The organism is Massilia oculi (genome assembly GCF_017582745.1).
GTDB classification, from domain to species: domain Bacteria; phylum Pseudomonadota; class Gammaproteobacteria; order Burkholderiales; family Burkholderiaceae_D; genus Telluria; species Telluria oculi_A.
This window is the reverse complement of the sequence record NZ_JAFVIM010000017.1, coordinates 1-52,704: the sequence shown is the minus strand read 5'-3', so window position 1 is coordinate 52,704 and position 52,704 is coordinate 1. Positions and strand designations below refer to the sequence as shown.

Here is a 52,704-nt window from a genome sequence, read left to right as displayed (position 1 = left end):
CGTTGACCTTGTACTCTTCGCACGGGTTGCCGAACATCATGTACATGAAGTTGGCGCTGTACGACAGGTCGTTGCGCGGGTACATGAACGGCTGGCCGATCGAGTATTTGTAGGCCATCGCGGCCAGCGTCGGCAGCTTGGCGATCAGGCGGATCGCCGAGATCTCGCGCTGCTTGGCATCGTTGATGTCCAGCGAGTCGTGGTAGAACGAGGCCAGCGCGCCGACGGTGCCGACCAGCACCGACATCGGGTGCGCGTCACGGCGGAAGCCACGGAAGAAGAAGTTCATCTGCTCGTGGATCATCGTGTGCTTGGTCACGGTGTCGCTGAACTTCGCTTTCTGCTCGGCGTTCGGCAGTTCGCCGTTCAGCAGCAGGTAGCAGGTCTCCAGGAAGTCGCAGTTGACGGCCAGTTGCTCGATCGGGTAGCCGCGGTACAGCAGCTCGCCCTTGTCACCGTCGATGTAGGTGATGCTCGAGTTGCACGAGGCGGTCGACATGAAGCCAGGATCGTAGGTGAACTTGCCGGTCTGGCCGTACAGCTTGCGGATGTCGATGACGTCCGGGCCGATGGTGCCCTTGTAGATTGGCATGTCGACCGACGGGCTGCCGTCCGAGAACGACAGGGTGGCTTTGGTATCAGAGATGTTCATGGCACTTCCTTCTTGTGGGAGTGGGTTCTACAAAATAAAACGAAACCGGAGGGCGCCGCGACCAGCCCGCGAGACAGACCGGATGCCCAATTTCGCTTACGCTTGCCGCAACCGCGCCAGCAAGGCACGCACATGCGGCAGGTCGACTTCGCCGGAAGGCTCGGAGCGTCCCAGCAACAGGTCCATCAACGGGTTGTCCGCCAGATCGAGCAGACGGGTCAGCGCATCGACCTCTTCGTCGGTCAGTTCTTCTTCGTGCGCATCGAGGAAGCGCGTGAGAATCAGATCGTTCTCGAGCAATCCCCGACGTGCGCGCCAACGCAGGCGGGCACGGTTGGCGGGATCGGATTGATGCGCGTTTGCACTAGGTTTCACACTAGAGTCCGTTGTTGGTTCGACATCATACTCCGGCTGCCGCGATTCGGCAGTACGGTACTTTTACTGTATTGCTTCGGCATATTTAATGCCAAAACGGGTGATGCACACGTGCGTCGACCGCCCGCGCTCAACGCACGTCTGCACACCACATGCGGCGCCTTCCCGGCCGCCGCATGCATGACACCAATTAAATGGCGCGACGAACCAGCAATTCCTTGATCTTGCCGATCGCCTTGTTCGGATTCAGGCCCTTCGGACACACGTCCGTGCAGTTCATGATCGAGTGGCAGCGGAACAGGCGGTAAGGATCTTCCAGGTTGTCCAGGCGGTCGTTGGTCGCTTCGTCGCGCGAGTCGGCGATGAAGCGGTAGGCCTGCAGCAGGCCGGCCGGGCCGACGAACTTGTCCGGGTTCCACCAGAACGACGGGCACGAGGTCGAGCAGCAGGCGCACAGGATGCATTCGTACAGGCCGTCGAGCTCTTCGCGCTCTTCCGGCGACTGCAGGCGCTCTTTCTCGGGCTTGATCGAGTCGTTGATCAGGTACGGCTTGACCGAGTGGTACTGCTTGAAGAAGTTGGTCATGTCGACGATCAGGTCGCGCACCACCGGCAGGCCCGGCAGAGGACGCAGCACGATCGGCTGGGTCAGCTCGTTCAGGTTGGTGGTGCAGGCCAGGCCGTTCTTGCCGTTGATGTTCATCGCGTCCGAACCGCACACGCCTTCACGGCAGGAGCGGCGCAGGGCCAGCGAATCGTCGACGTCCGACTTGATGCGCTGCAGTGCGTCCAGCAGCATCTTGTCGGTGTCTTTCAGCTCGACGGTCACGTCTTGCATGTATGGCTTCGTATCCTTGTCCGGATCGTAGCGGTAGATTTTCAGTTGGACGGTGCGTGCCATTTGATTACCTGTTGTATCTGGCCGGGGCGCGATGCCCCGGCCCAGTCAATATTAGAAAGTACGGGCCTTCGGCTTGAAGGTCTCGACGGTCAGCGGTTTCTGCACCACGGGCTTGTACTCGAGGCGGTTGTTCTCCGAGAACCACAGGGTGTGCTTCATCCAGTTCGCGTCGTCGCGGTTCGGGTAGTCGCTGTGGGCGTGGGCGCCGCGCGATTCCGGACGGGCCGCTGCCGACACGATGGTCGCCTTCGCGGTCTCGATCAGGTTGTCGAGTTCCAGCGCTTCCACGCGGGCGGTGTTGAACACCTTCGACTTGTCCTGGAACGACACGTGCTTGCGACGCTCGTCGAGCTTCATGATCTCCTTGACGCCCGCTTCCAGCAGTTCCTGGGTACGGAACACGCCGCAGTATTTCTGCATCGTGGCGCGGATGTCGTTGGCGACGTGCTGCACTTTTTCGCCGCCGACCGAGGTCTCGAGCTTGTTCAGGCGCGCCAGGGCGAAGTCGGCCGCGTCCGCAGGCAGCGGCTTGTTCGCCTTCTGCTTCAGGTTCGACGCCACCACGTGGTTGCCGGCCGCGCGGCCGAAGACCACCAGGTCGAGCAGCGAGTTGGTGCCCAGGCGGTTCGCGCCGTGGACCGAGACGCAGGCGCATTCGCCGATCGCGTACAGGCCATTGACGATCTTCTGGCCGCCGGCGCCGTCAGGCGCGACCACTTGACCGTGGATATTGGTCGGGATGCCGCCCATCTGGTAGTGGATGGTCGGAACGACCGGAATCGGTTCCTTGGTCGCGTCGACGTTGGCGAACTTGTGGCCGATTTCCAGGATCGAAGGCAGGCGCTTCTCGATGGTGTCCTTGCCGATGTGGCGCAGGTCCAGCAGCACGTGGTCCTTGTTCGGACCGCAGCCGCGGCCTTCCTTGATCTCCTGGTCCATCGAACGCGACACGAAGTCGCGCGGCGCCAGGTCCTTCAGGGTCGGTGCATAGCGCTCCATGAAGCGTTCGCCGTTCGAGTTGATCAGGATACCGCCCTCGCCGCGCACACCTTCGGTGATCAGGACGCCGGCGCCCGAGACACCCGTTGGGTGGAACTGCCAGAACTCCATGTCTTGCAGTGGCAGGCCGGCGCGCGCCGCCATGCCCATGCCGTCGCCGGTGTTGATGAACGCGTTCGTGGAAGCCGCGAAGATGCGGCCTGCGCCGCCGGTGGCGAAGATGGTGGTCTTCGCTTCCAGGATCATCACGTCGCCGGTTTCCATTTCCAGGGCCATCACGCCGACCACGTCGCCATCGGCGTCGCGGATCAGGTCGAGGGCCATCCACTCGACGAAGAAGTGGGTGCGGGCGCGGACGTTACGCTGGTACAGGGTGTGCAGCAGCGCGTGGCCGGTACGGTCGGCCGCGGCGCAGGCGCGCTGGACCGGCTTTTCGCCGAAGTTCGCGGTGTGGCCGCCGAACGGACGCTGGTAGATGGTGCCGTCCGGGTTACGGTCGAACGGCATGCCGAAGTGTTCCAGCTCGTACACGACCTTTGGTGCTTCGCGGCACATGAATTCGATCGCATCCTGGTCGCCCAGGTAGTCGCCACCCTTGACGGTGTCGAACATATGCCAGTACCAGTCGTCCTCGCTCATATTGCCCAGCGAGGCGCCGATGCCGCCCTGCGCCGCGACGGTGTGCGAGCGGGTCGGGAAGACCTTCGACAGCACGGCCACGTTCAGGCCGGCTTCGGCCAGTTGCAGCGAGGCGCGCATGCCGGAACCACCGGCGCCAACGATGACCGCGTCAAAACGACGGGTAGGAATTGCAGTTTTGATTGCTGCCACGATTACACACTCCAGAGAATTTGCACGGTATAGGCGACGCAGCCCACCAGCCAGAAGATGGTGATGAATTGCAGCGTCAGGCGCAGGCCGACGTTCTTGACGTAGTCCATCCAGATATCGCGGATGCCGACCCAGGCGTGGTAGTACAGGCCCAGGAAGGTGACCATCGACAGCAGCTTGAACCACTGCTTCGCGAACAGGCCGGCCCAGCCTTCATACGTGAAATTCTGGCCGGACAGGAACATGGCCAGCAGGACGACGGTGTAGACCGCCATGAGGATCGCGGTAACGCGCTGGGCCAGCCAGTCGCGGAAGCCATAATGGGCGCCGACGACGAGGCGGCGCTGGCCGATATTATTCTTGCTTGCCATGGTTTAGAACACTCCGAACAGTTTCAGGCCGACCAGGGCGGTCAGCAGCAGGCTGATGATCAGCACCCAGCGCGCGGTCGATTGGGCTGCGTCCTTGTCCAGGGCAAAGTGATTGTCCATGAACAGGTGGCGGATGCCGGCGGTGAAGTGGTGCAGGTAAGCCCAGGACAGGCCCAGCAGGATGATCTTGACCAGCGGGTGCGACACGATGCCGGCGAAGTAGCCGAACGACGATTCCGACAGCAGGCTCTGCTGGAACAAATACAGCAGGAACGGCAGCAGCAGGAACAGCCCGGCGCCGCTGACCCGGTGCAGGATCGACACGATCGCCGACGGCGGCATCCGATATTTCGTCGTGATATCGCCGATTCCGACGTTGCGATACACCGGCCGCCCTTTCTTGCTTGCTTCTCTCACGGCTTCCGACATGATGGTACACCTCCCATTTATGACAAATTTTTGTATGAACCCTGCATTCTTGCCGATTTCACGGCCTGGTCCGGGAAAGTGGGACCAGGCCAGCGGGACAGCGAGCGGCGAACCGGGTCATGTCCGTCGCGTACCCAAAACCAATATATTTTAATCGCATTCGCGCGATCGCCGCAGAGGGTAGTTTTATCCCATTTGGCTATTTTCCGAATTATTTGAAAAGACAGAAAACAGAGAATATTTACTCGTCTGTTTTCAGCTTTATTCTCCTTAAGACAATTCGTTCAAATAATGGTGTTTCGCGGTCGAGTACAGCTCGCGGCGCAGTTCGACGGCCTTGTCGCCGTAGGTGAACGACACCCGCTCGCCCAACAGCAGCGGCGTGCCCGGCGCCACCTTCAGGTGCTCGGCCGTGGCCGCGTCGGCCGACACCGCGCGGATCTTCTCGGTCGCGCGGATCATGCGCGTGCCGAACTCGGTCTCGAACAGGCCGTACATCGGGCCCTTGTATTCCTGCAGCCGCTCCGCGCTCAAACCCTTGAACAGTTGCCCCGGCAGCCACAGCTCTTCCAGGATGGTCGGCTGGCCGTCGAACGACTGCACGCGCTTGATGTAGACCACGGCGTCGCCCGACTTGAGATCGAGCAGGCGCGCGACCTCGGCCGGCGCGCGAATTCGCTTGACCTCGAGGAAGCGGTTCTCGGGATGATGGGGGACGCCTTCATCTGGCATCAGCCGCAGGAAGCGGAAATGGGCGCGCTCTTCGGCGTGGCTGGCAACGAAGGTGCCCTTGCCCTGGCGCCGCAGCACGAGGTTCTCGGCGGCCAGCTCGTCGATTGCCTTGCGCACGGTGCCCTGGCTGACCTTGAAACGGGCCGCCAGCTCGACTTCGCTCGGCATGAGTTCGCCAGGTTTCCATTCACCGGCCTGCAGGCTCTGGGTGATCAGCGCCTTGATCTGCTGGTAGAGGGGCCGGAACGACGGCGAGCCACTGCTGACAGGATCAACGGCCGGATTGGACGGGGCGGAATTCATAGACCGCGATTTCACCACAAAAGTGCATGACCGTCCAGTATTAGAGGTCTTTAGATATGTGTCTTATATAAGACATATGATATTGAATTGACAGACCAAACGGCAGAGGAATACACTCATGGCCGACCGGGAGTCGGCGCCACTCTTGACATCATTGTACGCGCGCGACACCCGTCTTTTGACCTTGAAGGCTTGAAGTGCGCTTTTGGTATCATTGCAGCCTCACCCAACCGCAGTGAAAGTAACTTGTAACCAAACAGGCGTATGCTCGGCGTCGACACCGGCGCAAACCGTTTTCATTCCCACTTTGGAGATTCATCATGGCTAAAACCCCAATGCGCGTCGCCGTCACCGGCGCGGCCGGCCAGATCGGCTATTCCCTGCTGTTCCGCATCGCCAACGGCGACATGCTGGGCAAGGACCAGCCGGTCATCCTTCAGCTGCTCGAGATCGACAACGAGAAGGCACAGAAGGCGCTCAAGGGCGTCATGATGGAAATCGACGACTGCGCATTCCCGCTGCTCGAAGGCATGACCGCCCACTCGGATCCGATGACCGCCTTCAAGGACGTCGACGTCGCCCTGCTGGTCGGCGCCCGCCCACGCGGCCCGGGCATGGAGCGCAAGGACCTGCTGGAAGCCAACGCCCAGATCTTCACCGTGCAAGGTAAAGCCCTGGACGCCGTCGCTTCGCGCAACGTCAAGGTGCTGGTGGTCGGCAACCCGGCCAACACCAACGCCTACATCGCGATGAAATCGGCCCCTAGCCTGCCGGCCAAGAACTTCACCGCCATGCTGCGCCTGGACCACAACCGCGCCCTGTCGCAAGTGGCCGCCAAGACCGGCAAGGCCGTCAAGGACATCGAAAAGATGGTCGTGTGGGGCAACCACTCGCCGACCATGTACGCCGACTACCGCTTCGCCACCGCCGGCGGCGAGTCGATCAAGGACCTGATCAACGACCAGGAATGGAACGCCAACACCTTCCTGCCGACCGTCGGCAAGCGCGGCGCCGCCATCATCGAAGCGCGCGGCCTGTCGTCGGCTGCTTCGGCCGCCAACGCCGCCATCGACCACGTGCGCGACTGGGTGCTGGGCACCAACGGCAAGTGGACCACCATGGGTATCCCTTCGGATGGTTCCTACGGTATCCCTGAAGGCACCATGTTCGGCTTCCCGGTCACCACCGAGAACGGCGAATACACCATCGTCCAGGGCCTGGACATCGATGCATTCTCGCAAGAGCGCATCAACCTGACCCTGAAAGAGCTGGAAGAAGAGAAAGCCGGCGTCGCTCACCTGCTGGGCTGATGCTGAATATGGCGCACGACGATTGCCGTGCGCCAACAACGCCGTGCCCTTGAACCGGCACGGCGGTTTTACGTGGTAACCAAGCGTTGTAAATAGAGAGATATGCATCCATCCGAGGTTTTATTCCAGGGCAAACGCCAGCCGCTCCTTCTCCCCGCCTGCGATCACTACGCCGGTTCCGAGAAGCTGATGCGCAAATCGATGGCCCTGCAACAAGAGCTTGGCCCCCTGTTCGACATCACCTTCGACTGCGAAGACGGCGCCACCGCCGGCAGCGAACTGGAGCACGCCATCCTGGTGGCGCAGCTCGTCAACAGCGACGACAACCATTTCGATCGCATCGGCGCGCGCCTGCACGAGCCGGCCAGCCCCCATTTTGCGAAGGACGTCGAATTCATCGTCGGCGGCGCCGGCAAGCGCCTGGCCTATGTGGTCTTGCCCAAGGTGGAGAGCGCGATGGAAGTGACGCGCGCGATCGATCTGATCAACCAGCACGCCCAGGCGGCCGGCCGCGCGGATCTGCCGGTGCACGTGCTGATCGAGACCCACGGCGCGCTGCGCGAAGCCTACGACATCGCCGCCCTGCCCCAGGTCGAATGCCTGTCGTTCGGCATCATGGACTTCGTCTCGAGCCACTACGGCGCGATTCCCGCGAGCGCGATGCGCACCCCGGGCCAGTTCACGCACCCGCTGGTGGTGCGCGCCAAGCTCGAGATGGTGGCGGCCTGCCATGCACACGGCAAGGTAGCGTCGCACAACGTCACGACCGACATCAAGGACAGTCCGACTGTCGCCAACGACGCCCAGCGCGCCGGCGCCGAATTCGGCTTTACCCGGATGTGGAGCATCCATCCGGACCAGATCAAGCCGATCCTGAAGGCCTTTACGCCGCGTCTGTCCGAGGTCAATGAAGCGACGAATATCTTGATGGAGGCCATGGCCGCGGACTGGGGACCGATTGCCCAACATGGCCGCTTGCACGACCGTGCGAGCTACCGATATTATTGGTCGGTGTTGCAGCGTGCCAAACTGGCGGGCCTCGCGCTGCCGGAAGCCGCTGCCGCAATCGTCAACCTCCCCGACAGCGAATAAACCGACCATGGCCACCCTCCTCCCGAAAATGATCGCCGCCTGCGCCGTCGCGCTCGCGGCTGCCGTCGTGTGCGCGCCGGCAAGCGCTGCAGTCACCAAGGAAAAGCATCCGAAAGCGGAAGCGGTCCTGAAAGCGCAAGCCAAGAAGAAACCGACCAAGAAAGCGCAAGCGGCAGCCGCGGCGGCTGCAGCTGCTGCCGCTGCTGCGGTCGCGGCGAACCCGCTCGAAGTCAACGAGCCGGACATCACCGACACCAAGGTGACCGAATACGCTTGCGAACTCGGCAACAAGATCACGATCTATACCAACGAGACCGATGACAGCCATATCGCGCTGCGCTGGAAACAGCGCCTGCACCGCCTGGCGCGCATCGGCACCACCACCGGCGCGCTGCGCTTCGAGAATCCGCACTATGGCCTGATCTGGATCGGTATCCCGTCCAAGGGCATCCTGCTCGACTCGAAGCTCAACCGCCAGTTGGCCAATGAATGCAAGAACGCCGAACAGTCCGCGATCGTGGCGACCGCGGAACCGGAGGCGAGCAAGACTTGAAGATGCGGCGCGGATTTTTTCCCGGAAGTCCATGCCGTTCTGTCGCCCGAAGTTATATCTGGTCCGTTATTTCCGTGAACGCTGCTGTTGAAATAACAATATTCCCACTGAAGGAGAGATTATGTCTCGCAACACTCTGAACACACTGAAGGAATTCCCGATCGGCGCAGGCCAGAGCGGCCAGTTCCATTCGCTGCCGGCGCTGGCGGAAAACCTCGGTGTGAACCTGTCGCGCCTGCCGGTGTCGATCCGTATCGTCCTCGAATCCGTCCTGCGTAACTGCGACGGCAAGAAGGTCACCGAAGAGCACGTCAAGCAAGTCGCCAACTGGGGCGCGACCGCAGAGCGTACCGACGAGATCCCGTTCGTCGTGGCCCGCGTCGTGCTGCAGGACTTCACCGGCGTGCCGCTGCTGGCCGACCTGGCCGCGATGCGCAACGTCGCCGCCAAGATGGGCGCGGATCCAAAGAAGATCGAGCCGCTGGTGCCGGTCGACCTGGTGGTCGACCACTCGGTCACCATCGACCACTTCCGCGAGCCGGGCGCGCTCGACCTGAACATGAAACTGGAATTCCAGCGCAACAACGAGCGCTACCAGTTCATGAAGTGGGGCATGCAGGCCTTCGACACCTTCGGCGTCGTTCCTCCGGGCTTCGGCATCGTCCACCAGGTCAACCTGGAATACCTGGCGCGCGGCGTCATGAAACAGGGCGAGATGTACTACCCTGACACCCTGGTCGGCACCGACTCGCACACCACCATGATCAACGGCGTCGGCGTCGTCGGCTGGGGCGTGGGCGGCATCGAAGCCGAAGCCGGCATGCTGGGCCAGCCGGTATACTTCCTGACCCCGGACGTCATCGGCGTCAACCTGAAGGGCAAGCTGCGCGAAGGCTGCACCGCGACCGACCTGGTGCTGACCATCACCGAGCTGCTGCGCAAAGAAAAGGTCGTAGGCAAGTTCGTCGAGTTCTTCGGCGAAGGCACCCGCTCGCTGTCGACCACCGACCGCGCCACCATCGGCAATATGGCGCCTGAATACGGCGCGACCATGGGCTTCTTCCCGGTGGACGAAGCGACCGTCGACTACTTCCGCGGCACCGGCCGTACCGAAGAAGAACTGGCTGCCTTCGAAGGCTACTACAAGGCCCAGGGCATGTTCGGCATCCCGCAAGAGGGCGAGATCGACTACACCCGCGTGGTGGAACTGGATCTGTCGACCGTGACCCCATCGCTGGCCGGTCCGAAGCGTCCGCAAGACCGTATCGAACTGGGCCACGTGAAGAACACCTTCACCGAGCTGTTCAGCAAGCCGACCACCCAGAACGGCTTCAACAAGAACCCGGACGACCTGCACAAGGTCTACGAGACCACCAACGGCGTGCGCGTGAAGAACGGCGACATCCTGATCGCCGCCATCACCTCGTGCACCAACACCTCGAACCCGAGCGTGCTGCTGGCCGCGGGCCTCCTGGCCAAGAAAGCCGTCGAGCGCGGCCTGACCGTGGCGCCGCACATCAAGTCGTCGCTGGCCCCAGGATCGCGCGTGGTCACCGAGTACTTGACCGCCGCCGGCCTGCTGCCTTACCTGGACAAGCTGGGCTTCGGCGTGACCGCCTACGGCTGCACCACCTGCATCGGCAATGCCGGTGACCTGACCCCGGAACTGAACGCCGCGATCACCCAGAACGACATCGTCGCTGCCGCTGTGTTGTCGGGCAACCGCAACTTCGAAGCACGTATCCACCCGAACATCCGTTCGAACTTCCTGGCCTCGCCACCGCTGGTCGTCGCTTACGCGATCGCCGGCAACATGACGAAAGACCTGATGACCGAGCCAGTGGGCAAGGACAGCAACGGCGTCGACGTCTACCTGGGCGACATCTGGCCGTCGTCGCAGGAAATCGGCGAACTGATGCGCTTCGCGATGAACTCGGACGTCTTCAAGAAGAACTACGCCGACGTCAAGGGCAACCCTGGCGCGCTGTGGGAACGCGTGTCGTCGACCGAAGGTCAAGTCTACAACTGGCCTGAATCGACCTACATCGCCGAACCGCCATTCTTCGCCGACTTCGAGATGACCCCGAAAGCGGCCGCCACCGGCATCACCGGCGCCCGCGCACTGGGCGTGTTCGGCGACTCGATCACCACCGACCACATCTCCCCGGCCGGTTCGATCAAGGAAGACGGTCCTGCAGGCAAGTGGCTCAAGGAACATGACGTCCTCAAAGCGGACTTCAACTCCTACGGCTCGCGCCGCGGCAACCACGAGATCATGATGCGCGGCACCTTCGCCAACGTGCGTATCAAGAACAAGATGATCCCACCGAAGGCCGACGGTTCGGCAGTCGAAGGCGGCATCACCCTGCACCAGCCGACCGGCGAACAGATGTCGATCTACGACGCTGCAATGAAGTACGTGGCCGCGGGCACCCCGACCATGATCTTCGGCGGCGAAGAGTACGGCACCGGCTCGTCGCGCGACTGGGCCGCCAAGGGCACCCAGCTGCTGGGCGTGAAGGCCGTGGTCGTGCGTTCGTATGAGCGCATCCACCGCTCGAACCTGGTCGGCATGGGCGTGCTGCCGCTGCAATTCATCGGCAACGACAGCGTCGAATCGCTGGGCATCACCGGCAAGGAAACCTACGACCTGAAGGGCCTGGAAGGCGAGATCAAGCCGCAACAACTGGCGACCCTGGTGATCCACCGCGAAAACGGCGAATCGCAGGAAGTGCAAGTTCTGCTGCGTATCGACACCCCGATCGAAGTCGACTACTACAAGCATGGCGGCATCCTGCCGTTCGTGCTGCGTCAGCTGCTGGCTGCCTAAATCGGGATAGCCCGCTGCGGCGGGCTGCCTGACAAGCAAAAGGGCTGGAACCTGCGAGGGTTCCAGCCCTTTTCACATCGGCCTCATCGCTTCTATACCTCGGCCCACATCCTCAGCAGGTTGTGATAATGCGCCGTCAGCCCCACCGTGATCTCCGACTCCCCATGCTGCGCGCGCAGCTTCTGGATCCGGGTATCGAGATCGAACAGCATGCCGCGCTTGCCGTCGTCGCGCACCATGCTCTGGGTCCAAAGAAATGAAGCCACCCGTTCGCCGCGCGTCACGGGCCGCACCTGGTGCACGCTGCCCGACGAGTACACGATCGCATCGCCCGCCGCCAGCTTGACCTCGTGGGTGCCGTAAAGATCGACCACTTCCAGCTCGCCTCCCTCGTATTCATCGGGCTCGCTCAGGAACACGGTGGTCGAGACGTCGGCCCGCACCGGCGCACCACCGCCGCGCTGGGCGCGGATGGCGCCATCCACATGCAAGCCGTAATGTTCGCCGCCGCTATATGAATTGAAATAAGGCGCCAGCACCCGCAGCGGCAGCGCGCTGGAAAAGAACATGGGATTCGCCATCAGGGCCGCGCTGACGATCTGGCCCAGTTCGACGGCCAGCGGCGTGCCCTCGCCCAGCTGGCGGTTGCGCTTGACCTTCGCGCCTTGCGGGCCGACGCTCTCGCGGCCATCGAGCCATTCCGGCGCGCCGGCCATGCGGGCGCGGATATGGGCTACCTGGTCCGGCGTCAGCACGCCGGGAATATGCAGCATCATGTCGTTCTTCTTGCTGTCGAACCAACAAAAAAATCCCTCCTGACAGTGTCAGGAGGGCAGAATCCGGTTGCCCGGCGGGGGTGGTACTCCGTGAGAAACATCCGTCAGTGCTTTCCCGGTCACCAACGGCTACTGCTTGCAACGCAACTTGGAAACACAAGTTGAACACTCCAATCGTTCTTCCCAAACATGTTTGAATGAGAATTATTCTCATTATGTACCCTGTTCGCGCATTGTGCAAGCGTTTGCGTGCGCCTCTTTCGCGGGGCTGTCGCCCGGCCTTCATGACAGCCATTGTTCATGACCTGTGGCCGAATCAACTACAATACCGGGGATATGGGTTTATCATCACCCCTCGGACTTTCGAAACATTCACTGACAAGAGACCCACCAGCGCCATGCGTCGTCCTTCCAAAGATTCAACTCCAAAACTTTCCGCAGAAAGCCAGCGCCTCGTCAGCCTCTCGCAAGCCCTCATGCAAGCTGCCAGCCGTGCTGAAGAACGTGCGTGGGAACACCAACTCGACACGTGCCTGCAAAAGCTGCTCAAGACCAACCACCAGGACAGCATCGACGCCGCCCTGAACGCCCTGTTCAAGGACGACCTGGCCTCGTACGACGTGCTGATGGATACCGTCGAAGCGGTCAGCGAATCGGCCACCATGGTCGAGCAAGGCGAGCACGGCGACGTCACCTGGCAGGCGCTGCTGGTCGCGGCGCCGATCCTGGCCTGGACCCGCTTCTCGATCGCCACCGGCACCATCCCGAACGACTTGCTGTCGACCCTGGGCGCCCACTTCTCGGCCCACCTGCTGGCCGACGGCACCAAGATGGCGATCGCGCCCACCCTGTATTCGCTCGACCAGCTGCCGCGCACCCACGCCGAAACCGCGGCGCTGACGCAGAAGCTGGCCGCCGCCGCCCACAAGGGCGGCACCATCAAGCCGGCCCAGCACCTGGACGAGACCGCGCCCTTCCTGGCCGATACCCGCTATCTGCTGATCGCGATCGTCGCCCCTGCCGGCGAGCCGCTGTTCCGCTGGCAAGAGCCGCAGCACCATCTGCGTTTCGCCGACGAGCGCAACCGCAGCCTCGAGCAGTGGCGCGCCCAGGCCACCGCGAATATCGCGCGCCTGCTGCCGGGCTGCGGCATCGAGCTGCTGCTGCCGGAAGCGTATTACGTCGCCTGCCGCGAAGCCGACAAGCTGATCCGCCCGATCTCGATCCGCGCCGCCGTGCACTACCTGACCAATACGCTGGGCGTGGAAGCGTCCGACCTGCGCGCCGTGATCGCCGGCTTCGGCGAAGAGTCGCCGGACATCCAGATCGACGAATACCGCGTTTCGTTCACCATGCGCCAGAGCGCCGACGTGGTGTATGGCATCGTCTGGCCGCTGTACGGCCAGGAAGACGAGAACGGCACGCCGATGGAAGGCCCGCTGGCGGTCAGCGCCACGCCGCTGTCCCCGATCAACGAGATCGCGGCCCACCTCAACGATGCCGGCATCGCCCATATCAAGCGCATCAACGAGCGCTACGTCGCCGAGTATTGCGACGACTGCGGCGCGCCGCTGTTCGCCGATCCGACCGGCGAACTGGTGCATGCCGAGATGCCGGAAGACGCGCCGGCCGGCACCGAGCACTTCCACTGATGTCGTTCAGGCTCCCGCTGCAGCGGGAGCCTCCCCTGCCGAACCCTCCGGCGTCATGAACTGCCGCGCCAGCCCCTGTTCCTCGAAACGCTCGACGATAAAGTCGATGAAGACACGCGTCTTGGCCGGCAACAGCCTGCGGCTCGCGTAATACAGGCAAAGCGCCCGCCCCTCCACGAACCAGCCCGGCAACACGTCGACCAGCGCCCCGCTGCGCAGGAACGGTTGCGCATGCGGCAACGGCAGCACCGCGATCCCGATACCGGCCAGCGCCGCCTGGGCCATCGCCTCGGGATCGTCGCACACCAGCGCCGTGCGCAGGTCGGCCGGCGCCTGGCGCCCGTCGTCGCGGCGCAGGGTCCAGCTCAGCAGCCGGCCGCTGCCAACCGCGCGGCGGGCGATGCCGTCGTGCCTTGCCAGGCCGTCCGGATCGAGCGGCCAGCCGCGCCGCTCGAGGTAGGCCGGGCTGGCCACGACGATGCTGCGCACGGTAGTCAGTTCGCGCGCCACCATGCCCTCGTTCAGGTCAACGCCGCCGCCGATCGCCACGTCGAAGCCCTCCTTGACCAGGTCGACCTGGCGGTTGTCGAAATGCAGGTCGGGAACGATGGCCGGATAGCGCTTGAGAAAATCCTCCAGCATCGGCACGAAATAAGTCCGCCCGACCAGCGGCGCCATGCCGATCTTCAGGGTGCCGCCCGGCTGGCCGGCGCCCTGGCGCGTGGCCAGCGTCGCTTCTTCGATCCGGCGCCAGGGCTCGGCCACTTCATGCAGATAGCGTTCGCCCTCGGCCGTGAGCCGCAACTGGCGCGTGGTGCGCTGGAACAGGCGCACGCCCAGGTGCTGCTCGAGGCGGGCGACGTTCTTGCTGACAGCGGCCGGACTCAAACCCAGCCGGCGCGCGGCGGGCGAAAAACCGCGCTCCTCGGCGCTGTAGATGAACGAGACGAGGTGGCTGATCGATTCCGGCATGGCGGTGTCTGGAGGGTAGCGATCCGGGGATTTTATACCTGCGGTTGAGAGTCATACGACTTTGGACTGGCTAGTTTCAACCCCTGGTCGGCAGCATACTGCCGACTCGTCCAATCATTCACAGGGAGTCCATCATGAACAAGGCATTCGAAGGCAAGGTTGCTGTCGTCACCGGCGGTTCGCGCGGCATTGGCGCCGCCATCGCGAAGAGGCTTGCCAGCCAGGGCGCGCACGTGGCGCTGACCTACCAGCAATCGGCCGGCGCTGCCGAAACGCTGGTGGCGGACATCCAGGCGCAAGGGGGCAGCGCCGAAGCGATCCGCAGCGACGCCGCCGATCCGGCCGCGATCGAGGCCGCGATCGCCCGCGTCGCGCAATCGCGCGGCCGCATCGACATCCTGGTCAACAATGCCGGCGTCGCCGTGTTCGGGGCGGTCGACGACTTTTCGCTGGAGGATTTCGACAAGACCGTCAACGTCAACGTGCGCGCCGTCTTCGCCGGCGTGAAGGCGGCGCTGCCGCATATGAAGGAAGGCGGACGTATCGTCAACATCAGCAGCACCAATGCGCTGCGCATGCCGATGGTGGGCGGGTCGGTGTATGCAATGAGCAAGTCGGCCCTGAGCGGCCTGACCCAGGGACTGGCGCGCGAACTGGGACCGCGCGGCATCACGATCAATAATGTGCTGCCCGGCCCGGTCGACACCGACATGAACCCGGAAAAGACCGAGTTCGGCGCCGGCCTGCACGACTATATGGCGATCAAGCGCCACGGCCGCCCCGAAGAGATCGCGGCCATGGTCGCCTACCTGGCCGGACCGGAAGCCGCCTACGTCACCGGCGCCGACCTGTTGATCGACGGCGGTTTCGCCGCCTGAGCGCGGCCTGGGCGCGACGGCCTTACGCCATCGGATCGATGGTGAAGGCCGGCATGCGCTCGCCGTTCTTCGCGGTTTCGAGGAATTTGTCGGAAGTGAGCAGCGCTTCGTGGATGGTGACGTCCATGTCCAGGTAGCGGTAAGTCCCCAGGCGGCCGACGAAGGTGACGTTTTCTTCGTTCTTCGCTTTGTTGACGTACAGCTCCAGCTGCGCCTTCTCGCGCGTCTGGCGGATCGGGTAGTACGGAACATCTTTCTCTTCGCACTGGCGGCTGTACTCGGCGTAGCAGATGGTCTTCTCGTGCTTTTCCCACGGCGAGAAGTGCTTGTGCTCGGTGATGCGGGTGTATTTCTTTTCGTCGTCGCAGTAATTGATGACGGCATTGCCCTGGTAGTCGCCGTCGGCGCGGAAGGTTTCGAAGTCCAGCGTGCGGTAAGGCAGACGGCCCTCTTCGTGCTTGAACCAGGCGTCGATCGGGCCGCTGTAGAACACGTGGGCGTAGTTGCCTTTGTCCGCCGGGTCGAAGGCCGTGCTCAGGTGCACGGTCACGCCTGGCACGTCGAGGATGTTCTGGACCAGCGCCGTGTAGCCGTCGGCCGGCATGCCCTGGTATTTATGGTTGAAGTAATTGTCGTCGTAATTGAAACGCACCGGCAGGCGCTTGAGGATGCTGGCCGGCAGCTCGCTCGGGTGCAGGCCCCACTGCTTGATCGTATAGGTCTTGAAGAAGGCCTCGTACAGTTCGCGGCCGACGAAGCGCAGTGCCTGCTCTTCGAAGGTGGTCGGGTTCTCGATCGACTTGTCGCCCAGGTTCTGCAGGAATTCCTGCGCCTCGGCCGGGCCCATGGTCTTGTTGAAGAACTGGTTGATGGTCAACAGGTTGATCGGCAGGGTGAAGACCTTGCCGCCGGTGATGGCCTTGACGCGATTGACGTAAGGCTTGAACTCGGCATAGCGGTTGACGAATTCCCAGGCGCGCTCGTTATCGGTGTGGAAGATGTGGGGACCGTAGACGTGGACCATGACGCCGGTCTCGGCATCGCGTTCCGAGTAGCAGTTGCCGGCGATGTGGGGACGCGACTCGAACACGTCGACGGTATAGCCGGCCTGCGCCAGCTGGTTTGCGATCACGGCCCCGGAGAATCCAGCGCCGACGATGGCGATATTCTTGTTCATTCTTGTGTGTCCTGGTGGTGTTGGCAATGCCGGAGCGTATGCCTCACCTTGACCCGACCTGGGATTACTTCAAGAACAAATTGTCGGGTCAATCTCGGACACACAACACCGCATCGCGGGAGAATTTAATGATAAAAATATATCATTCAAATCCCGTTTTGCTCCGCACAATTGGAGCGGCCCGCGTTGCAGATATTGAATGTGTTTATTTGCGAATGGCAGCGATCACGCGCGTGGCGAACTCGGCCGCATTGCCGGCATGCCAGCGCCAGACGATCACCAGGTCATGCTCTGGCGAAACGACGATGTCATTGCTGCCCGCCCCCAGCGCCGCGAAGGCGGTGGCCGGCATTCCTGGCAGGTTCTTACCCTTGGTATTGAGCCACCACAGGTAGCCATAATCCGGGCCGTGGGCGCTTGGGGTGAGCGCTTCCTTCACGTAGGACGCCGGCAGGATCTGCTTGCCGCCCCAGTTGCCCCCGTTCAGCCACAGGTAGCCGAAGCGGGCCATGTCCCAGCTGTCGATCCACATGCCGCCACCCCAGCGCGTGCCGCCGCTGACCGATGGCACCTGCTTGCCGTTCACTTCGACATAGCTGTTATGGTAAGGAACCCACTTCCACGTCGGCGAGGCGCCGATCGGATCCATGACCTGCTGCTGGAACACCTCCGGCACGGACTGGCCGAACACGCGCAGCAGCGACAGCGCGAAACGGTTCACGCGGGTGTCGTTGTATTCATAGAAGGTGCCCGGCGCCTTGATCGCGCGCGGCTTCTTCTCGCCCTTGCCGAACGCCTCCTTGCCGATGAAATTGCTGTGCTTGCCCCACAGCTCGCCTTCCCACTCGGACTCCTGCTGCAGATGCTGCTTCCAGGTGACGGGGGCGTTGTGCGGCGCCGCGTAGCCGCCGTCGTTGACCGTCTTTGCCACCGGGTCATTGACCTGGATACGGCCGTCGCGCACCGCCACGCCGGCAACCGTCGCCAGCATGCTCTTGGCCACCGAATAGGTCGGGTCGACGAAACGCGTATCGCCGAACTCGGCCACCACATAGCCCTTGTAGATCACGACGCCATTGGTATGGGCGCGCTTCGTCGGCATCGAGCCCAGGCGGGTGCCGAAGATCGCTTCCTGGTCGGACAGGTCGAGCGGACGCTCGGTCTCCCGCGACTGCGCGAACTGGACGGCCGCGGCCAGGGCCGCCGGGTCCATGCCCAGCTGGGCCGGATCCTTGCGGGCCCACTCGCCGGCCGGCGGAAAGTAGGCGTTGTCGGCGGCGAACGCGCCGGTGGCTGGCAGCGCCAGGCCCAGTGCGGTGGTGAGGGAGAGTGCGAGCAGGCTGCGGCGTGCGGTTATTGGCAAAGCAGTCGTCATTATTTGGTATCGGTCCAGGTGGAATACGGAGAACGGATCAGGTTGGAGTTGTAATAGCGCTTGTCGCCGGTGACTTCCTGGCCGATCCAGTCCGGCTTGTCGAAGACGGCGTCTTCAGCCGGCAGCTCGATCTCGGCCACCACCAGGCCCGCGTTCTCGCCCAGGAATTCGTCGACTTCCCAGGTGAAGCCCGCGTGCTCGATACGGCGCCGGTATTTTTCCACCAGCGGCCGCTCGCACAGGCGGTCGAGCAGTTCGGCAGCGTCTTCGAGCGGAATCGCGTATTCCCACTCCCCGCGCGATGCCCCTTCGCTCTTGCTCTTGATGGTCAGCACGCCCTGCTCACCCTCGATGCGCACGCGCACCGTGCGCATCGGGTCGGCCGTCAGGTAGCCCTGGCGCAGCAGGACGGGCGTGCCCAGCTGGCGCCAGGCCTCGGTCGCGAGCAGGAACTTGCGTTCGATTTCAACGCCCACGAGATCAGCCCAGCGCCTGCAGGATCGGCTGCAGCATCGCCGCGCCCAGGCCCGCGCTGCGCGCGCCATTCCAGCCCACGTGCGGGTCGGGCAGGTTGGCGTTGTCCTTGAACGGCATCTCGAGCGTCAGCGACAGGCATTTGTAGTGGTGGCCGACGTACTTCGAGGCCAGCGTCAAGAGCTCGTCGTTGTACTTGCTGGCGGCGTAGCCGTATTCCTTCTGGAAGTCCGGGCTGCAAGAGATATAACGGTCGATGAAGGTGCTCTGCTCCAGCGCGCGCTCGGCGGTGAAGTCTTCGAGCATCTCGCAGCCGGCCACGAAGTTGTAGGGCAGCGCCTCGTCGCCGTGGATGTCGAAGAACATGTCGATGCCGACTTCCTCGATCTTGTTCTTGACGCACAGGACTTCAGGGCTGCGCTCGAGCGATGGGTTCATCCACTCGCGGTTGAGGTTGGCGCCGGCGGCATTGGTGCGCAGGTTGCCGCGCACCGAACCGTCCGGGTTCATGTTCGGCACGATGTAGAACACGGCGCGCTGCAGGAGCTTGCGCGCGACCGGATTGGCGTTGTCGAGCAGCGCATCCATCATGCCTTCGACGAACCACTCGGCCATCGATTCGCCCGGGTGCTGGCGGGCGATGACCCAGATTTTTTTCTCGGCCTGCGGATTGCCGATCACCACCAGGTTCATGTCGCGGCCGTCGACCGTGCTGCCGATGTCGTGCACGCGTGCGATCGGGTTCTCGGCCACTTCGCCCAGCAGGCGCAGGTGGCGCTCCCAGGTGTAGGGTTCGAAATAGGCGTAGTAGACGCTGTCCAGTTCCGGGGTGTGCTCGATCGTCATCACCTGGCCGTCGAAGCTGGTGGGGACGCGGAACCAGTTCTCGGTGTCGTAGCTGGCCACCGCCTGGTAGCCCTCGAAGCCCTTCGGATAGGTGGCCTGGCCGGCGTTCAGGAAGCGCATCGTCACAGCCTGGCCGCGCGCGCCCTGCAGGCGGAAGTGGAACCACTGGTGGATGTCGGCGTGCGAATCCTTGCGCAGGTTCAGGTCGATCTGTTTGGCGTTGTCGGCGCGGACGACGTCGATCGAGCCGGAGTCGAACATCGTGCTGATCTTGATGGGCATCGTGGGATCCTTTCATGGCCCGTCGCGGTGGACGGTGTGCAAATATCGGGGCGTCGGGCGCCTGCCCGACGATTAGTGCATTAGCAGCGCCGGCCATGATACCGGATCGGCCACGCCGAGCGCCGATGCCGGGCCGGGGTGGGAGCGCGCGTTTTACTCAGCGTCGAGGTCGATCAGGTCCTTGGTGTACATGGTCATGATCTGGCGCATCAGTTCGACGTTGCCGCGGTCGAGGACGACGGTCAGCTCGGGCTTGCGGTCGAGCACGAAGGTCATGCGGATCGCGCCCGGCAGTTCCTTGCAGTTCACGTACTGCGCGCGCGGCACGTTGGGGCTGTCCCAATCGGCCTGGGTGATGCCGGGACCGGCAGGCGGCGCCTTCAGCTGCGGATCGCGGTTGACCGGCAAGTGCTTGAGCAGCCAGAACACGATCGAGGCCGGGATGTGGATGCACAGGTCGCTCGCGCCCTGGCTGGAGAACTTGGTGAGCAACAGGTTGCCGACCCGGTCGCAGGACATGGACAGGCTCTTGACTTGACGAATGACCGCTGGTTTCACGACGTTGATCCTTGGGGGAAGGTTGAAAAAGGCGCAGCGATTCTACCCCATCCCATTCGCGTTTTGTGTGTATTGAAGGCAAAACGAAAGCAAAACGGGAAGCTCGTGGCTTCCCGTTCCTTGCCTGCCGCCGGCCTTCAGCCGGCCGCGTGGTTACTCTTTCGAGCCGCCGCTGCGGTTGCCGCCCTGGGCGCTCTGGCGGTTGCCGCTCTTGCTCGAGGTACGCGATGCCGTGCCTGCGCTGGCGTTGGCCGACTGGCGGTTTCCGTGGCTCAAGCTGCCGGCGCGGCGGGCTTCTTCCGACGTGAATTCGTGGGCGGTGCCCTTGGCGTGGGCCGCCTTGCCGCCCTGGCTGGCGATTTCGCGCTGGCGCGCCGGATCCATCGAGGCGAAGCCGCGATTGCGGGTGCCGCTGGCGGTGCTCTGGCTATTGCCTTGGTTGCCAGTTTGCTTGTTACCTTGGTTGCTTGAGGCCATGATGACGTTCTCCCTTATAGACTTGTGGAAACCGCCGCGTCCTGCGGCAGGCTTGAGACCCGATCGCCGCCGGCCATTAGCCGGCGAACGATGAGTCGAAGCCCATCTTAGGCAGGCATCTCCGATGCGGCTATAGGAGCATTTCAGATGACTTTGTAGGACTTTGCGCGACAAATAATGCATCTGCGAAAAACAACTTCCAGTCGTCAACAAACTCGTCAGGACCAGTCCTACACCGCCCCACTACCTCTTCCTATTCTGTGCGGGGTCTGCGGCGCGCATCATGGCTGTATGCGGCAGGAATTCGACCTGCCTGTCTACAGCACAGGAGACCGTCATGGACACCAACAAGCAAGACAAGCACACGCTACCCGGCAACCAGGCCGACTACGGCGCCAATGAAAAAGGCAAGGCCGGCTCGAAGGGCATCACGCGCGATGGCCCGCCCGACCATACCTACCCGAATGCGGCCAGCCGCCAGCACGGTAATTCCGCGATCGACGATTCGGGCGGCAGCCTGGCCCGGGGCGGCTCGATGCAGGGCCAGCAGTCCGGCGGCAGCGGCACCACCCAGGGCGTCACCGACAGCCACGAGCGCCAGATGCAGATGCATTCCGACGCCTGGGGCAAGCTCGAGCAGCCGGTGGGCAACCGCCAGCGCGATACCGGCGTCTCGGTGACCGGCGACGTCCTCAACCGCCAGGGCAAGACCCAGACCGGCGACACGCTCAATCCGCAGGATCCGGCGCATCCGCAGCTGCACGGTACCGAACCGGGCCGCGACGGCCGCGTGCCGGGCACCGTGGCGCCGGAGCCGGTCGGTACCGAGGCCGGCGTGCCGGGCGTGCAGCATGGCGACATCTACGGCAACCGCCAGGGCGCCGGCGACAACCGCGCCGACACCCAGGACGCCAGCGCGAGCCGGGTCCAGCGAGAGGTCGACCGCGAAGCCGCGCAGGGCGCCGAGCCGCGCGACAAAGGCAGCGACGACGTCCACAAGTCAAACAATGTGTCCGGCGGCCTGCCGCGCAGCCCCGGCAACTCGGGTCCGCGCACCGAGGGCGAAGGCTACCAGGTGGGCGGCAGCATGCACGCCGAGCCGAATCCGGTGCACCAGTCGAACGACGCCGCCGGCGGCTACCCGCGCAGCCCGGGCGGCGCCAACAAGCTGGCGGGCGACCGCAAGATGGACGACGACACCGGGTTCTCGCGCGGCTGAGCGCGCGGCTGAGCACGCTCTTTTTTCGCATGACAAGCGGCCCCATCGAGGGCCGCTTGTTTTTTCCGGCATCCGCGTTGATCCATCTCCAAGCCGTACCGGACTGGAGGAACCGGGGCATGCGCAGAGCACTCGAACCACTCGACATCGCCACCATCACGCGGTGGCGCGAAACCAGCGGAGAAACGAGGAGACCTCGCATGCCTGCACCGGACGACGCCCCCAGCAATGCCCTCCCCACGGTTTCCGTGGTGCTGCCGGCCTGCGGCCGCATGGACCTGCTCGACCGCAGCCTGGACGCCCTGATGCGCCAGAGCGTCGATCCGCGCAGCGTCGAAGTCATCGTCGTGGACGACGAACCCAACCACAACACGCTGCACCTGGTGGCCGGCTGGCGCACCCGCACGCTCGAACGCGGGCCGCGCCTGGCCTATGTCGCCAACACCGGGCCGCGCGGGCCGGGCGCCGCGCGCAACCGCGGCTGGCGGGCGGCGCGCGCCGACGTCATCGCCTTCACCAGCGACGATGCCGTGCCCAGCCCCGACTGGCTGGCCCAGGGGCTGGCCGCCTTCGACGAGGGCGCCGCCGTCGTCTGCGGCCGCATCGAGACGCCGGTGCCAGCGCGCCCCACCGACCGCCAGCGCAGCGCGCATGCGCACGAACTCGCCGATTTCACCAGCGCCAACTGCTTCGTCCACAAGCCGGTGCTCGAACGCCTCGACGGCTTCGACGAACGCTTCAGCGTCCAGCGCGGCAGCGACGCCGACCTGCACTTCCGCCTGCTCGAACAGAACATCCGCATCGTGCGCGCGCCGCAGGCGCTGGCCGTGCATCCGGTGCGTCCGGCGCCCTGGGGCGCGAGCCTGCTGCAGATCCGCCACGCCGTGTTCGACGCGCTGCTGTACAAGAAGCACCCGACGCTGTACCGCGAACGCATCGAGGCGGGTCCGTGCTGGGACCACTACGCGATCGTCGCCGCCCTGCTGCTGGCACTGCCCTGCTGGGCGCTGGGCCTGCGCTGGCTGGCCCTGGCCGCCACCCTGGTCTGGCTGGCGCTCACGGTGCGCCTGTGCCTGCGCAGGCTGAAAGGCACGGCCCACAGCGCCTCGCACGTGGCCGAGATGGCGATCACCTCGATCCTGCTGCCGCCACTGTCCGTGTTCTGGCGCCTGACCGGCGCGGTGCGCTACCGCGTTCGCTTCGCCTGATCTTCGCCCGAACTCGCATGAAAGCCATCTTCCTTGACCAGGAGGGCACACTGGTCGACGACATACCATTCAATGCCGAGCCGCGCCGCATCCACCTGGTGAGCGGGGCCGGCGCGGCGCTGCGCATGCTGGCCGAGCTCGACTACCGCCTGTTCGTGGTCTGCAACCAGTCAGGCATTGCGCACGGCTGTTTCACCGAAGCGGCGATGGGCCCCGTTTCCGACCGCCTGAGCGACTTGCTGTTTCGCGAGCAGCTCGTCCTCGCAGGCTATTACTATTGCCCGCACCATCCGCTCGGCACCGTCGGCGACTATGCCTTCGCCTGCGCCTGCCGCAAGCCCTCGCCCGGCATGCTGCTGCGCGCGGCGCACGAGCATGCCATCGACCTGCGCGCGTCCTGGATGATCGGCGACATCCTGCACGACGTCGAGGCCGGCAACCGCGCCGGTTGCCGCACCCTGTTGATCGACAACGGCAGCGAGACCGAATGGCGCGTGGGTCCACGCCGCCTGCCCACGCGCATCGCGCCGGACCTGTACAGCGCGGCCCTGCTGATCGCCGAGCATGGCGAGCGCGAGGACGTGCGGCCGCAGGCAGGCGCGCGTCCTTTGGGATAATGGTGGCCGGCGCTGTTTCCCGGGGCCACGGCGATTCCGGTCAGCCCCGCCGGATCTCGATGATCGGCGACCGCGCCGACGCAGGCTCCAGGGCCGACACCGGCGAGCTTGCCGCCAACGCCTGCTCGCGCAGCTCGCCGCGCGCCTGCCGTATCACTTCGCGCGCCGCCGACAGGCCGAGGCAAGCCATGATGCTGGCCACCACGATATCGGGCCATCCGGCGCGGGTGCCGAACACGCCCAGCGCCGCCAGCATCACGGCCAGGTTGCCGATCATGTCGTTGCGGGTGCACAGCCACACCGAGCGCATATTGGCGTCGCCGTTGCGAAACGCGTACAGCATGGCCGCCACCGCGCCATTGGCAGCCAGCGTCAGCAGGCTGATGGCGCCCATGGTCTGGGCATGCGGCAGGTGGCCGTCGAGGCCGAGCCACAGCGCCCGCGCCAGCACCAGCACGCCGAAGACGCCCATCACGACACCCTTGGCATAGGCCGCACGCGAACGCCACACCACGGCCATGCCCAACACGAACAGCGACACCCCGTAATTGGCGGCGTCACCGAGAAAGTCGACCGAGTCGGCCAGCAGCGACACCGAGCCGGCGGCCAGGCTGCTGGCCAGCTCCACGCCGAACATGGCGAAATTGATGAGCAGCGCCGCCCACAGCACCTTGCGGTAGCGCCCGTCGGGCGGCGGCGTGGACGAACTGCAGGATCCGGAACAGCAAGCAGACATGATCGCACCTCCAATGACAATGACTGCATTAGAATCCCTGTAGTAACTACAAGGTCAAGGGATGAACATGCTGATGCGCATTGGTGAACTGGCGAAACTGACGGGCTGCCAGTCCGAGACGGTCCGCTTCTATGAGCAGAAGGGATTGCTGCCGCCACCGGTCAGGTCGCAGGCAAATTACCGGATGTACGATGCCAGCCACGCCGAGCGGCTTCATTTCATCCGCCGCTGCCGGTCGCTGGGCATGTCCCTTAGTGAAGTGGAAACCCTGCTCGGCTACCAGGACCAGCCGGAGCGGTCCTGCAGCGGTGTCAACGCGCTGGTCGACCATCAGCTGTCCGAGATCGACCGCCAGATCCTCGAACTGAAGGCGCTGCGCACCGAGCTGTCGTCCCTACGTGCGCGCTGCGATTCGACGCGTCCCGCCGGCCAGTGCGCCATCCTGCGCGAGCTGACAGAACACGCCTGAACCTGGATTACATCCTGGGATCGTCGATCACCGCGCGCTCGTCGAGCGCCGCCTGGTCGTCGCCACGCACCTGCTCGCCCATCAGCACGCGATGGATCACCGCGCCATGCACGCCATGCTGCTTGAGGAATTCGACGGCGCTGCGGGTGCCCAGGCTGGCCTGGATGAGGATGCCCTGGCGCACCACATGGGTTGCGCCCGCATAGGGATTGGCAAGGCCATTGTCAGCCATATCGTTCGGCGCCGCGCCGCGGCGATCGATCTGAGAGGTTTGCATCTGTTTCCTTTCGTCGGGCCTTGACAGCCCATCGTGCAGCGCCATGCCCGCCGGGAGGCGCACAAAAAAAATCCGCCGACCGCGAGGCCGACGGAAAAACGCAGTATCCGGTTGAGGGATCACGCGGAGAGACACAGGAGCAATCTTAGCGGCCGATGGTTTCAACTTGATGACAGCGCAAGATTTCCATAATTGCAGGGGGTACTCATCCGCATCGCTCTGCAATTACCCTCTACAATTGCCTATCGTTTATTTACCCAGGAAGGTCAATGGCGCAGATGGCGGCTCCCGGCTTCAGTTACGGCTCCGACGATTCGGGCCTTGTATGGGGATTCCTGTTCCGGCGCGACGCGACCGCGACGCCGATCGGCGTGCACGAGGCGCTGGCCTGGATGCGCGCCCCGCAGCCGGAACAGTTCATCTGGCTGCACTTCAACCTGTCGAACACCGCCAGCGAGCGCTGGCTGCGCAGCCACGCCATGCTGGCCGACGAGTTCTACGAGACGCTGCACCAGGGCTCGCGCTCGACCCGCCTCGAGCTGGCCGACAACGCCCTGATCGCCGTCGTCAATGACGTGCTGCACGGCTTTTCGCTCGACAGCGCCGAGATCTCGACCCTGTGGGTCCACGTTACCCCGCAGGTCGCGATCAGCGCGCGCAGGAAGCCCCTGGCCTCGATCGAGCGCCTGCGCCAGGACGTGCTCCAGGGCGCCCCACTGCGCTCGTCTAGCGAACTCTTGATCCACCTGCTGCGCGACCAGGCCGACGTGCTGGTGAACATCGTGCGCGAGGCGGTGGCGCGAGTCGATACCATCGAAGACCGGTTGCTGGCCGGCCGCCTGACGCGCCAGCGCGAAGACCTCGGTTCGCTGCGCCGGGTACTGGTGCGCCTGCAGCGCCTGCTGGCCCCGGAGCCGGCCGCCCTGTTCCGCCTGCTGCAGCGGCCGCCAGGCTGGGTCGACGGCGACGACCGCCAGGACCTGCGCCAGGCGACCGAGGAATTCACGGTGGTCCTGAGCGACCTGGCCGCGCTGCAGGAGCGCATCAAATTGCTGCAGGAAGAAATCGCCGCCCGCGTCAACGAGGACAATGCCCGCAGCCTGTACCTGTTGACGATCGTGACCGTGATGGCGCTGCCGATCAACCTGATCGCCGGCCTGCTCGGCATGAACGTGGGCGGCATCCCGCTGGCAGACGAGAGTCACGGCTTCTGGATCGCACTAGGCCTGGTCGCGGCCTTCACCACCGTGGCCGGCTGGCTGCTGTTGCGGCTGCAGCGCCAGCGCTGAATAGGGAGGGTTATTAACAGTTAGATGAGAACTTGTTTAAATCTATGCAGTCTTATGCATTATGAACAAGTTCGTTTCCATCGGCACGGCTGCGCAAGCCTTGGGCGTCTCGACCAGTACCCTGCGTCGCTGGGAGGCCAGCGGTCGGCTCACTCCGGTACGAACAGAAGGAGGTCAGCGCCGGTACGACTTGGCCGCCTTGCGACCTGAAACGCAGGGCGGTGCTCAGGCGGTGCGCAAGACTGTCGCCTATGCGCGGGTGTCCAGTCATGATCAACAGGCGGACCTGGAGCGGCAAAAGCGGGTACTTGAATTGTACTGCGCGAGTCATGGATGGGCGTTCGACATGATTACCGACCTTGGGTCGGGCATGAACTATCGCAAGAAAGGCTTGAAACGTTTGCTCGATGGGATAGTCGAAGATGAGGTTGGGCGCCTGGTCTTGACGCACAAGGACCGGCTGCTGCGTTTTGGCGCAGAGCTGATTTTCTCCCTGTGCCAGGCAAGGCAGGTCGAAGTGGTCATCATCAACCAGGGCGAGGACACCAATTTCGAAGAAGAGCTAGCCAGCGATGTGCTCGAGATCATCACCGTCTTCTCGGCCCGTCTCTATGGAAGCCGCAGTCACCGCAACCAGAAGCTGATCGATGGCGTGCGCACAGCACTCAAGGAGTCGCAATGTATCTAGGCCATCGCATGCGACTCGATCCGAACAATGTCCAGGCGACGTACCTGGCACGTGCCGCCGGCACTGCACGTTTCGCCTATAACTGGGCCTTGGTCGAGTGGAGGCGGCAGTACGAGGCAAGCAAGACCGATCCGACGGTGGACAAGCCAAATGAGGCGGCGTTGCGGCGCCAGCTCAATGCGATCAAGGCCGAGCAATTCCCCTGGATGCTGGGAGTGACCAAGAACGCACCACAGATGGCGATCATGCAGTTGGGGCAAGCATTCGAGAATTTCTTCAAAGGTCGTGCCCGCTATCCCACCTTTCGCCGCAAGGGCCGTGACGATCGATTTACATTAAGCAATGACCAGTTCCGTGTCGAGGAAAATCGCATCCACATTCCAAAACTGGGATGGGTTCGCATGCGCGAATCCCTGCGTTTTTCCGGTCGCATCGTCTCGGCCTCGATCAGCCGCATTGCCGATCACTGGTATGCGAGCATCACTGTAGACATCAAGGATCAACTTCAACCGCCAGCCGAAACCCAAGGCGCGGTGGGAGTCGACTTCGGTGTGTCGGCGCTGGCCACGCTGTCGACCGGTGAAGTGTTCACCGGCCCGAAAGCGTTGGGCACACTGCTCGCCCGTCTGCAACGCCTGTCGCGCGAGGTTTCACGCAAAGTCAAAGGATCACGCAATCGTGCCAAGGCGAAAGCCAAGCTTGCCCGGCTATACGCCAGGATTGCCGATCAGAGGCGCAACGGCCTGCATCAGTTGAGCACCTATATCACCCGCTGTTTCCACACTATCGGTATCGAAGACCTGCACGTGAAGGGCATGCTCGGAAACCGTTGCCTGGCCCGAGCGATCGCTGACATGGGATTTGGTGAACTTCGCCGCCAGCTGGAATACAAGGCGACGCGGCGCGGCGGCCAGGTTGTCGTGGTGGATCGCTGGTATCCGAGCAGCAAGACGTGCTCCTGCTGTGGCTACCGGATGGATGTGCTTCCACTGACGGTTCGCCATTGGCGTTGTCCCGGCTGTGGCGCACTGCACGACCGGGACATGAACGCAGCAATCAACCTGAAAAACATGGCGGTGAGTTCCACCGCATCGGCCTGTGGAGGGGCAGGCGCTGGCCTCGCGCGTCAAGTGCGAGGTGAAACCGGCCCCGGTGAAGCAGGAATTCAACAGCAAAGTTAACTATGGATAGCTTCGCGTAAGTTTGAAGGAACGGATTTACACGCCTTGGGTACCCATCCTAGGGTATAGCTTACAAAACGACCGCCCTGGATTACCATGCAGTCGCCAGCACTCCATCCGACCAGCCCAGCCGAGCCGAGAACCGCCATGAACGACAGCACGCCCGAGTCCCTGCCCGAACCGTCCGTCATCGATCCGCGCTACCTGATCGACCTGAAAACGCGCGGCCACCAGGTCTATCCCGTCCTCGGCGAGGACGAACTCAAGCGCATCCGCCGCTTCGCGACCGAGCGCAGCTGGCACGACGGCGACTATGTGTTCCGGGCCCTGGTCGATTCGCCGGGCATGGTGGTCGTGCTGTCCGGCCAGCTGCGCTGCAGCCGCAGCAATGCGCTGGGCCACCGGGTCGAGGTGCATCTGTTCGAGCCCGGCCAGTTCACCGGCGAAGTCTCGCAGCTGTCGGGCCGGCCGCCGCTGGTCGACGGCGTGGCGGTCGGCCACCTGGAAGCCCTGGTGCTCGATCCCGAGGCGCTGCGCGCGCTCCTGATGGCCGAGGCGGTGCTGGGCGAACGCGTGATGCGCGCCTTCATGCTGCGCCGCGCGCGCCTGATCGGCGAGCAGCCGACCGGGCCGATCCTGATCGGACCGTCCGGCCACCCGCGCCTGTTCGAACTCGAAAGCTTCTTGTCGCGCAATGCGCAACCCTATACCCGGCGCGACCCGGCCTCGGATCCGGATGCCGCCCAGCTGGTGCGCGAACACTGGCGCCAGGAACACGACTGGCCGCTGGTCGCCATGCCGGACGGCTTCGTGATCAAGAACCCGAGCCTGCTCGAGGTGGGCCGCTTCCTGGGCACGATGCCGCGCATCACGCGCGACATGGTCTACGACGTGCTGGTGGTCGGCGCCGGCCCGGCCGGCCTGGCCACGGCCGTGTATGCCGCCTCGGAAGGCCTGTCGGTGATGGTGCTGGAACAGCGCGCCTATGGCGGCCAGGCCGGCGCCAGCGCGCGCATCGAGAACTTCTTCGGCTTCCCCACCGGTATCTCGGGCCACGCCTTGGTCAGCCGCGCTTTCGTCCAGGCCAGCAAGTTCGGCGCCGAGGTCGCCATTCCCGCGCCGGCGATGCGGCTGCTGTGCCGCGAGCGCCCGCTGCGGGTAGAACTGGACGACGGCAGCTGCGCGCGGGCGCGCAGCGTGGTGCTGGCGGCCGGCGCGCGCTACCGCAAGCCCGAGCTGGACGACCTGGCCCGCTTCGAGGGCCGCGGCGTCTACTACTGGGCTTCGCCGGTCGAGGCGAAGGTGTGCCGCCAGAAGACCGTGGTGCTGGTCGGCGGCGGCAACTCGGCCGGCCAGGCCGCCGTCTACCTGGCCGCGCATGCGAAGACCGTGCACCTGATGGTGCGCGGCAACGGTCTCGAGGCCAGCATGTCGAGCTACCTGATCGAACGCATCGCGGCGACCACGAACATCGTACTGCACACCCGGCTCGAACTGGCCTCGCTCGAGGGAGACGATGGCGGCCTGGAGCGGGTGCACTGCCGCAGCCGCAGCGGCGGCCCACCGGTCGTGTTCGATAGCCACCACCTGTTCCTGTTCATCGGCGCCGATCCCAACAGCGACTGGCTGCTCGAATGCGGCGTGGAACTGGACCGCAAGGGCTTCGTGCTGACCGGCTACGAAGCCACCGGGCGGCATGGCGGGCGCGATCTCGAGACGAGCGTGCCGGGCGTGTTTGCCGTGGGCGACCTGCGCGCCGGCTCGACCAAGCGTGTTGCGGCAGCGGCCGGCGAAGGGGCGGCGGTCGTGGCCCAGGTCCACAGGTACCTGGCCGAACAGCAGCAAGTCGACGAGGCGGCCGGCTGACCACCGCACTAGAGGACGCCTGGACGAGCAAGTATTGTCACGCACCATTACAATTGCCAGTCGATCAATCACCCCGTATCGTTCAGGGCTACCCAGCTTTTATTCCAGACACTTTGAATTCCAATTTCAGCTTCCTGGCCGGCGGCGGCGAGATGGGCGCTCTCATGCGCGCCTACGATTGGCAACACAGCCCGCTCGGCCCGCCCGATGGCTGGCCCTCGACACTGAAGACCGTGCTGCGGGTCCTGCTGTCGAGCAATCACCCAATGTTCATCTGGTGGGGCGACGACCTGATCCAGTTCTACAACGACGGCTACCGCCAGACCCTGGGACCGGAGCGCCATCCTGCTGCCCTCGGCCAGCCCGGCCGCCCATGCTGGGAAGAAGCCTGGGACCTGATCGGACCGGACATCGAGCGCGTGATGCGCAAAGGCGCCAGCGCCTGGTACGAGGACCGCCTGGTGCCGCTGACCCGCAACGGCCGCCGCGAAGACGTCTGGTGGACCTATGGCTACAGCCCGATCGAGGACGAGGCCGGTATCCACGGGGTGCTGGTGATCTGCAACGACGTCACCGAAGACCACCTGCTCCGGCTGCGCCTGGAACAGACGAATCACGCGCTGATCGAGACCATGGACGACGCGTTCTGCCTGATCGATCTGGTCTACGACGAACAGGATCGTGCGGTCGACTATGTCTTCGTGGAAGCCAACCACGCCTTCGTCCGCCACACTGGCCTCGTCGACTGCGTGGGCAAGACCGCACGCGAACTGGTGCCGGACCTGGAAGAACGCTGGATCGCCACCTACGACGAAATCGCCCGCACCGGCGTGGCGCGGCGATTCGAGGAAGGCTCGCAGGCGATGAGCCGCTGGTTTACCGTCTACGCCAGCCCGATCGCCCATCCAGTCAAGCGCCGCGTGGCCCTGCTGTTCACCGACATCACCGAACAGAAGAACGCCGAGCGTGCGCTGCGGGCCAGCGAAATCGCGGCGCGCGCAGCGGCCAGCCAGGCCGAAGCCGACCGCCGCCGCCTCGATGCCCTGCTCAGCTCGGCGCCGGTCGGGATCGTCTACGTCGACGAGCATGGTGCGCTGTCGGCCGTCAACCGCATGAACCGCCAGCTGTGGGGCGAGCATCCGATGTCCACCAGCCAGGACCAGTACGCCGAATGGCGCGGCTGGTGGGCCGACGGCTCTGAGCGCCACGGCCGGCAGATACGGCCGGAAGAATGGGCGCTGGCGCGCGCGCTGCGCGGCGAGCAGGTGGAGGCCGACGTCGTCGAGATCCAGCCTTTCGGCCGGCCGCACGAGCGCCGCACCCTGCTCACCCGCGCCACCGCGATCCGCACGGAGGATGGCGCCATCGCCGGCGCCGTGGCAGCCTCGATGGACCTCACGGACCAGGTCGACACGCAGCGCGCGCTGCGCGAAAGCGAGGAAAAGTTCCGCACCATTACCGATGCGATGCCGCAGATGGTATGGTCGTGCCGGCCCGACGGCCAGAACGATTATACGAACCGGCGTTGGAGCGATTTCACCGGACTGCCGAAGCAGGAACTGGCCGGCAGCAGCTGGACCGCGGCCATCCATCCCGACGACCTGCCCCTGCTGCTGGCACTGTGGGCCGACAGCGTGGCGAGCGGCGCGCTGTTCGAGATCGAGCACCGGCTGCGCCACCATGGCGGCGAATATCGCTGGGTGCTGAATCGCGGGCTGCCGGTGCGCGATGAGGCCGGCGCCATCATCCGCTGGATGGGCACGGTCACCGACATGCACGACCAGAAGCTGGCGGCCGAGGAACTGAAGGCGGCAAACGCGCGCAAGGACGAGTTCCTGGCCATGCTGGCCCACGAGCTGCGCAATCCGCTGGCGCCGATCAGCACCGCCGCCCAGATGCTCAAGCTGTCCGGCGCCGATCCGAAACGCATCGCCCATGCGAGCGACGTCATCGGCCGCCAGGTGCGCCACATGGTCGAACTGGTGGACGACCTGCTGGACGTCTCGCGCGTGACGCGCGGCCTGGTCGAGCTCGAGCGCGAGCCGGTCGACCTCAAGGCGGTGATCCACAATGCGATCGAACAGGCGCGTCCGCTGATCGAAAAGAAGGGTCATACCCTGTCGACGCGCCTGGGCGCGGCCAACGTCACCGTCACGGGCGACCGCAAGCGGCTGGTGCAGGTGATGTCCAACCTGATCAACAATGCGGCCAAGTACACGCCGGATGGCGGCGAGATCACGGTGTGCGCCGATCCGCTGCCGGATACCGGCCAGGTGAAGCTCTGCGTGAAGGACAACGGCATCGGCATCGAGCCCGCGCTGCTGCCCGATGTGTTCGAATTATTCACCCAGGCCAAGCGTACGCCGGATCGCGCCCAAGGCGGTCTTGGATTGGGGTTGGCGCTGGTGCGCAGCATGGTCAACCTGCATGGCGGGACGGTCGAGGCGCATAGCGACGGGCCGGGACGGGGCAGCTGCTTCAGCGTGGTGCTGCCGCTCGATGCGCACAACACGATTGCCGGCGCCGGCCGGATCGAGGGCGACGCCACGCTCGCTGCGCGAACGGCGCTGCGCATCATGATCGTCGACGACAACCGTGACGCAGCCGACTCGCTGGGCATCGTGCTGTCTGCGGTTGGGCACACGGTGCAGGTCGAGGATTCGTCGATGGCGGCGCTGCGGCGGGTGCGGAAAGACAGCTTTGACGTCTGCCTGCTCGATATCGGCTTGCCGGATATGGATGGCTATCAGCTGGTGGGAGAACTGCGCGCGGCGCCCCTTGTGGCCGGTGCGGCCATGATCGCGCTGAGCGGCTACGGCCAGCCGCAGGACATGGCGGCGTCGAAACGGGCCGGGTTCGCCAGGCATCTGGTCAAGCCGGTGGACGTCGGGCAGTTGCTGGGCGTGCTGGACGAGCTGGCGCCGACATCCCGAGGATCGCAGCCGTAAAATGAAAAAGCCAGCTCGAAAGCTGGCTTTTTCACTGATTCCTTTGGTCGGGGCGAGAGGATTCGAACCTCCGACCCCGTGCACCCCATGCGCGGACGCAGCCGCCCGAAACCCGCATGGATACTAGCTCTGCGCTAGAGACATCTAATATACAGTGGTGCGCGAAGGGTCAGCTATGCCCCGGGAAACCTGATCGCTGCAACCAGTATTAGATGGATTTCCAGGGTAGTTTGATGTCGATCGCCGACACGTCGGGGATGGCTTCCTTGATGTAAATCTCGCTCGTCTTCCTAGAGGTGTGCGCCAGGCGCGTCTGGATTTCCCCCATCTGCTTCCCTGCCCTCGCCGCGTCGGTGGCGCCCAGCGCGCGTAAATCCTTGAATGTCACGTCGTCGGTGATGCCGGCGCGCTCCCGCGCTCGATCCCACATCGAGATCAGCCCGGTCTTCGCGTAGGGCGTGCCCTTCTGGCTGGGGAACAAGTAGGGCGAGATGATCTCGTAGCCCTTCTTGATGGCGCGGGCCCGGTCGATGACATCCTGGATGGCGGGCGTGATCTGGATGTCGACTACCTTGCCGCTCGTCTTCTTCGTCTTGCTCGGCGCCAGGCGGATATACCCTTCCTCGATCTGGCTTTCCTTCATCGTCCGGATGTCGATCGCGCGGGCCCACAGCAGGTAGGCCATGTCGATCAGGCAGGCGAACATCGGGCCGCTGGCCGTGGGGATGGCCTGGCCGGTGTCCTTACGCGGCTTGCTGAACATGCCGGCGGCGCGGATGCGCTGCACCTGGTCATGCGTCAGCAGCACGGTGCGGCGCTGCGTCTCGAAGTCGCTCAGGTCGAGCTGGTCGATCGGGTTGTCCTGGCGCAGCCCGAGTCCGGACACGGCATACCGGAACAGCTTGCTCGCCAGCGCACCGTACTTGCGCGCCGTGTTCGGCTTGTCCGAGAACTTCTCGCGCAGGAAGTCGGCGAATTCCTTGGTGGTCACCTCGACCACCAGGAAGGCTTCGAACTCGTCGGCGATCACGTTCAGAAACCGCGAGTACTGCTCTTGCGTCTCCGCGCTGTACTTGGCCAGCTTGTGCTGCTTGAACTCGGCGCACAGGTGCGGCACGGTGCCCTGGACGTGCGTCTTGCTGCCCAGGAGCTCGGCCAGCCGATTCAGCATGGCCACCTCCCCTTCCCCCACGCCGCACAGCCGGATCCACGTCTTCAGTTCCTTCGTCTTCGGGTCGCGGATCTTCTCCGGCGCCACGTAGTAGTACGCGTTGAACTTGATGTACACCCGGCGCGGGAGCCCGCGGTTCGTCTTGCGCTGCCTGTTCATTGCCTTGCTGATTTCCTTTTCGGTCCCGCCGGCGCCGCTGGCGATTGCGTGCCGGCCGGGTTTTTCACGTATGCGCGCAGCACGCACACCGTATTGTCGATCCTTCGCAGCTGCGCCGGGATGCCCAGCGCCTGGAGGGCGGCCAGTTGCTTCTTCGGGAGCTTGTAATGCGTGATCGCGTAGATCTCGTCGCTCGATAATATGAGGTCTTCCATCGTCCGCTCCTATTCCATTCCCGCATCCAGGTACTGCCGGCGCTCGCGCGGCGGCCGCGCTTCACCGACACCTGGTCGAACCATTCCGCGCGTGCTCGGCGCCGGCGCAGCCAGCGCGCGCCGGTCGAAGCCGTCGCGGCGCTCAGGCAGCAGCTGGCCAGGGCCGGCATCGCGCCATCGGCGGTCGGGGCCGCGGTCAATCATGGTGGCCACCTTCGCTCTCGTCGAACTCGACGTTGGCCGGCGCCTTCTTCGGCGCGCCATAGCCCATGTCGTTCTCCTGGGCGATGTCGACCAGCTCTTGCAGCGCCGCGTGCTTTCGCTGGCGTGCCAGTTCGCCCTCCAGCAGCTTCGCGATCGCCGGCGCCGGGCCGACCGCGACGAACAGCGGCGGGTTGGTGTCCGGTACCGGCAGTACGCAGGCGGCGGCGCGTTCGAGCGCTAGGTGGGCCAGCGCGGCATCGATAAGCTTGGGTTTCGTGGTCACTCCGTTCATACAGTCCTTTCGAATAATGCCAAATCTGATATTGGCGAAGCAAAATTGTTGTTTGATGACAAATAGTTTGAGAAGGTGTAGAGTTCGGCCACCAACTCCCAGGACAAGCATGAGCGAACCCATTTTCAAAAAAGTCAGCGGGCGATTTATCTGGCGCAGCGGCGAGACGACCATCCTTCCCACCTACTTGATCTTGGAGCACTCCCCGGTTTCTTTTCCAGACCTTGAGACAGCCCAGCGGATTTACAGGTTGCTCGAAGCTGCACAGCGAGTGAATGGCAGACGGCTACTTACCGAGCGCACCTTGAACGAGATTCTCAAATACGCTGCAGATATGGCAGGCCCCAGGTGCGCATTTGAGGGATGGATCGTGCGAAGTACAGGCGACGCAGAAGGACGTAACTGGGACGTCAACTGGCGCGGCGCTGACCGTCGCACCAAATCCCTCATGTACAGCGCGGTGACCAAACTTCGCAAGACCGTCAATCTGCTCGATTTCTGAAGCGCTCGCGTTCAGGGGTTAACCGCCCAGCCGATGTTGCCGAATACCGGTGATCCCAGGCGGCAGCGCTTCAGCTTCTTCCAGGAAGCCGGTACCCTTCTGGCCCGTGGCCTTCGCATACTCGACCTCGACCTTTGCCGTGTTCACCATCACCTGGGACAGGTCGCCAATGACCTTCGCGCGGTCGATGTCCAGACGTCCAACCTTCACGCCCTCGATGGTCTCGAACAGCAGTTCGCGAAGGTCAGCGATGTTCTTCGTGCTCATAATTTTTCATCCTCTTGTTGATCTGGCGGGTGAGTACAGCACGCAGCTGGATCACCTCGTTTAGTTCGGGCGGCAGGTTGTGCCGCGTGTTTCGCTTCATGTTCTCGGCCAAGCTGATGCACTCGACCCGGTCGATCGTGATCTCCTCAAGCACGTTGGTGCGCATCCCGGGCCGGAATACCACCATGTGCTTCGGCGGCACCGGGCCATTCGCCTCGATCCATACCAGCTCATGCACGCTGCGCCAGCGAGCGCTGTTGTTACCCTTGTTGTTGCTGACCTTGCGGAGCAGCACGTTGTCTTTGTCCAGCTTCAGGCTCCCGATCGGGAGCGTGTTATGCGGCATCTGCCCCGGCTTGAAGTGGGTGGCACGGCAAGCCTCCTGGACGCCGGCAACACCCCTGACGCCCTTATTCCACGGCACCAGACCTTTTTGGAACCGGCATGCACGCGCTGGATGATCCGGCCGGTCCATCTGGCGCGCCGACTCCGCCGCAACAAACTCGGCCGTTTTCTTCAGGCCCAGGCTGTTCGCCTTCCGGTAGACGGTCTGCAACGAATGCCCCACCATGAATGCGATATCCTCGGTCTTGAAGTTCGGGTAGAACGTGCACAGCAAATCGAGCTGGTCTTCAGTCCATACCGCCTTCGGTGCGTTGATGCCACGCGACTTCGTCATGCTGCCCTCCATTGGCACGCCGGCTGTTCGCAGCGCGCCACCACCGTTTCACCGTCGACCACGCGCATCGCCGACTTGCCGGCACCGCCCACCTCGAGCAGCGCGGCCGCGGCTATTTCGACGCGATCGCGCTGCGCCGCCGGGAAGGTCATCACATTGCGCCAGGCGCCTGAGTCCTTGATCTGCAGTTTCAGCATGCCGCACCTCGCGCTGGTGCCGCCGGCAGATGCATCCAGTGCGTGACGGTCTCCGTGACCTCGGCGCCGCTGACGTAGATCCAGCGGTCGTTATCGCGGACGGCTGGCCAAACCTCGCCATCGTCCAGCGCGATCAGCACCAGGATGTCGTCGTCGGGCAGCACCGTCGACGCATCGATCCACGTCGGCGCGCTCACGCTGCTGCTCCCCGCGCGGGCCCGAACAGCGCCGCCACCAGTGGATCCCGCCACATGCCGACCTGGCCAGCCCGGGCGGCGTACTGCTTAAGCTCGAACACCGCATCGATCTCGTCGTCGGAGCAGGCCAGGCCGGGCTCGGTGCCGAGCGCATACAGCGCCAGGCCGTCGCGCTTCTCGTCAGTCGCATAGACCTTGCCGGCGGCGCGCAGCTTGCGCAGGTAGGCAAAGCCGGTGCTGCGGTTCACGTCCAGGCCTGCGATCAACTCCGCAGCCGTCAACGGGCCGTTGGCCAGCAACTCCTGGGCTTTCGCCATGGCCGCTTCGCGCGCGGCCGTGCGGTGGTGCATGCTCAGCCTGGAGAGCGCACCCTGTGAATGTTGGTCGCGCGCCATGATCAGGCCGCCTTCTTCGGCGCGTCTTCGCCGAACAGCTCCTGCACGGTCTGCGGCGCCGGCGGCGTGATCGACAGGATGATGTCGCGCTGGATGAAGTTGCACAGCGGGCCGATCACCTTTTCGTCCGGATGCGCGATAATCCGGCACTGCACGGTGACGGTGCCGCCTTCCTGGGCGGTGAACTTGAACTTGTCGACCTTAACGTCGCCCAGGACGATGTTGCTGTCGCCGCCCATGCCGTAATCGACCTCCACCGAATAACCAGTGCACTCCTGATCCCACTTCATGGGGCCGAGCTTCGGCAGGCGCAGCGCGGTCATGCTGTCGCCTTCGAGCTGCTCGACCAGATCGGGGTTCTCGTCCCTCTTGTAGAGCATGGCGCGCAGATCGGGATGGAAGTCGTTCAGCACGGAGCTAGCGCAGGCCACCTCGATCATGAGGTCGCATGCTGGCTTGGGCTGGTCGCCGTGCAGCTCGGCGCGCGGGTTCACACTGGTCAGCTTGGCTTTCTGGTCTTTCAGTTGGAACATCGGTCAGTTCTCCTGGATATGGTTCTTGGGGTCGAGGGCAAAAACGAGGTACGGTTTGCGGATAAAGTCGTGGAAGCGCTGCGCCGCCGTGGGGTTGCGGTCGATCTCGCCGCGCGACTTCACCTCGCAGATGGCGCGCACGCTGCGCACCGCTGTTTGCTCGTCCGGCACGCGCAGGAACCGCTGGAACAGCGGCTCCCGACAGCGCAGGGCCAACCAGGTGGAGAGGCGCTGCGTCCTCATGGTCAGTCGATCTTCGCGTAGGGGAACTTCTCGGCAAACGGCTTGATGTTCTTGTAGAAGTGCGAGCCGACCGACGGCGCCGCCTGCAGCTGGGCGAACTGCTCGGCGTCGAAGTTCTGGTAGTGATAGGTGTTGCCCACGCTGGTACCGCGCTTGAACTGGATGGCGAGGATGCTGTTGTTGGCGTCGTGACCGATCGCTGCGATCTGCGACGATTCGACGGGTGCCATGGTGATACTGATCTCGGTGGTGTTCATGCTGTTTCTCCTCTGTTGGTGGTGGGTTATTACGCTGCAGCGCGGGCGCTGCGCACGTTGGTGATGTGGCCGATCAGCGCGGTGCAGATGGCCGGGAAGTCGGACTCGTGGTACAGCACCGCGGCGCGGTCGCGGCCGGCGGCGGCGAAGCCTAGGCTGGCCAGGAAGTCGGCGGTGAGCGCGAAGCCAAGGCGCTCTGCGATGTGGCCCAGGCGCAGGGTCGGTGGCGTGGTGCTGGTGGCGGCCGGGCGCGCGGTCTCGATCGGCGTCACTGCGGCGCCATCGGTCGGGAAAGGCCAAGCCTTGTTCGGCACCAGCTCGGCCTGGCCCGGCGCCGATGCGCCGGTGGCCGCAATCGCGTTTGCCGCGGCTCGCGCAGCAGCTTCATCACGTGCGAGCGCTTCGGCTTCTGCCTGGGCCTGTGCCGCGGCTTCCGCGCGCTGGCGCGCCGCTTCCTGCTCCTGGCGCAGGCGCTCGGCCTTCTCGGCCTCCTGGCGCTTGTGCGCATCGATGCGGGTCTGCACTGCCAGGCGGAAATCCTCGTCCGGCTTCTGGATGACTGACTGCAGGTCGGCGAACAGGAACTCATGCCCGGCCGCATGCTCGCGATACCAGGACAGGCGCGCGCGGACGCCGGCGGCGATCGCGTCGACGGCAATCTTGCCGTTGGCCAGCTCGGTGTCGACCGCGTCCTGCAGCGTGGCCAGGGTGCGCTTGTTCTTCATGGCGCCGGCGAAGTCGCGAGCCTGGAACACCAGGCGCAGCGGAGCGATTTCCTTGTCGAGTGCCGCCACGTAGTCGGCGAAGGCCTGCTTGGCGTTGGCCAGGATGCCGGCCTTGATCAGTTCCTTCTTGTCCTTGACCGTCTTCTGCAAGGTCAGGCGCTTGCCGCGCAGCTGCTCGGCGATGTGATCGATGGTGCGCATCAGGTCCGCGATGTCGGCGGTCTGCTCGAGCGCGGCGCGCTTCGCCTGTTCCAGGTCTTTCTCGGCCTGCTCGCAGAACTTGACGTTGGCCTCCGCGTTGGCGAAGTCCTCGTCGGTCACCAGGTCGGTCTTGATGCTGGCGATGAAGCGCTCGGCTTTCGCCTTGAAGGTCGGCAGGTTGGTGGTTGCCACCTCGCCGCGGATCTCAATGCGCAGCGCCGGCAGCGCCATGATCGGATCGGCTTCCGGCTTCGGCGCGTAGTTGGCCGGCTCGTAGGTGGCCAGGTCCTTCTCGAACTGGGCCCAGCCGGCGTCGATCCGCTCGTGCCAGGCTGGATCCGGAAGCACGTCCATGTGCACGAAGTTGTCCAGCGTGCCGTCCGAGCACACGAACACGACCTTGCTGCAGCCGGTCACCATCATGATCTGCTGCGGCTGCGGCATGTACTCGTCCGGCAGCTCGCCGGCGGCGATCGCATCGGCCAGCGCCTGGTTCCATTGCTTGTGCTCGAAGGCGACGTCGCCGGCCATGGTGAGGCCGTCGCACGATGCCGATTTGCGGCCCAACGAACAGGTGACTGGATACAGCTCGGTACCGATCAGGTCCTCGACCAACGGGCGCGCCAGCGCTTCCACGTGATGGCCGTAGTCCAGGATGTTCGCCTGGACCCAGTCGCTGAATTCCTTCGGCGTGCCGGTGTGCTTCATGTGCAGCAGCTCGGTGCGGCGCACGCGCGTCGAGATACCCAGCATGGCGGCCGCCTCGCTGGCGCCGAAGCGCTCCAGGCGGAACAGGTCCCAGTCGGTGCTGCCCTGGACGAGGTCATGGATTTGCATCATCTTCTTCTCCGTATCGTGGTGATGGTTCAGTCGTTTTCGTGGGCCCAGCTGTCGATCGTCAGCTTCTGGTCCTCGGTGAGGGTCTGGCGGGTCTGGATCATCGCGATCAGCTGCGGCACGGTCTTCTTGCCGGACTGGATGAGGTCGCGCCATTCAGTCGTCTTGGCTTCGAAGTGTTCGGCGCTGCAGGTCGGCGGTTCCTGGGAGCTCTGCTCCACCGCGTTCGCCTGGCGCACATCAGCGCGCTGCGGTTCCTGGGTGATCGTGTAGCTGCCGTCGGCCGAGATGTCGATGACGTCCTGCATTTCCTCGGCCGTACTCAGGCCCATGCTGATCTCGGGGGCGTAAGCGCGCTGCCAGAACGCGGCCGCGCGATAGATGAACATCTGCTCCGGCATCGTCTTCCACTTCGAGCCGTTCTTCTTGTCCCAGCCCTCCGCACGCACCATGCTCCAGTCGACCCAGGCGCCATCGAGACGCTCGCCGCTCTCGCGCTCGATCGCCCACGCCCGGCAACCGAAGTCCGCTGCGTTCTTCTCGCCGCGCCATTCGTAGCGCAGCGCCGAGAAGCGACCGCACGTATTCACGCTTGCGATCAGGAACTTCGACGACCAACCCGGATTGCCGTGCACGATGTACAGGTTCTGCATCACCATCAGCTCGTCGGCCTTCAGGCGCTGCGCCAGGTTCAGCGCGATCATGCAGTTCGCGACCTGGTTCTGGTACTGCGCCGGCACCAGCGTCGAGCTGGAGAAGGCCTTCGCCACGCGCTGCATCAGGTCGAAGCCCGCGGCGTCGAAGAAGCCGGCGCGCACCGGCATGTTGTCCTGGCGGGTGGCCAGCGCGTTGGAAGTGGTCTGTGGTGCGTTCAAGTTGCTCTCCTGGGTCAAAAACCGAAAACGTAGGTGCGCAGCGCGCGGGTGATCGCCTTGCGCGGGCCGAAGCCGGCCAGCAGGGACAGGCGGTACTGGGTGCGGATATGGCGGATCATGCGAAGCCCTGCTCGATCTGCTGGCGGCGCTGCATCAGCTTCACCTGGCGCATGTGCTCGGCCTGCAGCATCGCGACCGCCTCGACGCGCGCCAGCTCGAGGTGGCGCGCGTTGCCCTCGCTCAGGGCCAGCTGGTGACGGATTACGGCCAGGCGCAACGGCTTGGTCAGCTTGCGCGCCAGGCGGCGCAGGACGCGGTACGGGCCGCGGGCGATGCGGACGGTTGCAACGGTCATCCCTACTCTCCTTGTTGGCGCCGGCGCGGCCGGCTTCGTGTTGGTGCCGGTTACGTCTCCGGCGCCGCTGGTGCGGCCGTGCATGGCTTTGCCTTTACGCGGAACTGTGCTGCTCCATGCTTCCCCGCGGTGGTGGCCGGGCGCCCTACTTCGTCGCGGTGCAGGCGCTGGCGCCGACCGGGTCACCACAGAGCAAGGTGCTGGGCGCTACTCCAGCTGGTGTCATCGCTCCGCTTCTCGGGGCTTCGGCGCGTCCGCGCTGATTGTGTCGATGACCGGAACCTCGGCGGCTCTCGCCTGCCCTGGTGGGCGCTTGTTCCCGCCCTTCCCGCACGTCTGCTTTCCGTGCTGCCCTTGCTCTGTGGTCCCTGTCTTTCCAGGGTGTCAGGGCATGCTCTGATCCCACAGTCCCGTTCACTGACCCGGGCAAGGCAAGGCGCGCTTCGACGGGGCGCGCCGCACGTTCGGGTCTACGCCGGCTGGGCGTCCAGGTGGCGGGCAATGCGGTCGTCGCCGGCCAGCGCGCGCTGTTCGCGCTCGAGCGCAGCGACTTCGCGCTGCGCCATTTCTTCGGCTTCGGTCCAGATCAGGTCGGTGAGCACGCCCTGCAGGCTGTTCGTGCCGGCCAGCGATTCGAGGATCAGCGTGGCGATCGCCTGGTCGTCAGTGAGGTAGTCGCCCAGCAGCTCGGTGATCAGCTTCGTGGCCTGCGGCTGGCCGGCGCGCACGGCGGCGGTGAGGCCCGCGGCCTTCTGGCGGGTGATGTTGATCAGCTGCTGTTCGTGCTGGTCATGGGGTGGGGCGATGCGGGTCATGGCGTCTCCAGTCGGCTGCTCGGCGGGTGCTGAGCTTGGTTGCGATGGAGTTATTTTAGGCATACCTAAGTTCGGACGCAAGACTTATTTTCGGTATGCCTAAATTTTGTTGCACTCTGAGGCAACGCGGCAAACCAGCCAGCGCAGCCGGCCCGACCCACGGGCGCAAAAAAGCCCGCGCATGGCGGGCTTACTTGGCGAGAACTGGACCGCTTACTTTGGCGTCGGTGTTGGAGCAGCCTGCAACTGAGGCGCGATAGCTGGCGCGGTTGCTGCACTCGGAACGGCAATGACGATGGGAGCAGGCTGCTGCTGCATTGTTTGCTTGTCGCCCTTGCTCAGATTGATGAACAAACCAATGATCGCAACACTTATCGAAACAGTCGAAATCACGGTAGCGATAATCCACTTCATAGAGTCATGATTCTGTTTTGCCGCATCGGTTCGTCCGTCTGCGATCTCCGTTCTCAGGGCCGCAAACTCTGCCCGTAGGTCAGCGAAGCCCGTCTTAATGCTCGTGTCGAAGTTCGCTAGACGCGCGTCTACCTCCGCCTTGTTCTGGGCAAGCTTGGCGTCGATTTCCTGACGGTTGAGATCGGTCATTGCCTTTGTAGACGTAGTTTTCTGCTGAGGGAATATCCAGCTCAGAGAGCTATCTGCTGGGGGAGACCATTGTACATGACCAGGCTCAGTTACGTCGTTGATTCCCAACAAGCCCTTTCTCTCCGGTTGTTGAAAATTTGGAAGATTCATCCCTTTTGCGCCTTCCACGTTGCGATAAGGCCAAGCGCATGGCAACGGATATATCCGCAATTATTGCAGGCGATTGCAGCTACTGGAATCGAAGGAGGAGGTATAGCAAAGCCACTTGTCTTATGAAGCGCCATCAGACTAATTGTGTGGTCTTCGTCCCCAATCACGGACCAATTATTTTGAGCGCAAGCAGGACATGTATGAATAGTGACTTTCTCAACCACGAAATCACGAATGTCCTCGCCGGTAATTCCATTCATCGGATTTGGGTTATCTTTACTTTCTTCAGTCATCTTACCGTTTCTCTAAAAAATCATAACAACCACAGCGATGATTATTTTTTTAAGCTCGCCTTACAAACAAAATTCAATACATTTTCGCCGAACGATTCGGGAACGACTTCAGCAAACTCTAATTTCGCACGTGGGATCGCGATATCTTGTACGACCTTCCCTTCAAAAACGGAGTCATAGAGCAGCTCGCGTTCGGTGGCACTAGTCCTGTCGCTACAATCTATGATGTACATATTGACCACTCGCGAGTAGACCTTACCCTCATTACTCGTCGCTGGCGTCGTCATTAGATACTCTGCCCAAGCTTTTCGCTTTCCATTTTTTAGCTTAACGATACTTTCGATATCCACATTTACCGTTGTATCGCCCCCTTGAGCTACGCGCTCCCAGTTTGCACACTGAGCGAATCCGGGCAAGAGTAGTGCCAGGGCTAACAGCCTTCGTATAATGTTCTTCATTAAATATGCGTACTCTCTTTTCTCACAACTCGACCGATCACAATGCACTCTGCGCCCTTGCAAGCTTTACGATGGTATTTCTGTTTGTCGGCATTATCGGAAGTTAGCCACCACATGCCAGCATCGCGCTGTACTCGCTTAACAACGACCTCACCTTCATAGTTAATGGCATATACCACGCCATCGACCAGTTTCTTATCGGCAGTGTTCACCACAATCACATCGCCATCGTGCAAGGCAGTCTCCATGCTGTCGCCACGAACCACAATGGCCAGCAGATCCGACACCGAGTAGCGCTCGCGTCGCACCCAGTCCGTGGGCACTCCTGTTGTCTCACCGTCGTAGTGCTCCGCCTCGACCTGGAAGCCAGTAATCCCGGCCTGCACTTTGATCTTCACCTTCGCTATTTGCGTGACGGTTGGATCGTCCGGACCCGCCTCGTGCACCCCTCTTGCGCCAGGTACAGCAGATGCCGTGTGAGCGTTCGAGGCGCGGCCGTCCAGCAGCCAGTGGGGATCCACGCCCAATACCTCGCATATCTTGGTTAGCCGAGGGCCGGAAATTTCCTTGATTCCGCCGTCGAAAAAGCTCTTCTCCCAGTCCGTTACGGTCGCGTTGGACACGCCGATCGCTTTGGCAAACGCCGTCTTGTTGAGGCCCTTGGCCTCTCGCGCCTCGCGCAACCTTTGTTTCCAGTCTTCCATTAGGTAATCCTAAATGAATCGAGATAAGGCAAGCCTAAAAATACTTGCGCGTTTTCTTAGGTATGCCTAAAATGCGATTTATGGACACCTTCAACCCCAACATCATCATCGATCGGCTCGGCGGTACGTCCGAGACCGCCCGCCTCTGCGAGGTAAAGCCACCGTCCGTCTCCGAGTGGCGAAAGACCGGGATCCCAAAGGCTCAGTTGAAGTTCCTGCGCCTTGCTCGCCCCGAAGTCTTCGAAGACGCCGGCGAGCAAAGTCCATCCGAGTTCCCTCCGCAGTAATCACTGCGTTTTTTTGCGCCGGTCCTGTTGCCGACCGGCTCTTTCCCACCAGTAGTTCCCCCGTAACCCGCATCACCAAGGAGCAACAACATGAGCCTCAACCCCAAGACTCGAACCGAAACCGTCGAAGTGCTGTTCAACCCGGCCGAGCTTTCCGGCCTGGATCGCATCTGCCAGTCGTTCGGCATCGCGCGCAGCACCTTCCTGCGTGGTCTGAGCAACAACGCCGTGCGCACGCATGGTACGGGCATGTCGCACCAGCAGGAATCCCGACGTTGTCCGGGTCCTGGGCGTGCAGCAGGCCGGGCGCGCGGCATCAACACCGGCCGGAGGCATCTTTAATGGGTTCCGACTGCGCCACCAGGAATCAACGAAGCAAAGGAATCGAATAGATGGACACACCAGCACGGGCGCCTGACGCCTCGAAGCTGCTTGCGATGGCCGACAACGTCGCCGTGCGCAACAGGGTGTACAAGCGCGCGCGCCGCACCGGCGAAGAGTCGCGCGAGTACGGCCGCCTGAATAAGAGCATCAACGACCTCACCGAGACGGCCGAGAAGCTGCGCAAGGCGGGAGGTCAGCCATGACCGACCAGATCATCAGCATCGCCATGATCCAGGAGAAGGCCCGCCGCGCGTTCAACCGCGGCGCCGGCCGAGACGAACACGGCTTCAACTGGCATTCGCCGGCGATCGAGGCCTGGCAGGCTGAATGGGATCGCTGCGCGCTGACCTGGCACGCGACCACGAAGCAGCAGGCCCAGGTGGCGAAGGTGTCGCCGCCATGACGAACCTCGCCGAATTGGCCACGCCAACCGCTGCCCTGTGGAGCGAGCGCCTCATTGCCCGCGCGATCGCGCTGCAGACCTTCAAGCGCCGCTACCTGGTGGCGGTACCGAACTGCACCTGGACCGGCCACGAATGCGACCTGCTGGTCGTGACGGATGACCTGCGCATCATCGACGTGGAGGTGAAGATCAGCCGCGCTGACCTGCGCGCCGATGCGAAGAAGGAGAAGTGGTGGACGCGGCGCTGGGCATTCCCGTTCACCGGGACGACGGGCGGCCACGCCCTGGCCGGGCCGCCGGCGCCACCCATGCCAAACAGCCATCCGCCGAAGGTCTGGAAGCACTACTACGCCCTGCCGAAGGAAATCTGGACGCCAGACCTGGAGGCGAGTCTTCCGTCCAAGGAAAGTGGCATCCTGCTACTCCACCGCGACTATGAGAGCGGCTACCCGAAGCCCGTTGGCCACCGGCCTGAAATAGCCGTGTCGTGCATTCGCCGCGCGAAGCCGAACCGTCATGCCGAGAAGATCAGCGCCGCTGCGGCCGTCGACATCGCCCGACTGGCCAGCCTGCGCATGTGGGATTCGTATCAGCAGCTCGAGGCAGCGACCTCGAAGGTGGTCGGATGAATTTCTACAAACGCCACATCGGCGACTACATAAAGAAGGCCGGCCACCTGTCGCTGCTCGAGCACGGCATCTACGCGCGCCTCATGGACGTCTACTACACCCGCGAGGCCGGTATCCCCGAAGACAAGGCTGCGCGCCTCATCAGCGCCAGGTCGAAGGAGGAGCTGCAGGCGCTCGCCAACGTTCTGGACGAGTTCTTCACCCTGGTCGACGGGCTGTGGACGCAAGGCCGCTGCGAGGAGGAAATCGGCAACGCCAGCGAGAAAGCGGAGCAGAACCGGGAGAATGGGAAAAAGGGAGGGAGGCCGAAGAAAACGGCAACCGAACAGAAACCCACCGAAAACCCAAACGGTTTTGATTCTGGAAACCATGTGGGTTTTGAAAAAAACCTTAGCCAGACTCCAGACTCCAGACTCCAGACTAAAACCCTTGGAAGCGGCGGCTCTACTCAACCGGAGTCGGGCGAGGATGACGACCGCTTGCCGCCTCGCCCGCAGCACCAGGGCGTGAACCCCGACATGCGCGCCGTGGCCATCGCCACCCTGCTGACCGGCGCCGGCGTCAAGCGGGTGACCGCCTTCCATCCCGACGTCGCCGTGACCTGGGCACAGGACGAGCGCGTCACCGACGAGCTGCTGCTCGCTGCGATTGCCAAGGCAAAAGAATCGCTGGGCGACGAGCCGTTCCACACCGCCTACCTGCGCCCGATCATCGTCGAGCTGCTGAACCCGCCGGCACCGAAGCAGCCGAAGCAGCGCGATGACGACTGGGCCTGGAAGCGAAGCAACGCCGGCATCGACGCCAAAGGCCGAGAGTTCGGCATGTTCGCCCGTGGCAGCGAGAGCTACCCTGACTTCGCAGCCCGGATCCAGGTCGAGATCGACAAGCGGAAAGGACGTGCAGCATGACCCACACCCACGAGGATCGCATCGCCGATCGCCCTGCCCACCTGTGCGCCGCCTACGGCTGCCCGCTCATCGGCTCGATGTCCTCGAGCACCAGCGGCAGCACCGAGTGGTGGTGCTTCGCCCACTTCGGCGCCACCGCAGGCCGGTTCCAAATGATCACGAACGAGATGCGCCGCCTGCAATGGCTGTCGATGGCGGTGCACGACGTCCGCTTCCACGACAAGCCCGGGACCCAGGCTTCGCGCGCAGCCTTTGCCACGATCGAGCGCGAGCTCACCGCGCATGGCCGGCCCGACCTGCTGTGGATCCGCCCGAACGGAGAGCAGCCCCTGGGCGAGAAACGCTGGCGTTGGCTCGAGCGCCTGGAGGCCGCGCTCAAGACCGAGCTGGCCAGCGTGCTCGACGCCTCGAACGACCAGGCCGCCCTGCCGATCGCGGGTGGATCCGTGGGGACGTTCGAGAAGGTCGGCTTCGACATGCCCACCTGACCGAGACCATTTCGCGCGCGAGCGCACAACCGCAGCACCCATAGGAGAAAAGCAACATGATCACACCCACCGTCGGCCGCGTCGTCTGGTTCCATCCGGCAGCTAACACCCGGCATGCCGACTTTTCGCCACCAGCAGCAGGCGAGCCCGTAGCGGCCATTATTGCCGCTGTCTTGCAGGGCCAGCCGGTCGACATCGTCAACCTGGCCGTGTTCGACGCCGTGGGCACTTCCCACGCTCGGACGATGGTCCCGCTGATCCAGGAAGGTCAGGACGTGCCAGAGGGCGGTTACTACGCCACCTGGATGCCGTACCAGATCGGGCAGGCAAAGAAGGACGCCTCGCTCGGCCAGGCTGGCACCGGAGAGAACCGGGCGTGCTGGTCCGGCTCCGACCTGGATTTCGGCACCGCACTGCTCGCGCTCAAGGACGGCAAGCGCGTGGCGCGCGCCGGCTGGAACGGCAAGGGCATGTGGCTGATCCTGGTGCCAGGCACGCCGCGCGCCGAGCTGCGCGAGGGAACGCCCTACGCCAAGGCGCTGCAGCAGCCGGCCTGCGAGATCCTGCCGCACATCGACATGTGGACTGTGAACGCCGAGGGTCGCCGCGCGATGCTGCCAGGCTGGCTCGCATCGCAGTCCGACATGCTGGCCGAAGACTGGCTGATCGTCGAGTAACGCACCACCCCGCCCGGCCGCGCGCCGGGCCACGACAACGACAAGGAGAACGACCCCATGAACATCCTGGCCATCGACATCGGCACCACCACCGGCTGGGCCCGCACCGACCGCAACGGCATCGTGCACGGCGGCAGCGCCAAGTTCGCGCCGCTCGCCATGGAAAAGCCCGGCCACCGCTGGCTCAAGTTCCGCGCCTTCCTGGGCGAGCAGCGCGCGGCCGGTGAGATCCACGCGGTCTACTACGAGGACGTGAAGCAGCACGCCGGCACCATCGCGGCCCACATCTACGGCGGCTTCCTCGCATGCCTGGAGATGTGGTGCGCGGCCAACAACGTCCCGCTGCGCCCGGTCGGCGTCGGACAGGTCAAAAAGCACTGGACGGGCAAGGGCAACGCGGACAAGGCCGAGATGGTTGCGACGGCGCGCGCCAAGGGCTTTCGGCCGGTCGACAACAACCACGCGGACGCGCTGGCTATCCTGGCGCTGGCCCAGCATATCGAGGGCGTGGCGCCGGTGCGGGAGGCAGCGTGAGCGAGGACATCGAAGCCATCGAGAAGCGCGCCTATGCCCGCTGCTACGCGGCCGGCCGCAAGAAAGCGAAGACCATTCGTGACGAGGCGCACCGCCGGCGCGAGCGCCAGGCGTTCCTCGATCGTGCATTCCTGGCCGCCCTGCCCTTCGCGATGCAGCAGTCCACCTGGCAGCGGGACGGCAAGAAGATCGACACGGTGGGCGAGCGCGTCGACCTCGCGTGGCGCGTGGCGATGACCTCGATGGCGGCGCGGAGGATGGCACCATGACGATCGCCATCGCCGAGAAGACCGACGCCGAGCTGGCAGCCGACGCACGCATGATCGTGGCCGCGCTCTCGCGCATTCGTGTCGAGGCGTGCAAACGCAAGATCGACATCGACCTGCTGCAGTACAGCGACGGCACGCTCCAGGTCGAGATCGAGCGCGTGACGAGGGAGAAGCTTTGACCGACCGCCGCGACATCGGCTCGCGCCTGGAGAACTGGGCGCGGGTCTACCGCCCTTCCCGCACCGTCGGCGTCAGCGCCACCGGCAAGTTCTGCGACCAACTGCAGCGCGAGGCCGAGGGCGAGAAGCCTAGCGGCGAGCGGCGCAAGGTGGACGAGGCCGACGCGCACGCGATCGAACTGGCCATGCGCCACATCACGCGCCGCGACCGGCTGCTTCTGCGCTACTGCTACATCGACCAGTCCAGGCCGGAGGAGGTCTGCCGCAAGCTGAGCCTGGCACATCGTCCGGCAACCGTGTTCGTCACCGCGTTCCGCCAGGCGCAGACTGCGCTTGAAATCATGGTGTCAGACAACTCCCGCGATCGATAGTTGCCTGGGAGATGTACAATAAATTTTTCCAAGGAGACATCGTGAACAAAAAGATCACCGAATACCAGTTGGTGCAGGCCGAAGATCCGCTTCTCTTGGAGCAGGAAGTCCGCGAGGCTCTGATCCTTGACTGGCAGCCGATTGGCGGTATTTCAGTCGTCGAGGAGAACGGAATATACACGTTCACCCAAGCCATGGTCGTGTATGAGGATGTGGACGAAGACGAAAACTCTTGACAGCCGGAAATCTCAGCAGTAAATTCCTGCTCACAACTTAATTCCGTCCAGAAATCCGACGTGTAGAGCTTCCCTGATGGGAGCCCCCGGCGTGAAGGACGAACAACGAAGCCCCGCAGTCAGCGATGACGCGGGGCTTTTTGCTTTCCGATCAATGACCAGCGAGGGCCATATGCACAAGTAAGCCATGATCGGCCGTTCTGCCGCACGCCGGCAGCGTAGAGCGCGACGAAACGCGCACGGGGTCAGACTTGCCCGAGAAGTGCCGGAGCCCCCGCCCGGCCAGACTTCGAAGACGGCACCCACGACCACATGAACATGACCTGGCACTGGCCAGACAGCCGGCGCGATACCCGCGCAGCCGGCGCCGGACGCTGTAACCGGCCCCTATCCCAACCGGAGCAACCATGCCCTTCCAGCTGTCCATCCCCGACGAGCGGCGCTGGCTGCTGGTTCTGCTCCAGCTCGAGCAAACACGCATCGCGCTCCACGCGGCCGCGCCGCCGCCCAACCGTGTTCTCCCCTCTCCGAGATCGATCGGAGTTCCCGCCCCGGCCAGCCCAACAACTGCCGGGGCATTTTTTTGACCGAATACCATGACCGCGACCACCTACAAGCCCAAGCTGGCCGCTCAGTTCTGCGCCGCAGTCGCGGAGGGCGACAAGAGCATCCGGGCGATCTGCAAGCTGCCGGGCATGCCCAGCAAGGCCACCGTGTTCCGCTGGCTGGCCGAGAACGAAGATTTCCGCAAGCTGTACGAGCTGGCGCGCGACGAGCAGGCCGAGACCCACCTCGATGAGGTAGTCGAGCTGGCCGACAACGCCAAGGGCACCAAGATCGGCGTGGCCAAGGCCAGGCTGCAAATCTACGCGCGCGTCGAGTTGGCGCAGAAGATGAAGCCGCGCAAGTACGGCCGCCAGCTACAGCTCACTGGCGAAGGCGGCGGCGCCGTGGAGCACAAGCACAAAGTGACCAACCTGACCGACGAGCAGCTCGACGCCAAGATCGCGGCACTGGCCGCCGCAGCGAACAATGACAGCGGCGAATAGGGCTGAGCGGGAGCTGCTGCTGGCCCTACTCCAAGAGCGCGAGCGCCGCGCCCAGGTCTACCGCTACCGCCGCATGTACGCCAAGCTGTACGCCTGGCAGCGCGAGTTCATCGCCAACACGGCGGATTACTCGCAGGTCTGCCTGATCGCGGCCAACCGGATCGGCAAGACATTCACCGGCACCTACATCGATGCCGTGCACGCCCTGGGCGACTATCCGGACGACTGGGAGGGCCACACCTTCGGTCATGCGCCGCTGATCTGGTGCTTGGGCTACTCGGGCGAGAAGACGCGCGACCTGCTGCAGGAGCCGATCCTGGGCAGGAAGGATGGCAGCTCGTTCAGCGGCGGCCTGATCCCGCCTGAGCACATCAAGGGCTACGAGTCGATGGCCGGCACGCCGAACGCGCTGCGCACCGTCTACGTGCGCCAGATCGGCGGCGGGGACGTGCAGGCCGGCGACGCGGTAATCCAGTTCTGGTCGTACTCGCAGGGCCAGCACGCCCTGATGGGCGACAGCGTCGACTGGTTCCACATCGATGAGGAACCGAAGGACGACGAGATCTTCCCCCAGGTGCTCACGCGAACCGCCACCGGCGACCAGCAGCGCGGCGGCCGCGGCATCTTGACCTTCACGCCTGAGAACGGCCGCACCAGCCTGGTGATCCAGTTCATGGACGACCCGTCGCCGGTGCAGAAGTACATGCAGAAGGGCTGGGACGACGCGCCGCACCTGAGCACCGAGGCGAAGGAAGGCCTGCTGGCCAGCTACCCGGCGCACCAACGCGATATGCGAACGAAAGGAGTCCCGATGCTGGGACACGGACGAATTTACGACCTGGCCGAAGATGACATCACCTGCCAGCCCTTCGACATCCCACGCCACTTCCGAGTCATCGACGGCATGGACTTCGGCTGGGACCACCCGCAGGCGCACGCGCAGCTGGTGTTTGACCCCGAGGGCGACATGTTCTACGTCACGAAGGCCTGGAAGAAGGAAAAGACCAAGCCGATCGAGGCCTGGGGCGCCGTCAAGGGCTGGGCCGCCACCGTGCCCACCGCCTGGCCTGCCGACGGCCTGCAGACCGAGAAGGGCAGCGCGCTGCAGCAGAAGTCGTACTACGAGGACGCCGGCTTCACGATGCTGGTCGACCAGGCCACCTGGGAAGACGGCGGCAACGGCGTCGAAGCCGGCCTGTTCGAAATCCGTGACCTGATGCTGTCCGGCCGCTTCAAGGTGTTCGCCGGCCTGCGCGACCTGTTCGACGAGGTGCTGCAGTACCACCGCGACCCCAAGGGCAAGATCGTGAAGAAGCGCGACGACATCCTGGACGCCGTGCGCTACGCCTACATGATGCGGCGCCACGCCATCGCCTACGGCGACATCGGTCGCAAGGCCTGGGAGGGCGACCTACCCTATAAATCGATTGGAATTGTGTAATGGCTAAGATCAATGCCGAAACGTTCGACAAGCTGCTCGACCACGAAATCGAGCAAGCCACCACCTGGCAGAACCACGCCATCAACCCGGAGCGCGAGCGCAATTACGCGCTGTACCTGGGCCTGCCGGACGGGAAGGAAGTCGAGGGCCGGTCCCAGGTGGTGAGCTGGGACGTGTTC

General features: G+C 63.9%; 70 protein-coding genes (1 of these 70 only partly in view). 33 read left to right on the top strand and 37 right to left on the bottom strand.

The annotated features are described in order from the left end of the window. The 7 genes from gltA to J3U95_RS18700 all read right to left on the bottom strand — a co-directional run. Positions 1-652: the 5' portion of a citrate synthase gene (gene gltA / locus J3U95_RS18730; RefSeq protein WP_208280180.1), read on the bottom strand. 650 nt of this gene lie to the left of the window's left edge; only the first 652 of its 1,302 coding nucleotides appear in the window; it begins with the start codon at positions 650-652; the stop codon falls past the left edge of the window. A gap of 96 nt (positions 653-748) precedes the next feature. Continuing rightward, entirely contained in the window at positions 749-1,027 is a 279-nt protein-coding gene (locus J3U95_RS18725) for an FAD assembly factor SdhE (RefSeq protein WP_005666165.1), read from the bottom strand. A gap of 190 nt (positions 1,028-1,217) precedes the next feature. Continuing rightward, complete coding sequence (locus J3U95_RS18720; RefSeq protein WP_208280179.1) at positions 1,218-1,928, bottom strand: succinate dehydrogenase iron-sulfur subunit; 711 nt, start codon at positions 1,926-1,928, stop codon at positions 1,218-1,220. 51 nt (positions 1,929-1,979) lie between these two features. Then, positions 1,980-3,758, bottom strand: a complete 1,779-nt coding sequence (gene sdhA, locus J3U95_RS18715; protein ID WP_208280178.1) for a succinate dehydrogenase flavoprotein subunit — start codon at positions 3,756-3,758, stop codon at positions 1,980-1,982. A 2-nt stretch (positions 3,759-3,760) separates the two neighbouring features. After that, a complete protein-coding gene (gene sdhD, locus J3U95_RS18710) occupies positions 3,761-4,129 on the bottom strand; it encodes a succinate dehydrogenase, hydrophobic membrane anchor protein (RefSeq protein WP_005666160.1) in 369 nt (122 codons plus the stop codon). 3 nt (positions 4,130-4,132) lie between these two features. After that, entirely contained in the window at positions 4,133-4,558 is a 426-nt protein-coding gene (gene sdhC / locus J3U95_RS18705) for a succinate dehydrogenase, cytochrome b556 subunit (RefSeq protein WP_208280177.1), read from the bottom strand. A 270-nt stretch (positions 4,559-4,828) separates the two neighbouring features. Next, on the bottom strand, positions 4,829-5,593 hold the full coding sequence (locus J3U95_RS18700) for a GntR family transcriptional regulator (RefSeq protein ID WP_208280176.1): 765 nt from the start codon (positions 5,591-5,593) through the stop codon (positions 4,829-4,831). 320 nt (positions 5,594-5,913) lie between these two features. Between J3U95_RS18700 and J3U95_RS18695 the strand changes: the two genes are divergently transcribed. The 4 genes from J3U95_RS18695 to acnA all read left to right on the top strand — a co-directional run bounded on the left by J3U95_RS18695 (position 5,914) and on the right by acnA (position 11,378). Beyond that, the gene (locus J3U95_RS18695) at positions 5,914-6,903 is read left to right on the top strand and encodes a malate dehydrogenase (protein ID WP_208280175.1); all 990 of its coding nucleotides are present in this window, start codon (positions 5,914-5,916) and stop codon (positions 6,901-6,903) included. 102 nt (positions 6,904-7,005) lie between these two features. After that, the gene (locus J3U95_RS18690; protein WP_208280174.1) at positions 7,006-7,995 is read left to right on the top strand and encodes an HpcH/HpaI aldolase/citrate lyase family protein; all 990 of its coding nucleotides are present in this window, start codon (positions 7,006-7,008) and stop codon (positions 7,993-7,995) included. 7 nt (positions 7,996-8,002) lie between these two features. Further along, the gene (locus tag J3U95_RS18685) at positions 8,003-8,548 is read left to right on the top strand and encodes a hypothetical protein (protein WP_208280173.1); all 546 of its coding nucleotides are present in this window, start codon (positions 8,003-8,005) and stop codon (positions 8,546-8,548) included. Between the two features lie 121 nt (positions 8,549-8,669). Beyond that, positions 8,670-11,378: an aconitate hydratase AcnA gene (acnA, locus tag J3U95_RS18680; RefSeq protein ID WP_208280172.1), complete on the top strand. Its 2,709-nt coding sequence runs from the start codon at positions 8,670-8,672 to the stop codon at positions 11,376-11,378. Between the two features lie 92 nt (positions 11,379-11,470). Here the strand turns inward: acnA and J3U95_RS18675 are convergent, their stop codons facing one another. Next, a complete protein-coding gene (locus J3U95_RS18675; protein ID WP_208280171.1) occupies positions 11,471-12,154 on the bottom strand; it encodes a Fe2+-dependent dioxygenase in 684 nt (227 codons plus the stop codon). A 398-nt stretch (positions 12,155-12,552) separates the two neighbouring features. On the opposite strand from J3U95_RS18675, the gene J3U95_RS18670 reads away from it, so the two are divergent. Continuing rightward, positions 12,553-13,806, top strand: a complete 1,254-nt coding sequence (locus J3U95_RS18670) for a DUF2863 family protein (RefSeq protein ID WP_208280170.1) — start codon at positions 12,553-12,555, stop codon at positions 13,804-13,806. A gap of 6 nt (positions 13,807-13,812) precedes the next feature. Here the strand turns inward: J3U95_RS18670 and J3U95_RS18665 are convergent, their stop codons facing one another. Further along, positions 13,813-14,778: a LysR family transcriptional regulator gene (locus tag J3U95_RS18665; RefSeq protein ID WP_208280169.1), complete on the bottom strand. Its 966-nt coding sequence runs from the start codon at positions 14,776-14,778 to the stop codon at positions 13,813-13,815. A gap of 134 nt (positions 14,779-14,912) precedes the next feature. On the opposite strand from J3U95_RS18665, the gene J3U95_RS18660 reads away from it, so the two are divergent. Continuing rightward, a complete protein-coding gene (locus J3U95_RS18660; protein ID WP_208280168.1) occupies positions 14,913-15,656 on the top strand; it encodes an SDR family oxidoreductase in 744 nt (247 codons plus the stop codon). A gap of 22 nt (positions 15,657-15,678) precedes the next feature. Here the strand turns inward: J3U95_RS18660 and glf are convergent, their stop codons facing one another. The 6 genes from glf to J3U95_RS18630 all read right to left on the bottom strand — a co-directional run bounded on the left by glf (position 15,679) and on the right by J3U95_RS18630 (position 20,845). Next, positions 15,679-16,833 carry a UDP-galactopyranose mutase gene (gene glf, locus J3U95_RS18655; protein ID WP_208280167.1) on the bottom strand — a complete coding sequence of 385 codons (1,155 nt, stop codon included), beginning with the start codon at positions 16,831-16,833 and terminating at the stop codon, positions 15,679-15,681. A gap of 205 nt (positions 16,834-17,038) precedes the next feature. Continuing rightward, complete coding sequence (locus J3U95_RS18650; protein ID WP_208280166.1) at positions 17,039-18,208, bottom strand: serine hydrolase domain-containing protein; 1,170 nt, start codon at positions 18,206-18,208, stop codon at positions 17,039-17,041. Further along, complete coding sequence (locus tag J3U95_RS18645) at positions 18,208-18,684, bottom strand: CYTH domain-containing protein (protein WP_208280165.1); 477 nt, start codon at positions 18,682-18,684, stop codon at positions 18,208-18,210. Before J3U95_RS18645 ends, J3U95_RS18650 begins: the two co-directional genes overlap by 1 nt. Before the next feature lie 4 nt (positions 18,685-18,688). Then, complete coding sequence (locus J3U95_RS18640; RefSeq protein ID WP_208280164.1) at positions 18,689-19,810, bottom strand: M14 family metallopeptidase; 1,122 nt, start codon at positions 19,808-19,810, stop codon at positions 18,689-18,691. 153 nt (positions 19,811-19,963) lie between these two features. After that, positions 19,964-20,368, bottom strand: coding sequence for a hypothetical protein (locus J3U95_RS18635; protein WP_370662083.1), 405 nt, complete (start codon positions 20,366-20,368; stop codon positions 19,964-19,966). Positions 20,369-20,521: 153 nt separating this feature from the next. Next, the gene (locus tag J3U95_RS18630; protein WP_208280163.1) at positions 20,522-20,845 is read right to left on the bottom strand and encodes a KGG domain-containing protein; all 324 of its coding nucleotides are present in this window, start codon (positions 20,843-20,845) and stop codon (positions 20,522-20,524) included. Between the two features lie 337 nt (positions 20,846-21,182). On the opposite strand from J3U95_RS18630, the gene J3U95_RS18625 reads away from it, so the two are divergent. The 3 genes from J3U95_RS18625 to J3U95_RS18615 all read left to right on the top strand — a co-directional run bounded on the left by J3U95_RS18625 (position 21,183) and on the right by J3U95_RS18615 (position 23,889). Continuing rightward, a complete protein-coding gene (locus J3U95_RS18625; protein ID WP_208280162.1) occupies positions 21,183-22,064 on the top strand; it encodes a hypothetical protein in 882 nt (293 codons plus the stop codon). A gap of 200 nt (positions 22,065-22,264) precedes the next feature. After that, entirely contained in the window at positions 22,265-23,272 is a 1,008-nt protein-coding gene (locus J3U95_RS18620; protein ID WP_208280161.1) for a glycosyltransferase family 2 protein, read from the top strand. Positions 23,273-23,289: 17 nt separating this feature from the next. Next, complete coding sequence (locus tag J3U95_RS18615; protein WP_208280160.1) at positions 23,290-23,889, top strand: D-glycero-alpha-D-manno-heptose-1,7-bisphosphate 7-phosphatase; 600 nt, start codon at positions 23,290-23,292, stop codon at positions 23,887-23,889. Between the two features lie 40 nt (positions 23,890-23,929). On the opposite strand, the gene J3U95_RS18610 is transcribed toward J3U95_RS18615, so the two are convergent. Continuing rightward, entirely contained in the window at positions 23,930-24,625 is a 696-nt protein-coding gene (locus J3U95_RS18610) for a cation efflux transmembrane domain-containing protein (protein ID WP_208280159.1), read from the bottom strand. A gap of 61 nt (positions 24,626-24,686) precedes the next feature. Here J3U95_RS18610 and cadR point away from each other — a divergent pair, with 61 nt between their 5' ends. Further along, positions 24,687-25,094, top strand: a complete 408-nt coding sequence (cadR, locus tag J3U95_RS18605) for a Cd(II)/Pb(II)-responsive transcriptional regulator (protein WP_208280158.1) — start codon at positions 24,687-24,689, stop codon at positions 25,092-25,094. Between the two features lie 7 nt (positions 25,095-25,101). On the opposite strand, the gene J3U95_RS18600 is transcribed toward cadR, so the two are convergent. Then, positions 25,102-25,371, bottom strand: a complete 270-nt coding sequence (locus tag J3U95_RS18600; RefSeq protein WP_208280157.1) for a hypothetical protein — start codon at positions 25,369-25,371, stop codon at positions 25,102-25,104. A 269-nt stretch (positions 25,372-25,640) separates the two neighbouring features. On the opposite strand from J3U95_RS18600, the gene J3U95_RS18595 reads away from it, so the two are divergent. The 5 genes from J3U95_RS18595 to J3U95_RS18575 all read left to right on the top strand — a co-directional run bounded on the left by J3U95_RS18595 (position 25,641) and on the right by J3U95_RS18575 (position 33,343). Continuing rightward, the gene (locus J3U95_RS18595; RefSeq protein ID WP_208280156.1) at positions 25,641-26,660 is read left to right on the top strand and encodes a transporter; all 1,020 of its coding nucleotides are present in this window, start codon (positions 25,641-25,643) and stop codon (positions 26,658-26,660) included. 61 nt (positions 26,661-26,721) lie between these two features. After that, positions 26,722-27,348, top strand: a complete 627-nt coding sequence (locus tag J3U95_RS18590; RefSeq protein WP_208280155.1) for an IS607 family transposase — start codon at positions 26,722-26,724, stop codon at positions 27,346-27,348. Between the two features lie 8 nt (positions 27,349-27,356). Then, positions 27,357-28,529 (top strand): RNA-guided endonuclease InsQ/TnpB family protein, encoded by a 1,173-nt coding sequence (locus tag J3U95_RS18585; protein WP_229519939.1) that lies wholly within the window; start codon positions 27,357-27,359, stop codon positions 28,527-28,529. Positions 28,530-28,676: 147 nt separating this feature from the next. Beyond that, the gene (locus tag J3U95_RS18580) at positions 28,677-30,395 is read left to right on the top strand and encodes an FAD-dependent oxidoreductase (RefSeq protein ID WP_208280153.1); all 1,719 of its coding nucleotides are present in this window, start codon (positions 28,677-28,679) and stop codon (positions 30,393-30,395) included. Between the two features lie 113 nt (positions 30,396-30,508). Further along, positions 30,509-33,343: a hybrid sensor histidine kinase/response regulator gene (locus J3U95_RS18575; protein WP_208280152.1), complete on the top strand. Its 2,835-nt coding sequence runs from the start codon at positions 30,509-30,511 to the stop codon at positions 33,341-33,343. A 208-nt stretch (positions 33,344-33,551) separates the two neighbouring features. Here J3U95_RS18575 and J3U95_RS18570 read toward each other — a convergent pair whose 3' ends face one another. From J3U95_RS18570 to J3U95_RS18555, 4 genes are read right to left on the bottom strand one after another with little or no spacing between them, the layout of a single operon-like run. Beyond that, complete coding sequence (locus J3U95_RS18570) at positions 33,552-34,673, bottom strand: tyrosine-type recombinase/integrase (RefSeq protein WP_208280151.1); 1,122 nt, start codon at positions 34,671-34,673, stop codon at positions 33,552-33,554. Further along, positions 34,670-34,888: a DUF4224 domain-containing protein gene (locus J3U95_RS18565; protein WP_208280150.1), complete on the bottom strand. Its 219-nt coding sequence runs from the start codon at positions 34,886-34,888 to the stop codon at positions 34,670-34,672. The genes J3U95_RS18570 and J3U95_RS18565 overlap by 4 nt, the downstream gene beginning before the upstream one ends. Before the next feature lie 9 nt (positions 34,889-34,897). Beyond that, complete coding sequence (locus J3U95_RS18560; RefSeq protein WP_208280149.1) at positions 34,898-35,092, bottom strand: hypothetical protein; 195 nt, start codon at positions 35,090-35,092, stop codon at positions 34,898-34,900. Next, complete coding sequence (locus J3U95_RS18555; protein WP_208280148.1) at positions 35,085-35,384, bottom strand: hypothetical protein; 300 nt, start codon at positions 35,382-35,384, stop codon at positions 35,085-35,087. Before J3U95_RS18555 ends, J3U95_RS18560 begins: the two co-directional genes overlap by 8 nt. A 109-nt stretch (positions 35,385-35,493) precedes the next feature. On the opposite strand from J3U95_RS18555, the gene J3U95_RS18550 reads away from it, so the two are divergent. Continuing rightward, positions 35,494-35,886 (top strand): hypothetical protein, encoded by a 393-nt coding sequence (locus J3U95_RS18550; RefSeq protein WP_208280147.1) that lies wholly within the window; start codon positions 35,494-35,496, stop codon positions 35,884-35,886. An 18-nt stretch (positions 35,887-35,904) separates the two neighbouring features. On the opposite strand, the gene J3U95_RS18545 is transcribed toward J3U95_RS18550, so the two are convergent. From J3U95_RS18545 to J3U95_RS18495, 11 genes are all read right to left on the bottom strand, one after another. Then, positions 35,905-36,153, bottom strand: coding sequence for a hypothetical protein (locus tag J3U95_RS18545; protein ID WP_229519938.1), 249 nt, complete (start codon positions 36,151-36,153; stop codon positions 35,905-35,907). Further along, positions 36,131-36,832 carry an HNH endonuclease family protein gene (locus J3U95_RS18540; RefSeq protein ID WP_208280146.1) on the bottom strand — a complete coding sequence of 234 codons (702 nt, stop codon included), beginning with the start codon at positions 36,830-36,832 and terminating at the stop codon, positions 36,131-36,133. Before J3U95_RS18540 ends, J3U95_RS18545 begins: the two co-directional genes overlap by 23 nt. Beyond that, a complete protein-coding gene (locus J3U95_RS18535) occupies positions 36,829-37,029 on the bottom strand; it encodes a hypothetical protein (protein ID WP_208280145.1) in 201 nt (66 codons plus the stop codon). The genes J3U95_RS18540 and J3U95_RS18535 overlap by 4 nt, the downstream gene beginning before the upstream one ends. Next, complete coding sequence (locus J3U95_RS18530) at positions 37,023-37,226, bottom strand: DUF551 domain-containing protein (RefSeq protein WP_208280144.1); 204 nt, start codon at positions 37,224-37,226, stop codon at positions 37,023-37,025. Before J3U95_RS18530 ends, J3U95_RS18535 begins: the two co-directional genes overlap by 7 nt. Beyond that, complete coding sequence (locus tag J3U95_RS18525; RefSeq protein ID WP_208280143.1) at positions 37,223-37,576, bottom strand: helix-turn-helix domain-containing protein; 354 nt, start codon at positions 37,574-37,576, stop codon at positions 37,223-37,225. Before J3U95_RS18525 ends, J3U95_RS18530 begins: the two co-directional genes overlap by 4 nt. 47 nt (positions 37,577-37,623) lie before the next feature. Beyond that, on the bottom strand, positions 37,624-38,154 hold the full coding sequence (locus J3U95_RS18520; protein WP_208280142.1) for a hypothetical protein: 531 nt from the start codon (positions 38,152-38,154) through the stop codon (positions 37,624-37,626). 3 nt (positions 38,155-38,157) lie between these two features. After that, complete coding sequence (locus J3U95_RS18515) at positions 38,158-38,397, bottom strand: hypothetical protein (protein WP_208280141.1); 240 nt, start codon at positions 38,395-38,397, stop codon at positions 38,158-38,160. Positions 38,398-38,399: 2 nt separating this feature from the next. Further along, complete coding sequence (locus tag J3U95_RS18510; protein WP_208280140.1) at positions 38,400-38,654, bottom strand: KTSC domain-containing protein; 255 nt, start codon at positions 38,652-38,654, stop codon at positions 38,400-38,402. A 29-nt stretch (positions 38,655-38,683) separates the two neighbouring features. Next, positions 38,684-40,420: a YqaJ viral recombinase family protein gene (locus J3U95_RS18505; protein WP_229519937.1), complete on the bottom strand. Its 1,737-nt coding sequence runs from the start codon at positions 40,418-40,420 to the stop codon at positions 38,684-38,686. Positions 40,421-40,446: 26 nt separating this feature from the next. Further along, entirely contained in the window at positions 40,447-41,292 is an 846-nt protein-coding gene (locus J3U95_RS18500) for a recombinase family protein (RefSeq protein ID WP_208280139.1), read from the bottom strand. 115 nt (positions 41,293-41,407) lie between these two features. Then, positions 41,408-41,647 (bottom strand): hypothetical protein, encoded by a 240-nt coding sequence (locus J3U95_RS18495; RefSeq protein ID WP_208280138.1) that lies wholly within the window; start codon positions 41,645-41,647, stop codon positions 41,408-41,410. Positions 41,648-41,763: 116 nt separating this feature from the next. Between J3U95_RS18495 and J3U95_RS18490 the strand changes: the two genes are divergently transcribed. Continuing rightward, complete coding sequence (locus J3U95_RS18490; RefSeq protein ID WP_208280137.1) at positions 41,764-41,910, top strand: hypothetical protein; 147 nt, start codon at positions 41,764-41,766, stop codon at positions 41,908-41,910. 207 nt (positions 41,911-42,117) lie between these two features. Here the strand turns inward: J3U95_RS18490 and J3U95_RS18485 are convergent, their stop codons facing one another. The 5 genes from J3U95_RS18485 to J3U95_RS18465 all read right to left on the bottom strand — a co-directional run bounded on the left by J3U95_RS18485 (position 42,118) and on the right by J3U95_RS18465 (position 44,670). After that, positions 42,118-42,462, bottom strand: coding sequence for a hypothetical protein (locus J3U95_RS18485; RefSeq protein ID WP_208280136.1), 345 nt, complete (start codon positions 42,460-42,462; stop codon positions 42,118-42,120). A gap of 213 nt (positions 42,463-42,675) precedes the next feature. Next, complete coding sequence (locus J3U95_RS18480) at positions 42,676-43,065, bottom strand: CCDC90 family protein (protein WP_208280135.1); 390 nt, start codon at positions 43,063-43,065, stop codon at positions 42,676-42,678. A gap of 146 nt (positions 43,066-43,211) precedes the next feature. Then, positions 43,212-43,508, bottom strand: a complete 297-nt coding sequence (locus J3U95_RS18475) for a hypothetical protein (protein ID WP_208280134.1) — start codon at positions 43,506-43,508, stop codon at positions 43,212-43,214. Between the two features lie 41 nt (positions 43,509-43,549). Further along, the gene (locus tag J3U95_RS18470; protein ID WP_208280133.1) at positions 43,550-43,966 is read right to left on the bottom strand and encodes a surface-adhesin E family protein; all 417 of its coding nucleotides are present in this window, start codon (positions 43,964-43,966) and stop codon (positions 43,550-43,552) included. After that, the gene (locus tag J3U95_RS18465) at positions 43,966-44,670 is read right to left on the bottom strand and encodes an XRE family transcriptional regulator (protein ID WP_229519936.1); all 705 of its coding nucleotides are present in this window, start codon (positions 44,668-44,670) and stop codon (positions 43,966-43,968) included. The genes J3U95_RS18470 and J3U95_RS18465 overlap by 1 nt, the downstream gene beginning before the upstream one ends. Before the next feature lie 80 nt (positions 44,671-44,750). Here J3U95_RS18465 and J3U95_RS18460 point away from each other — a divergent pair, with 80 nt between their 5' ends. The 16 genes from J3U95_RS18460 to J3U95_RS18385 form a co-directional block, all read left to right on the top strand. After that, positions 44,751-44,957, top strand: a complete 207-nt coding sequence (locus tag J3U95_RS18460) for a helix-turn-helix domain-containing protein (protein WP_208280132.1) — start codon at positions 44,751-44,753, stop codon at positions 44,955-44,957. 90 nt (positions 44,958-45,047) lie between these two features. Further along, a complete protein-coding gene (locus J3U95_RS18455) occupies positions 45,048-45,299 on the top strand; it encodes a hypothetical protein (protein ID WP_208280131.1) in 252 nt (83 codons plus the stop codon). 50 nt (positions 45,300-45,349) lie between these two features. Then, positions 45,350-45,544 (top strand): hypothetical protein, encoded by a 195-nt coding sequence (locus J3U95_RS18450; RefSeq protein WP_208280130.1) that lies wholly within the window; start codon positions 45,350-45,352, stop codon positions 45,542-45,544. Then, a complete protein-coding gene (locus J3U95_RS18445; protein ID WP_208280129.1) occupies positions 45,541-45,744 on the top strand; it encodes a hypothetical protein in 204 nt (67 codons plus the stop codon). The genes J3U95_RS18450 and J3U95_RS18445 overlap by 4 nt, the downstream gene beginning before the upstream one ends. Continuing rightward, positions 45,741-46,373 carry a hypothetical protein gene (locus tag J3U95_RS18440; protein WP_208280128.1) on the top strand — a complete coding sequence of 211 codons (633 nt, stop codon included), beginning with the start codon at positions 45,741-45,743 and terminating at the stop codon, positions 46,371-46,373. Before J3U95_RS18445 ends, J3U95_RS18440 begins: the two co-directional genes overlap by 4 nt. Then, entirely contained in the window at positions 46,370-47,281 is a 912-nt protein-coding gene (locus J3U95_RS18435) for a YdaU family protein (protein ID WP_208280127.1), read from the top strand. The genes J3U95_RS18440 and J3U95_RS18435 overlap by 4 nt, the downstream gene beginning before the upstream one ends. Further along, a complete protein-coding gene (locus tag J3U95_RS18430; RefSeq protein WP_208280126.1) occupies positions 47,278-47,769 on the top strand; it encodes a hypothetical protein in 492 nt (163 codons plus the stop codon). The genes J3U95_RS18435 and J3U95_RS18430 overlap by 4 nt, the downstream gene beginning before the upstream one ends. Positions 47,770-47,825: 56 nt before the next feature. Next, entirely contained in the window at positions 47,826-48,446 is a 621-nt protein-coding gene (locus J3U95_RS18425; protein WP_208280125.1) for a DUF2829 domain-containing protein, read from the top strand. A gap of 57 nt (positions 48,447-48,503) precedes the next feature. Beyond that, positions 48,504-48,980 carry a hypothetical protein gene (locus J3U95_RS18420; protein WP_208280124.1) on the top strand — a complete coding sequence of 159 codons (477 nt, stop codon included), beginning with the start codon at positions 48,504-48,506 and terminating at the stop codon, positions 48,978-48,980. Beyond that, on the top strand, positions 48,977-49,249 hold the full coding sequence (locus J3U95_RS18415; protein ID WP_208280123.1) for a hypothetical protein: 273 nt from the start codon (positions 48,977-48,979) through the stop codon (positions 49,247-49,249). Before J3U95_RS18420 ends, J3U95_RS18415 begins: the two co-directional genes overlap by 4 nt. After that, the gene (locus J3U95_RS18410) at positions 49,246-49,428 is read left to right on the top strand and encodes a hypothetical protein (RefSeq protein WP_208280122.1); all 183 of its coding nucleotides are present in this window, start codon (positions 49,246-49,248) and stop codon (positions 49,426-49,428) included. Before J3U95_RS18415 ends, J3U95_RS18410 begins: the two co-directional genes overlap by 4 nt. Then, complete coding sequence (locus J3U95_RS18405) at positions 49,425-49,799, top strand: hypothetical protein (RefSeq protein ID WP_208280121.1); 375 nt, start codon at positions 49,425-49,427, stop codon at positions 49,797-49,799. Before J3U95_RS18410 ends, J3U95_RS18405 begins: the two co-directional genes overlap by 4 nt. Positions 49,800-49,840: 41 nt before the next feature. Further along, the gene (locus J3U95_RS18400; protein WP_208280120.1) at positions 49,841-50,035 is read left to right on the top strand and encodes a DUF1737 domain-containing protein; all 195 of its coding nucleotides are present in this window, start codon (positions 49,841-49,843) and stop codon (positions 50,033-50,035) included. A 596-nt stretch (positions 50,036-50,631) separates the two neighbouring features. Beyond that, positions 50,632-51,084 (top strand): terminase small subunit-like protein, encoded by a 453-nt coding sequence (locus tag J3U95_RS18395; RefSeq protein WP_208280119.1) that lies wholly within the window; start codon positions 50,632-50,634, stop codon positions 51,082-51,084. After that, positions 51,068-52,525, top strand: a complete 1,458-nt coding sequence (locus J3U95_RS18390; protein ID WP_208280118.1) for a phage terminase large subunit family protein — start codon at positions 51,068-51,070, stop codon at positions 52,523-52,525. The genes J3U95_RS18395 and J3U95_RS18390 overlap by 17 nt, the downstream gene beginning before the upstream one ends. After that, positions 52,525-52,704 (top strand): portal protein (locus J3U95_RS18385; protein ID WP_208280117.1); only part of this gene is annotated, 180 nt, incomplete at its 3' end. The genes J3U95_RS18390 and J3U95_RS18385, both read left to right, overlap by 1 nt.

Bases quoted from the DNA above. Each gene is read 5' to 3' on its own strand.
- J3U95_RS18540 (WP_208280146.1), bottom strand. From the start codon at position 36,832: ATGACGAAGTCGCGTGGCATCAACGCACCGAAGGCGGTATGGACTGAA.
- J3U95_RS18495 (WP_208280138.1), bottom strand. From the start codon at position 41,647: ATGACCGTTGCAACCGTCCGCATCGCCCGCGGCCCGTACCGCGTCCTG.
- J3U95_RS18505 (WP_229519937.1), bottom strand. From the start codon at position 40,420: ATGATGCAAATCCATGACCTCGTCCAGGGCAGCACCGACTGGGACCTG.
- J3U95_RS18670 (WP_208280170.1), top strand. From the start codon at position 12,553: ATGCGTCGTCCTTCCAAAGATTCAACTCCAAAACTTTCCGCAGAAAGC.
- J3U95_RS18480 (WP_208280135.1), bottom strand. From the start codon at position 43,065: ATGACCGATCTCAACCGTCAGGAAATCGACGCCAAGCTTGCCCAGAAC.
- J3U95_RS18590 (WP_208280155.1), top strand. From the start codon at position 26,722: ATGAACAAGTTCGTTTCCATCGGCACGGCTGCGCAAGCCTTGGGCGTC.
- J3U95_RS18455 (WP_208280131.1), top strand. From the start codon at position 45,048: ATGAGCCTCAACCCCAAGACTCGAACCGAAACCGTCGAAGTGCTGTTC.
- J3U95_RS18465 (WP_229519936.1), bottom strand. From the start codon at position 44,670: ATGGAAGACTGGAAACAAAGGTTGCGCGAGGCGCGAGAGGCCAAGGGC.
- J3U95_RS18625 (WP_208280162.1), top strand. From the start codon at position 21,183: ATGGACACCAACAAGCAAGACAAGCACACGCTACCCGGCAACCAGGCC.
- acnA (WP_208280172.1), top strand. From the start codon at position 8,670: ATGTCTCGCAACACTCTGAACACACTGAAGGAATTCCCGATCGGCGCA.
- J3U95_RS18615 (WP_208280160.1), top strand. From the start codon at position 23,290: ATGAAAGCCATCTTCCTTGACCAGGAGGGCACACTGGTCGACGACATA.
- J3U95_RS18665 (WP_208280169.1), bottom strand. From the start codon at position 14,778: ATGCCGGAATCGATCAGCCACCTCGTCTCGTTCATCTACAGCGCCGAG.
- J3U95_RS18460 (WP_208280132.1), top strand. From the start codon at position 44,751: ATGGACACCTTCAACCCCAACATCATCATCGATCGGCTCGGCGGTACG.
- J3U95_RS18650 (WP_208280166.1), bottom strand. From the start codon at position 18,208: ATGACGACTGCTTTGCCAATAACCGCACGCCGCAGCCTGCTCGCACTC.
- J3U95_RS18435 (WP_208280127.1), top strand. From the start codon at position 46,370: ATGAATTTCTACAAACGCCACATCGGCGACTACATAAAGAAGGCCGGC.
- J3U95_RS18685 (WP_208280173.1), top strand. From the start codon at position 8,003: ATGGCCACCCTCCTCCCGAAAATGATCGCCGCCTGCGCCGTCGCGCTC.
- J3U95_RS18390 (WP_208280118.1), top strand. From the start codon at position 51,068: ATGACAGCGGCGAATAGGGCTGAGCGGGAGCTGCTGCTGGCCCTACTC.
- J3U95_RS18430 (WP_208280126.1), top strand. From the start codon at position 47,278: ATGACCCACACCCACGAGGATCGCATCGCCGATCGCCCTGCCCACCTG.
- sdhC (WP_208280177.1), bottom strand. From the start codon at position 4,558: ATGTCGGAAGCCGTGAGAGAAGCAAGCAAGAAAGGGCGGCCGGTGTAT.
- J3U95_RS18570 (WP_208280151.1), bottom strand. From the start codon at position 34,673: ATGAACAGGCAGCGCAAGACGAACCGCGGGCTCCCGCGCCGGGTGTAC.
- J3U95_RS18595 (WP_208280156.1), top strand. From the start codon at position 25,641: ATGGCGCAGATGGCGGCTCCCGGCTTCAGTTACGGCTCCGACGATTCG.
- J3U95_RS18610 (WP_208280159.1), bottom strand. From the start codon at position 24,625: ATGTCTGCTTGCTGTTCCGGATCCTGCAGTTCGTCCACGCCGCCGCCC.
- J3U95_RS18420 (WP_208280124.1), top strand. From the start codon at position 48,504: ATGAACATCCTGGCCATCGACATCGGCACCACCACCGGCTGGGCCCGC.
- J3U95_RS18475 (WP_208280134.1), bottom strand. From the start codon at position 43,508: ATGACTGAAGAAAGTAAAGATAACCCAAATCCGATGAATGGAATTACC.
- J3U95_RS18470 (WP_208280133.1), bottom strand. From the start codon at position 43,966: ATGAAGAACATTATACGAAGGCTGTTAGCCCTGGCACTACTCTTGCCC.
- J3U95_RS18600 (WP_208280157.1), bottom strand. From the start codon at position 25,371: ATGCAAACCTCTCAGATCGATCGCCGCGGCGCGGCGCCGAACGATATG.
- J3U95_RS18440 (WP_208280128.1), top strand. From the start codon at position 45,741: ATGACGAACCTCGCCGAATTGGCCACGCCAACCGCTGCCCTGTGGAGC.
- J3U95_RS18555 (WP_208280148.1), bottom strand. From the start codon at position 35,384: ATGAACGGAGTGACCACGAAACCCAAGCTTATCGATGCCGCGCTGGCC.
- J3U95_RS18515 (WP_208280141.1), bottom strand. From the start codon at position 38,397: ATGAGGACGCAGCGCCTCTCCACCTGGTTGGCCCTGCGCTGTCGGGAG.
- J3U95_RS18700 (WP_208280176.1), bottom strand. From the start codon at position 5,593: ATGAATTCCGCCCCGTCCAATCCGGCCGTTGATCCTGTCAGCAGTGGC.
- J3U95_RS18690 (WP_208280174.1), top strand. From the start codon at position 7,006: ATGCATCCATCCGAGGTTTTATTCCAGGGCAAACGCCAGCCGCTCCTT.
- J3U95_RS18450 (WP_208280130.1), top strand. From the start codon at position 45,350: ATGGACACACCAGCACGGGCGCCTGACGCCTCGAAGCTGCTTGCGATG.
- cadR (WP_208280158.1), top strand. From the start codon at position 24,687: ATGAACATGCTGATGCGCATTGGTGAACTGGCGAAACTGACGGGCTGC.
- J3U95_RS18490 (WP_208280137.1), top strand. From the start codon at position 41,764: ATGCTTCCCCGCGGTGGTGGCCGGGCGCCCTACTTCGTCGCGGTGCAG.
- J3U95_RS18395 (WP_208280119.1), top strand. From the start codon at position 50,632: ATGACCGCGACCACCTACAAGCCCAAGCTGGCCGCTCAGTTCTGCGCC.
- J3U95_RS18720 (WP_208280179.1), bottom strand. From the start codon at position 1,928: ATGGCACGCACCGTCCAACTGAAAATCTACCGCTACGATCCGGACAAG.
- J3U95_RS18695 (WP_208280175.1), top strand. From the start codon at position 5,914: ATGGCTAAAACCCCAATGCGCGTCGCCGTCACCGGCGCGGCCGGCCAG.
- J3U95_RS18425 (WP_208280125.1), top strand. From the start codon at position 47,826: ATGATCACACCCACCGTCGGCCGCGTCGTCTGGTTCCATCCGGCAGCT.
- J3U95_RS18630 (WP_208280163.1), bottom strand. From the start codon at position 20,845: ATGGCCTCAAGCAACCAAGGTAACAAGCAAACTGGCAACCAAGGCAAT.
- J3U95_RS18585 (WP_229519939.1), top strand. From the start codon at position 27,357: ATGCGACTCGATCCGAACAATGTCCAGGCGACGTACCTGGCACGTGCC.
- J3U95_RS18565 (WP_208280150.1), bottom strand. From the start codon at position 34,888: ATGGAAGACCTCATATTATCGAGCGACGAGATCTACGCGATCACGCAT.
- J3U95_RS18520 (WP_208280142.1), bottom strand. From the start codon at position 38,154: ATGTTCCAACTGAAAGACCAGAAAGCCAAGCTGACCAGTGTGAACCCG.
- J3U95_RS18640 (WP_208280164.1), bottom strand. From the start codon at position 19,810: ATGCCCATCAAGATCAGCACGATGTTCGACTCCGGCTCGATCGACGTC.
- J3U95_RS18560 (WP_208280149.1), bottom strand. From the start codon at position 35,092: ATGATTGACCGCGGCCCCGACCGCCGATGGCGCGATGCCGGCCCTGGC.
- glf (WP_208280167.1), bottom strand. From the start codon at position 16,833: ATGAACAAGAATATCGCCATCGTCGGCGCTGGATTCTCCGGGGCCGTG.
- J3U95_RS18550 (WP_208280147.1), top strand. From the start codon at position 35,494: ATGAGCGAACCCATTTTCAAAAAAGTCAGCGGGCGATTTATCTGGCGC.
- J3U95_RS18580 (WP_208280153.1), top strand. From the start codon at position 28,677: ATGAACGACAGCACGCCCGAGTCCCTGCCCGAACCGTCCGTCATCGAT.
- J3U95_RS18445 (WP_208280129.1), top strand. From the start codon at position 45,541: ATGACCGACCAGATCATCAGCATCGCCATGATCCAGGAGAAGGCCCGC.
- J3U95_RS18525 (WP_208280143.1), bottom strand. From the start codon at position 37,576: ATGCACCACCGCACGGCCGCGCGCGAAGCGGCCATGGCGAAAGCCCAG.
- J3U95_RS18485 (WP_208280136.1), bottom strand. From the start codon at position 42,462: ATGACCCGCATCGCCCCACCCCATGACCAGCACGAACAGCAGCTGATC.
- J3U95_RS18410 (WP_208280122.1), top strand. From the start codon at position 49,246: ATGACGATCGCCATCGCCGAGAAGACCGACGCCGAGCTGGCAGCCGAC.
- J3U95_RS18545 (WP_229519938.1), bottom strand. From the start codon at position 36,153: ATGAGCACGAAGAACATCGCTGACCTTCGCGAACTGCTGTTCGAGACC.
- J3U95_RS18510 (WP_208280140.1), bottom strand. From the start codon at position 38,654: ATGAACACCACCGAGATCAGTATCACCATGGCACCCGTCGAATCGTCG.
- J3U95_RS18675 (WP_208280171.1), bottom strand. From the start codon at position 12,154: ATGATGCTGCATATTCCCGGCGTGCTGACGCCGGACCAGGTAGCCCAT.
- sdhD (WP_005666160.1), bottom strand. From the start codon at position 4,129: ATGGCAAGCAAGAATAATATCGGCCAGCGCCGCCTCGTCGTCGGCGCC.
- J3U95_RS18620 (WP_208280161.1), top strand. From the start codon at position 22,265: ATGCCTGCACCGGACGACGCCCCCAGCAATGCCCTCCCCACGGTTTCC.
- J3U95_RS18660 (WP_208280168.1), top strand. From the start codon at position 14,913: ATGAACAAGGCATTCGAAGGCAAGGTTGCTGTCGTCACCGGCGGTTCG.
- J3U95_RS18535 (WP_208280145.1), bottom strand. From the start codon at position 37,029: ATGCTGAAACTGCAGATCAAGGACTCAGGCGCCTGGCGCAATGTGATG.